Genomic DNA, 57,671 nt, shown 5'->3' with positions numbered 1-57,671 from the left:
ACAGAGTGCTATAACACAGGAAATTTCGGAAATAGTAGGTGGAGCAGAAGCACAAAACTAGAATTAGTTAGATTGGAGGGAGATAATATGTCACAAAAAATAGGAACCGTTGTACAAATTATAGGACCGGTTATAGATATAAAGTTTGAAGCGGGTTCACTTCCAAATATATACAATGCTATAGAGATAAAAATGGATGGAAGAACTATAATAGCTGAAGTAGAACAACATATAGGTGATGATATAGTAAGAACAATTGCTATGGAAAACACTGAAGGATTAAAAAGAGGACTTAAAGCTGTAGATACTGGAAAGGCAATACAAGTACCAGTAGGAGATTCAGTTTTAGGAAGATTATTTAACGTATTAGGAAAACCTATAGACGAAGAAGGTAACTTTGAAGCACAAAACCTATATACAATTCATAGATCAGCTCCTTCATTTGAAGAACAATCAGTGGAGCCAGAAGTATTTGAAACAGGAATAAAAGTAATAGATCTTTTAGCACCATATCAACGTGGTGGAAAAATAGGTCTATTTGGTGGAGCTGGAGTTGGTAAAACAGTTTTAATCCAAGAGCTTATAAATAACATAGCTAAGCAACATGGAGGACTTTCTGTATTTACAGGAGTTGGAGAAAGAACAAGAGAAGGTAATGACCTTTATCATGAAATGAAAGATTCAGGAGTTATAGATAAAACAGCTCTTGTATTTGGTCAGATGAATGAGTCTCCAGGAGCTAGAATGAGAGTTGCTTTAACAGGACTTACAATGTCAGAGTATTTCAGAGACCAAGGTCAAGATGTGTTATTATTCATAGATAACATATTTAGATTTACTCAAGCAGGATCTGAAGTATCAGCATTACTTGGAAGAATACCAAGTGCCGTTGGATATCAACCAACACTTGCAACAGAGATGGGAGCATTACAGGAGAGAATAACTTCTACTAAAAATGGTTCTATAACATCTGTTCAAGCTGTTTACGTTCCAGCAGACGATTTAACAGACCCAGCACCAGCAACTACATTTGCTCACTTAGATGCAACTACAGTTTTATCAAGAGCTATAGTTGAGTTGGGTATATACCCAGCAGTTGATCCTTTAGAATCATCATCAAGAATGCTAGACCCAAGAATTATAGGAGAAGAGCATTATGATGTAGCAACTAAAGTTAAACATATATTAGAAAGATATAAAGAGTTACAAGATATTATAGCAATATTAGGTGTAGACGAACTTTCTGATGAAGATAAGATAGTAGTTAGTAGAGCGAGAAAAGTACAAAGATTCTTATCTCAACCTTTTACAGTTGGTGAACAGTTTACTGGAATAAAAGGAAAATATGTAACATTAAAAGAAACTATAAAAGGATTCAAAGAGATATTAGAAGGTAAGCATGATGCTCTTCCAGAAGCAGCATTCTTATTTGTTGGAACAATAGAAGAAGCTATAGAAAAAGCTAAAACTTTATCAGAATAAATTCTATATAATTATGGTCAATATTTATAGAAAGGATTCCGTCCAATAAGCAATGAAGTATTGATTAGTACCTGTTAAAGCGGGGAGTTTAAGCCTTTGGAAAGTCAGACCATTCATTTTATTTATATAATAAGATGGACTTGATGAATTAGGAAGTAAAATGATTAAATTTTAACGTTTTACAATGACGGTTATATTATGGAAAATAGTTTTAAGCTTATAATAGTAACCCCAGATAAAGAACTTTATAATGGTAATGTTGTAAAGTTGAACTCAGAAAGTAGTGATGGTAAATTTGGTATATTACCAAATCATATGGCTATGGTATCCGAGGTTATTCCAACTATAGCTAACTTTCAAGATGTAAATGGTAAAGAATATAAGTGCTTTACATCAAGTGGAGTTATTAAAGTTAGAAAAAATGAAGTAACTATTTTATGTAATGCTGCTGAATGGCCTGAAGACATAGATAAAGAGAGGGCTCAATCAGCTAAAAAGAGAGCAGAAGATAGACTTAAAAATAAAAATGAAATAGATGTAAAAAGAGCTGAATTAGCTCTTAAAAGATCTTTATTAAGATTAAACTTATAAAGAAATCGCCTTTAAATAAATTTAAAGGCGATTTTTTTTTCAATAAATAGAAAAGGTGGAATAATAACTTAACAAATATTAAGGATAAAGTAAATACTTTATAAGCATAATAACAATATAATTTAATAGAAAATTATATTATGTTAGGAGGAATAAAAATGAATAATAAAACTGAAAATCCAAATAAAAACATTAGAATATCCGATGCATCAAAAGTAAATTTAGTTAATCAATATAACCAAACTGTTAAGACATTCAAAGATAATACAGTTAATATAGATGGAAAAGAATATTTACAGTTAGAAAAGGCAATAGATACTTTAAAAGAAGTAGCCCCATTTTCATCTATGTTTACATAAAAATAATGCTATCTTTAATCAAGATAGCATTATTTTTAGATGTATATATTGTAAAAAAAACACTAATATGCACAAAAACAGGAAAAAAATATATATTAATAATATATATTCAAAATTTCTATAAATTTATAAAGAAATTAAATTATAACTTTAGTTATAATCTATATATTTATTTAGTTTATTGTATAATGTTTTAAAATTATGTTTTGGCTTATGTATTGTAAATTTTGAACACCCTTAATAGTGAATGTATGCTTAAAAATCACTAATTTCATAATTGTAATTAAAAATTTAGGCAAGTTAAAATTAAAGCATGTTTCACTATATTAATTAGGATAACATAAAAGATTATAGATATAAGTGTATATAAGTTATAAACATGTAATCTATAATAACCAATTATGTTATCTTATTTCTAATTTAAAAAATTAATAACGTATATCTGTGACAAACCAGTGTATAAAGCAGTAATTATTGTCAATACTTTTAAAAGTGGAGGGGTAATTATGGAGAAATTTTTAAAAAAGCTTATAGCACTTTTTATGATTTTTATATTGGTTTGTTTAAATTCAATAAGCTCAAAGGCTATAGAAAAAAGAGATATAATTGGTGAAGTTTTAAATATATCTAAAGCAGAAATTATTGAAGTTGGAGTTGAAACTATATTTAAAGAAAAAAAAGATATAAATAGTTATTGTGAAGAATTAAAGAAAAGTATAAGTTTTTATGGTTATGATAAAGAAAAAGTAATTGTTAAAAATTATAATAATTATATAGAAGTTAAAATTGATAATCTTAATGTAATTATAGAAAAAATTGATTATAAAGATAATATGATAAAAATGACAGTTAGCCAAAAGACAAAATATAATAATTTAGATTTTCTAAAGAATTTAACAAAGGCCACATTTAAAAATGAAAAGCATATAAATCAGTATTTATATGTAAAATCTAATTTTAATGGTGAAGATTGCAATTTGCTAAATAAGCATATAGTAGATTTTTTAGATGAAAATGGGGCTACAGATTTAGAAACGGTGCCTTTAGAGAATGGATTTAGTACTATTTGCAATACTAAGATGTATAATTCAAAAGAAATCTTTAGAAAAAAAATTGATTTTCAGTTTGCTATTATGAAATACAGCAAAGAAAATTATTTAATAATAGGAACCCCAGAAATAACTGTAGCTTTTTAAAATAGCACTATTTATGGAGGAATAACATGGAAAAGTTTATTATAAAAGGTGGCAAAAGATTAAATGGCGAAGTAGAGATTAGTTCAGCTAAAAATTCAGTATTACCAATACTTGCATCAACTATATTAAGTGATAGCGTTTGTATTTTTAATAATATTCCTAAATTAGAAGATGTTAATGTTCTTTATGAAGTCCTACAATCTTTAAATGCTAAGATAATTTTAAGAAAAGATAATAAAGTAGAAATAGATACTAGAAATTTAGAATTAGAAGAAGTTAGTAATGAGTTAGTAAGAAAAATGAGGGCATCATTTTTGATTATGGGTGCTATGCTTGCAAGGTTCGGATACTTTAAGATATCTTTGCCAGGAGGATGTAATATAGGGTCAAGACCTATAGATTTACACTTGAAAGGATTAACTGCATTAGGAGCAGATATTATAACAGAACATGGATTTGTTGAAGCTAAAGCAGATAAACTTAAAGGTGCAAAAATATATTTAGATTTTCCATCAGTAGGAGCTACTGAAAATATAATGATGGCTGCGTCACTAGCTGAAGGTGAAACTATAATTGAAAATGCAGCAGAAGAACCAGAAATAATAGATCTTGCAAATTTTTTAAAGAGTATGGGCGCAAAAATTTATGGAGAAGGCACAGATACCATAAGAATAGTCGGAGTAGATAAGCTTATTGGAACAGAATATACTCCTATTTTTGATAGGATAGAAGCAGGAACATTTATGATTGCAGCAGCAATAACTAAAAGTAAAATAAAATTAACTAATGTAAATGAAGAATATTTAAAACCAGTAATAGCAAAAATGAAGGAAATGGGAGTAAAGATAGAAGCAAGTAAAAATACTATTGTTATAGATGGAAGTGCAGATTTAAAACCAATAGATATAAAAACTATGCCATATCCTGGATTTCCTACAGATATGCAAGCTCAAATGATGAGTCTATTAAGCGTTGTTAAGGGTACTAGTATGATAACTGAGACTATCTTTGAAAATAGGTTTATGCATGTAAGAGAACTTGTAAGGATGGGTGCAAATATAAAAATAGATGGAAGATGTGCAGTTGTGGAAGGTGTAAAATCTTTAACAGGTGCAGAAGTCAAAGCAACAGACTTAAGGGCAGGAGCTTGTCTAATATTAGCAGGATTGTGTGCAAAGGGAAAAACCACAATAGCAGATATATACCATATAGATAGAGGGTATGTTGAAATTGAAAAGAAATTTCAAAAATTAGGTGCTGATATTAAAAGAATAAATATAGAAGAAGAAATTTAATTTTAAAAGATAGTTACTCAAATTTTATGAGTGACTATTTTTTGTTTTAAAAATTAATTTGAAACTCTAAAAAATAACTATAAATAAGTTTAATTTTGAATTTATAAAAATATTTTAAAAAATATGTTATATTTGATAACTCTTCTTAATAAACTTTGAATAAAAAGAACAAATAGCCTATTATTTAAAGTTTTAACTTACGAAACGAGAGGAGGATAAAATGAGAAATTTTAAAAATAAAATTAAGTTGAATACTCATAGTGTAGGTATAAGTGAAAAAATGGCATCGCAGATAATATCAGTTTTAACATTTGTAGCACTAGGAGTTATGTTTTTACTTGGGTCTACTTATTTTATATTAGGGGGTAATATTAAAGAAAAAAATAATAATATTAGTTCTTTTGAAATTGGTAAACGAGATATAAAGAAGAATAAAGTGGCTGAAAAAAACTTAGTAGAGGATATAAAGATAGATAAAGTTAAGGTTTATTTAACAAAGCAAGATAAGGTGGTTGAACTACCTATAGAAGAATATGTTAAAGGCGTTATAAGTAGTGAAATGCCAATAAATTTTGAGATAGAAGCACTGAAAGCTCAAGCAGTAGCTGCTAGAACATATACAGTAGCCCATACAAAAGCTATAGGTGGTGGATGTAGTAAAGGGAATGGATCAGATCTTTGTGATACAACTCATTGTCAAGTATATTTAAGCAAAGAAGAGAAAATCCAGATGTGGGGCGTTAAAGGTGAAAGTAATTGGAAAAAAGTAGAGGAAGCTGTAAATGCTACAAAGGGACAGGTGCTAGCTTATCAGGGAAAGCTTGCTAGTGGAGCATACTACTTTTCTACCAGTAGTGGCAAAACTGAAAATTCAGAAGATGTTTTTGTAAATGCACTACCATATTTAAGAAGTGTTGAAAGTAAAGGTGAAGAGAATGCGCCAAGATATAAAAGTGTAGTCTCAATTTCCTATGCAGATTTTATTGAAAAAGCTAATAGTCAGTATAATGCAAATATGACATTGAATAATATAAAAGATCAAATAACAATTTTAGAAAGAACTGATGGTGGAAGTATAAAGAGTATAAAATTAGGAACAGTAACTATTAGTGGACCTAAATTTAGAAGTCTTTATGGCTTAAATTCAGCTAATTTTGAAATAAACTATTTAGATAATGACATGGAAATAAGCTGTACAGGATTTGGTCATGGAGTAGGAATGAGTCAATGGGGAGCTAATAATATGGCTAGTGAAGGGAAATCCTATAAGGATATATTACAGCATTATTATACAGGAATAACTTTGGAACAAATAAATAAAAAATAATATAAATAATAAGGAATTAAGAAAGAATTATTTCATAAGCATCTACTAGTATATAGTTTATATAATTAAAAAAGTTCATGTTTAATAGATATATAAATTTTAAGTTAGAATCTGAAAGTCCATAAGAACTCATGGTTACCATGAGTTCTTTATTTTTAAAAACATATAAGAAAAAAGTCGAAAAAAAACGAGAAAAAATAATAAGAAAAGTGAATTAACTTAAAAAGATAGGACAACAATACTAGTGGAGGTGTTTTTATGGATAAGAAAACAAAATTTAAACAATTTTTTAAAAAGGAAGGATTTTATGTAATTTTATTTGTTTGCCTATGTGCAGTAGCAACAGTAACAATATTAACAACATCTAAGGATAAAAAAGATGTAGCGCAATTACCAGCAATGGAGCAAAAGACAAATAAAGAAACAAAAGAGGACAAACAAACTAATGGAGCAACTGTAGAACCTAAAACTTATAATGATGCATTACAAGTAAAAAAAGATGAGCTTAAAGCAGTTCCAGAAGTACAAGTTCAAAAAAATGCAGAAAGTCAATCAGTTTCAAATGCAACAGATAGTGAATCAGTTAAACCAGTAGATGGAAGTTTAGCTCGTTCATACACAGAAGACCCTGTTTACATGTCTTCAACTAAGGATTATAGACCACACTTTGGTATAGATGTAAAAGTTGAAGAAGGTACACCTGTAGTTGCAATGATGAATGGTGTTATTAAAAATGTAGATACTTCATCAGAAGGAACATATGTTGAAATAGATCATCAAAATGGAATTGTAAGTAAATATTCTAATCTGCAAGAAAAAGTAGCTGTAAAAAAAGGAGATTCAGTAAAGGCTTCTCAAGAAATTGGTAAAGTTGGAAACACAACTACATTTGCATATGAAGAATATGGTTCTCACTTACATTTTGAAGTTTTAAAAGATGGTGAAAACATAGATCCTAGTAAATATGTGAATTATAAAAAATAGTTAGTATTATTAAAGCCATTTTCTGAATTATTCAGAGAATGGCTTATACATAAGTAATTTATGTGGAAATATAAGCATATTTATAAATATATAAGGATTAAGGAGGCAACACGTTGAAAGACTACATTGAAGAAAGAGTATTGCAAGTTGCAAGATATATAATTGAATCACAAGAAACTATAAGAAAAACAGCAACTGTATTTGGTGTAAGTAAAAGTACTATACACAAGGATATGACCGAAAGATTACCTAAAATCAATGCTCAAATTGCAGAAGAAGCTAAAAATGTATTGGATTTAAATAAGGCAGAAAGACACATCAGAGGTGGAAAAGCTACACAGATGAAATATAAAACAATTGAAGGATAAAGCCTTTCGTATTATAATTAGACAATATAAGAGTTATTTAGTTTAAAGCTAAACTTTTAGTTAAAATACGAAAGAGCAGGAGTGAATTAAAGTATGTTTTTTTTCGGTATGGGAACAGACATGGGTATAGATTTAGGAACAGCTACAGTCCTTGTTTATATGAAAGGAAAAGGCGTTATATTAAAAGAGCCTTCAGTTGTAGCAATTGAAAAAAATGCAAATAAGGTATTAGCAGTTGGAGAAGAAGCTAGAAAAATGATAGGAAGAACTCCAGGAAATATAGTTGCTATACGTCCTTTAAGAAATGGTGTTATTTCAGATTATGATGTTACAGAAAAAATGCTTGAACATTTTATAAAAAAAGCATGTGGAAATAAGAAAGCAGCACCAAGAGTTGTAGTATGTGTTCCATGTGAATCTACAGAAGTTGAGAGAAGAGCTGTTGAAGATGCAGCAAGAAATGCAGGAGCTAAAAAAGTCTATCTAATAGAGGAACCATTAGCAGCAGCTATAGGAGCAGGACTTGATATTTCTAAAGCTAGTGGAAATATGGTAATAGATATTGGTGGAGGAACTACAGATATAGCTGTTATATCTTTAGGTGGAATGGTAGTTAGAGAATCTATTAAAGTAGCAGGAGATAATTTTGATGATGCTATAATTAAATACATAAGAAAAAAACACAAATTAATGATAGGTGAGAGAACTGCTGAAGATTTAAAGATAAACATAGGATCAGCTTATAAAAAAGATGAAGAAATTGACATGGATATAAGAGGAAGAGATTTAATTACAGGTCTTCCTAAAAATATAACTGTTAATTCTACAGAAATGAGAGAAGCTTTAAGAGAAGCAGTAGCTTCAATTGCGGAGTGTACTCATGCTGTACTAGAAAAAACACCACCAGAATTAGCAGCAGATATTGCTGAAAAAGGCATAGTTATGACTGGTGGAGGAGCACTTTTAGATGGTCTAGATAAATTAGTACAAGACTATACAAAGGTACCAGTATATGTAGCTGAAAATTCTGTTTCATGTGTTGCAATAGGAACAGGAAAAGCATTAGAATTTATAGATAAAATGGGTGATTCCTTTGGAGGACAAGACCTATCTTTTTATTAATAATTTGATTGATAAAATGACACAGTTTTTTACTGTGTCATTTTATTATTTAAAATTATGGGAAATTTAAATAAAAGATGAGTTATCAAAAGCTAAGTAATATGAATGCAAAAGAGCCTTTGTTATAACCTTAGATAATTGCATAATTAGGTTTAATCTTATATTTCTATTTGTAAATAATTCCGTATCATCACTAGAATCTATAATTCCGATTAAAGACATATCTCCTACTGGTGGAAGTAATTTTCCGACACCTTTGCCAGGGTTTATGGAAAAGTCCCTTGCTTGTATTTCACCTATACTTGAATGTGGTCCAAGACAAGCATCAATTCCTATTATTTTTGAATTAGGATGTTTAAGTTTAATTTCATTCAACTTATTTTCTAAGTTTAATGCATGTATAGGATCAGAAATTGTTCCATAAACAGGTAAAGGGAAAAAATTTTCTTTTAAACAGGTTCCAACTAGTGGACCTAAACAATCGCCTATGCATCTATCTGTACCTATACATATAATAATAGTATCTTCATCTAAATAATCTTTAATAAAAGTAGCTAAGTTGTAATAAGCTAGGGGATTTTTATAATGGGTTTTAATTTTAGTCACTGATTGCACCTCCTAGAGAATTGTGATTCATTTTAAAGAAATTTAAGTATCAACTTAAAATTGATTTATACAAAATAAAATTTAATTATTATCTTCTATAATATTTGTATAAATGTAAAAATATGAAAAATGCGCTTAATAATATATATGCAAAAAAACAGAATGTGATTATAAACATTTAGAAAAAAATAAAAATATTTTTTATGTAAGTATACATTTGAATATGAGTCTTTGGATTTGTTAATAATTAAGTATATATAAAATTTTTTATGTTCATAATATTAAATGGGAGTGATAATTATAAAAAAAATATATTCATGTATAATAATTTTGTGTACTATAATTTATAGTTGTACTATGTTGAATGTCTATAGAAATCATGAGGATTTAGTTGTAAAAAATGAAATTAATATAGAGTCTGAAAAAATTAAAAAAAATGATGAAATTGCAAAGGAAAACCAAAACAAGAGTTATTCAGATCCTTTGATTTTTAATAAGAAAAAAAATGAAGAGAATACTAAAGAAGCTTTAAAAGAGAAGATTATTGAAAATAATGAGGAAAATATTAATACTTATGATGAGGTAAGAAAGTATAAAAATAAAAAATATTTTTATGATGACATGAAAGAATTTGAGAATAATGGTGATGTTACAGTTGAAGAATTTGATTCTTACAATAAAAATAAAAAAAAATTAGATAAAGAGCTAGTGAGGGCAGAAGCAAAGGAAGTTCTAAAACAAGTATCCTTATCAGAAAAGAAAAAACTAATAACATTTGCATATAAAGTACCTAAAAAAGAATTTAATAATATAGTTAAATATTTAAATTATGAAAATAAAGATTTAGGTGTAAAAAAAGTTATATCTGTATTAGAAAAATATTTAACAGAAGAAGAAATTAAAGAAGCTAAAGAAATTGCCAAACCTTTTATAAACAAAGAAATAACTAAAGAATTTTAAAAATGATTTTAATTTAACAAAGTAAATTGGTAAGAAAAAGAGAGAAAAACTTAGAAAGTAAGAATAAATTTAAAATAATTGCTTGTAAAGGCTAAATTTGGATTTGAAAAAAATACTCCAAGATTATAAAATAAACCTTGTCGAAGTTACCGACTAAAAATAACACGCTAGCATGGCTCAACGGTAGAGCAGCTGATTTGTAATCAGCAGGTTGTAGGTTCGATTCCTATTGCTAGCTCCATAAGTGGAGGAGTTCCCGAGTGGCCAAAGGGGGCAGACTGTAAATCTGTTACGTTTCGTTTCGATGGTTCGAATCCGTCCTCCTCCACCATATAACACGGTCGCATAGCTCAGCTGGGAGAGCATCTGCCTTACAAGCAGAGGGTCACAGGTTCGAACCCTGTTGTGACCACCATTAAACTTAAAATATAAATAATACGCTGGCATGGCTCAACGGTAGAGCAGCTGACTTGTAATCAGCAGGTTGTAGGTTCGATTCCTATTGCCAGCTCCATAAGTGGAGGAGTTCCCGAGTGGCCAAAGGGGGCAGACTGTAAATCTGTTACGTTTCGTTTCGATGGTTCGAATCCGTCCTCCTCCACCATATAACACGGTCGCATAGCTCAGCTGGGAGAGCATCTGCCTTACAAGCAGAGGGTCACAGGTTCGAACCCTGTTGTGACCACCATTAAACTTAAAATATAATAATATGCTGGCATGGCTCAACGGTAGAGCAGCTGACTTGTAATCAGCAGGTTGTAGGTTCGATTCCTATTGCCAGCTCCATAAATGGAGGAGTTCCCGAGTGGCCAAAGGGGGCAGACTGTAAATCTGTTACGTTTCGTTTCGATGGTTCGAATCCGTCCTCCTCCACCATACACTTTAGATTTTCTAAAGTGTTTTTATTTTTAAATAAATTAAATTATTGAATATATTTACCATATAAATCAAATAATATATTGTTGACAGTGATGTATTTTAATGATAATATTGTATCATAAAATTATATAATTACTCTTATCCAGAGAGGTGGAGGGAAAGGGCCCTATGAAACCCGGCAACCGGTGCGTAGCACAATGGTGCCAATTCCTGCAGAAATATTCTGCAAGATAAGAGAGTGCGAGTACGAAATTTCGACCTCTTCTTATCAAAGAAGAGGTTTTTTATTGCATAAAAATAGTAGTTACAAGGATTTTGTAATAATAAATATACCTTGTATTATTTTTAAGGCCACTCTCTTCGATTAGAACGGAAATTTGAAAGGAGATTTGAAAATGAGAAGATTATTTACATCAGAATCAGTAACAGAAGGGCATCCAGATAAAATTTGTGATCAAATATCTGATGCAGTATTAGATAGTATATTAGCAAAAGACTCTCATGCAAGAGTAGCTTGTGAAACAGCAGTAACTACAGGAATGGTGTTAGTTATGGGTGAAATAAGCACAAATTGCTATATAGATATTCCTAAAGTAGTAAGAGAAACAATAAAAGAAATAGGTTATACAAGAGCAAAATATGGATTTGATTATAAAACTTGTTCAGTATTAACATCAATAGATGAGCAATCACCTGACATTGCACAGGGTGTAGATGAAGCTATTGAAAAAAGAGGACAAGAAATGGATGAAGTAGAAGCAGTTGGAGCTGGAGATCAAGGTATGATGTTTGGATTTGCAAGTAAAGAAACTCCAGAATATATGCCACTTCCAATAGCTATGTCTCATAGACTTTCAAGAAGATTAACAGAAGTTAGAAAAAATGGAACATTAGAATATTTAAGACCAGATGGAAAAACTCAAGTTACAGTTGAATATGAAAATGAAACTCCAGTAAGAATAGATACAATAGTAATATCTACACAACACTGTGAAACTGTAACACAAGAACAAATAAGAGAAGATTTAATGAAGCATGTTGTAAAAGCTGTTGTTCCAGCAGAATTATTAGACGAAAATACTAAATACTATATAAATCCAACTGGTAAATTTGTTATAGGTGGACCACAAGGAGATTCTGGTTTAACAGGAAGAAAAATAATAGTAGATACTTATGGTGGATATGGAAGACACGGTGGCGGAGCATTTTCAGGAAAAGATGCAACTAAAGTTGACCGTTCAGGAGCTTATGCGGCTAGATGGGTTGCTAAAAACTTAGTAGCAGCTGGTGTTGCTGATAAAATAGAAATAGAACTTGCATATGCTATAGGAGTTGCTAATCCAGTATCTATAGAAGCTGATACATTTGGAACAGAAAAAATTTCTAATGAAAAAATAATAGAAATAATTAAGAATGTATTTGATTTAAGACCAGGTGCTATAATAAAACAATTAGACTTAAGAAGACCAATATACAAACAAACAGCAGCATATGGTCATTTTGGAAGAAATGATTTAAATCTTCCATGGGAACAATTAGATAAAGTAGAAGAAATAAAAAAATACTTATAATATAAAAGACACACCTTTAGGTGTGTCTTTTATATTTAATATGGATAAATATCATGTTTGTTTGAAAGCCTAAACATTTGTCAAGTATATTAATAAATGAGAATAGTATGGCTCTATGATATAATATTCAAAAGAACAATTTTAGGAGAGATTTTTATGTCAGATATAACAGGGATACTAGAGGATATTATTTTTAAAAATGAAGAAAATGGATATACAATAGCTCATCTAAAAGATGGAAAAAAAAGACATACAATAGTTGGTGTAATACCTTACATTAAAGAAGGCGGTCAATATAAAGTTACAGGTGATTGGGTTACACATGAAAAATTTGGTGAGCAAATGAAAGTTATATCTATAGAAGAAATTTTACCAACTAGTAAACTAGGAATAGAAAAATATTTATCAAGTGGGATTATTTCAGGGGTAGGACCTGTTACTGCAAAAAAAATAGTAGATCATTTTGGAGAAAAGACGTTAGAAATATTAGATACAGATATAGATAGATTAAAAGAAATTAATGGTATAGGAAAAAAGAAAATAAAATTAATAATGAAATCATATTCCGCACAAATAGAGATTAGAAATATAATGATATTTTTTCAAACCTATGGAATGACTGCTAATCAGTGCATGAAAATTTATAAAAGATTTGGAGGCAGTTCTGTAGCTATTGTAAGAGATAATCCATACATATTAACAGAAGAAATAAATGGAATTGGGTTTAAAACGGCAGATAGGATAGCTATGAGCTTAGGTGTGGAAAAAAATTCTATATTTAGAGTGAAAAGTGGAATAAAATATATAATAAATGAATTTTGTTTATTAGGTAACACATACATGCCGTTAGAAAAACTTATAAAAAGAGCTATAGATGTTTTACAAGTAGATGAAGAAAATATTGATTTAGCTATAAGAGAAAATATAATTGAAGGTAAAATTAAAGTAGAAAATATAGATGATGTTCAGTGTGTATTTACAATTCAATATGCTTATGCTGAGATGGGAGTTACAAAGAAACTGGTTCAATTATGTACCACTAAATATGATGAATTAGAGATTAATTATGATGAGGAAATAGAAAACTTTGAAAAAGAGCAGAATATACAGTTAGCTAAATGTCAAATAGAAGCAATAGAAGGAGCTATGACTAATGGAATAGAGGTTATAACAGGAGGACCAGGAACAGGAAAAACCACTATAATAAACTGTATAGTAAGTATATTTGAAAAAGCTGGAATGAAGGTTAATATGGCAGCACCAACAGGAAGAGCGGCTAAAAGGATGAGTGAAACTACTTTAAGAGAGGCTAAAACTATACATAGACTTTTAGAGATGGGCGCATCGGAGGAAGAAGAAGAAAGCGAATTATTAACCGACAGAAAGTTAGAGTGTGATGTTTTAATAGTTGATGAAGCATCTATGATAGATATAAATTTAATGAATAGCATGATGAACGCTATATTTACAGGCACAAGGCTAATACTAGTTGGTGATGTTGATCAGTTACCATCTGTAGGACCAGGAAACGTTTTAAGAGATATAATTGAAAGTGGTGTTGTTAAAACAGTAAGGTTAAATGAAATATTTAGACAAGGTAAAGAAAGTATGATAACTGTTAATGCCCATTTAATAAATGATGGTAAGATGCCTATACTAAATTCAAAAGGTAGTGATTTTTACTTTATACAATGTATAGATAGCAAAAATATATTAGAACAAATAATATCTTTAATAAGTATAAGGTTGCCGAAATTTAATACTAACTGGGATAAAATGAAGGATATACAAATATTATCTCCTATGAAAAAAAGTATAGCAGGAGTTGATAATCTAAATAAAGAGTTGCAATTAATCTTAAATCCACCAAGTGCTAATAAACCAGAAAAGGAACTCAAAGAAATGGTTTTTAGAATTGGAGATAAGGTTATGCAGACAAAAAATAATTACAGTTTAAAATGGACTAAGAAAGAAAAGGTTTTTGATGCGGAATGTACAGGGCTTGGAGTATTTAATGGTGATGTTGGATATGTTTATGATATAAATGAAAATAACAATCTAACAGTTGTTTTTGAAGATGACAAAGTTGTTGAATATGAAGATATGTATTTAGATGAGTTGACGTTAGCTTATGCTATAACTATCCACAAAAGTCAGGGAAGTGAGTTTCCAGTAGTTATAATGCCAATGTTTATGGGCCCTCCAATGCTTATGAATAGAAATCTTTTATATACTGGAGTTACTAGAGCAAAACAACTAGTGGTTTTAGTTGGAGATAAAAAAACAGTATCTTTTATGAAAGATAATGATAGAACTTTTGAAAGATATTCAGGCTTGAAGTGGAGGATAAGTGAAATATTTGGAGTTTAGTAAGGAGATTTATTTGAAATATGATTAAAGGAAAAGAATACGTTATTAAAGAAGTTTTAAAATATGTAAAAAATAATACGGATATAATAAATGTAATTTCTTATTTTTATAATACAGCTACTATATTTTTAGATGCAATAAATTATTGCATAAGTAATAATAAATCTGTTTTATATATTGTAAATGAAGAAAAAGAAAATATAGAGCTTATAAGTTACCTAGAGAATAATGACTATGTATATTTAGATGAAAAAACTGATGAAGATAGTTCTAAGGTAAATTTTTGTGATTATAATAGGGCATTGTATTTAGATAAAAAATATGATTTGGTAATATTTGATGAGCTTGGATATATGCCATTTCAATCTAAAAAAAATATAAAAAATATATTGTCAAAAGCAGTTAAAAGTAGAGGAACAATAATATCATACTCTATTGAACCTATATTTGATAAAGCTTTATCCATATATTTTCCTTTAAATAAATATAATACTCCTCTTATAGAGCCTAGGGTAATTACTACAAAAATAGATATGGAAGAGGACTTGCCACTAGTAGCTTATGAATACATAAGTTGGACAATTGCCACAGAAAAAAAGACAATAATATATGTTCCTAGCAATGATAAAGTTATAAGTGTGTACTTATATATGGATAAATTAAGAGAAAAGCTAACAAAGGATGTATTTTATTTTATAAAAGAGAAAAAGGATAAAAGCTCTATAAAAGCATTTCTAAAAAGTAAAACAGGTATATTAATAACTGATGACTATGATGAATTTCATAACGAAAAACTTACTGATATAAATATAATGGTGTTTTTTGCAGATGATAAAAAATTTAATTATAAGAACTTAGTTTATTTGGTTAGTAAAATTGAAAGAGCTAAATCGGTAATGAGGAAAGAAATAATTTTTATTTGTAAAGATGAAAATGAAGATATAGAAAAGGCTAAATCAATAATGAGAAATTTAAATAAGAAAGGTTGGGAAGAGGGATTTATAAGACTTCAAAATATATAATAAATTGTATATTAGATATTATATATCCTGATAATAATGCATGCGTTGTCTGTAAAGATTATGCATTATCACATAATTTATGTACTAGGTGTAAAAAGGATATAGAGATTATAGATAAACCATTTTATATATATCATAATGGTGAAAAATATAAATGCTATTCTATAGCAGAACATAAATTAGTAATGAGAGACATTGTTATGAAGTTAAAATATGAAAGTGATTTTACTTGCGGAGAAATATTAGCAAACTATATGAAAAAGTTAATTATACAAAAAAATATAAAAATAGATGTTATAACTTTTGTACCAATTAGTAAAAAAACTTATAATAAAAGAGGGTATAACCAAGCAAAAGTTATTGCAAAAAAATTATCAGAAAAACTTGATATACCTTGTAAACAACTTATAAAAAAAGTTAAAGAAACAAAAGATCAAATAGGTTTAACATCTTGGGAGAGATGGAGAAATGTAGAAGGATGCTTTAAATCAGTTAAAAGTAATAATAGTAACTTTGAAAATGTTTTACTAATAGATGATGTAGTTACAACAGGAGCAACATTAATAAATTGTAGTAAGACTTTAAAAGAAAATGGAGTAAAAAAAGTATTTATCTTGACTGGAACGAAAAGTGTAGTATAATATAAAAAGTAAGTTGGGTTTGTGGTTGAAAATCGATGCCAGTCGCAGGCAAAACGATCCACGTAAGTTAAACAAAGTTTTAATGATCATGGTGCGGCTTAGAAGTAAGTCCTGCCGCTATAAAGCGAGAGAGTTAGTAGTGAGAAGTTAACTCTGGGTAGCGAAATCTCCAGCAGGCGAGTGTGGGGGCAAAGACCAGGTCAGCCAATTTATGCAAATAAAGCTAATTGTAACGTAAGTTGCAATTAGCTTTTCTTTGTTTGTTAATAAAAAAATGTATATATAACCAAATAAACAATTAATTTGATAAATTTCATAAATATAAAATAACTCAATTACTCTAATTATATCATAACAACAAGAAAATAGCATATACTAAACAATATAGTAAAGACAAAAAATAATGTGGGAAAAAGTGAATGATTATAATGGTGTCTAAATTTTCAAAAAAATTCATTTGATAAATTAAAAAAATAATATTAAAATATAAATACAAAATAAATTTAATAAATAAGCATAATGCTTTTGGCTCGAGAAAGGGGTTGTAGTATATGAATGTTAAATCAATGGGAAAAAACATAGAACTTACAAGTGCTTTAAGAGATGTAGTAGATAAGAAATTATCTAAATTAGATAAATATTTCTCTGAAGAAGTAAATGCAAATGCAACCTTAAGTGTTGAAAAGAATAGATGTAAGATAGAAGTTACTATACCGTTCAATGGAGTAAGGCTAAGAGCAGAGGAAAAGCATGAAGATATGTATGCTGCTATAGATTTAGTTTTAGATAAATTGGAAAGTCAAATAAGAAAGCAAAAAACTAAATTACAAAAGAGAAAACAAAATGTTGATTTAAATTTTAATAATATTGATGACTACAAATATGAGGATGAGGAACCTAAAATAGTAAAAACTAAGAAATTTGCAATAAAGCCAATGTCAACAGAAGAAGCTATTTTACAAATGGAACTTTTAGGTCATGACTTCTTTGTATTTACTAACAGTCACACATCAATGGCAAATGTTTTATATAAAAGAAAAGATGGTAATTACGGTTTAATAGAGCAAGAATTTTAATTAATTTAAATATAAAAATGATGCGATTTTTCGCATCATTTTTTTTATGAGAATCATTAACTATAAATACATTTGAAAGAGTGAAAATATCAGTGCTTAAGTTGAATGAATAAAAAATAAGTGGTATAATTTTAAAGTGAAATTTTATACTTATTTTTTAAACAAAGGTGAAATTGAGAAACAATATAATGCGTAAATTTAGAAAGAAAAATTCCAATGATATATAAAAAAATAGTAGTAAATATTTAATTACCTACAGGTACAAAATTTAATGGATGAAAGAGTGAGGAAAAAGGTATGAAACTTTTTAATAAAATTTTTGGATCTTACAGTGAGAGGGAAATAAAACGTATAATGCCAATCGTAAAAAAAATAAATGATTTGGAACCAACGATTTCAGCATTGTCAGATGAAGAGCTAAAACATAAAACAGAAGAATTTAAGATGAGATTAAAAGATGGGGAAACATTAGACGACTTATTACCAGAGGCTGGTGCAGTTGTAAGAGAAGCATCTAAAAGAGTTCTTGGACTTAGACATTATGATGTTCAATTAATAGGTGGAATTGTACTTCATCAAGGTAGAATTTCAGAGATGAGAACAGGAGAAGGTAAGACATTAGTAGCTACATTACCGTCTTACTTAAATGCTTTAACAGGAAAAGGAGTTCATGTAATTACAGTTAATGATTACCTAGCAAAAAGAGATAGAGATGAAATGGGTAAGGTTCATGAATTCTTAGGATTAACAGTAGGTGTTATAATACATGGTCAAAGTCAGACTGAAAAACAAGAACAATATGGTGCAGATATAACTTATGGTACAAACAATGAATTTGGATTTGATTACCTAAGAGATAACATGGTTATATACAAAGAAGAAAAAGTTCAAAGAGGATTAAACTATGTTATAGTGGATGAGGTTGACTCAATATTAATAGATGAGGCTAGAACACCACTTATTATATCTGGTGAAGGAGAGAAATCAACTGAATTTTATAAAGTTGCAGACTTCTTTGTAAAATCACTAAAAGAAGAAGAAGATTATGAAAGAGATGAAAAAGCTAACTCTGTTATTTTAACTGATGAAGGTGTGGAAAAAGCAGAGAAGTACTTCCATTTAGAAAACTATGCAGATCAAGATAATATGGCAATTCAACATCACGTTGTTCAAGCGTTAAAAGCTAACTATATGATGAAAAATGAGAAAGATTATATAGTTAAAGATGGAGAAGTTGTAATAGTTGACAGTTTTACAGGAAGACTTATGGAAGGTAGAAGATATAGTGATGGACTTCACCAAGCTATAGAAGCTAAAGAAGGAGTAAAAGTAGAAAAAGAATCAAAAACTTTAGCTACAATAACATTCCAAAACTACTTTAGAATGTATAAAAAGTTAGCTGGTATGACAGGTACTGCATTAACAGAAGAAGGCGAATTTAGAGAAATTTATGGTTTAGACGTTATAGTAATACCAACAAACAAACCAATTAAAAGAATAGATAGACCAGACTCAGTTTATAAAACTGTCCTTGGAAAATATAAAGCAATAGTAGAAGATATAGCAGAAACTAACAAAAAAGGTCAGCCTGTACTTGTTGGTACTGTAAGTATCGAAAATTCAGAAGTATTATCACATATGCTTAAGAAAAAAGGTGTAAAACATCAAGTATTAAATGCTAAATATCATGAAAAGGAAGCAGAAATAGTTGCTCAAGCAGGTCAAAGTGGAATGGTTACAATAGCAACAAATATGGCTGGTCGTGGTACTGATATAAAATTAGGTGAAGGCGTAATAGAACTTGGTGGATTAAAAATAATTGGTACAGAAAGACATGAATCTAGACGTATAGATAACCAATTAAGAGGTCGTGCTGGTCGTCAAGGTGACCCAGGTGAATCAAGATTCTATATCTCATTAGAAGATGATTTAATGAGAATATTTGGATCAGAAAGATTAGCATCAGTAGTTGAGAAATTAGGATTAACAGATGAGGATGCAATAGAAAGTAAAATGGTTAGTAATGCAATAGAAAGTGCTCAAAAGAAAGTTGAAGGAAATAACTTTGATATAAGAAAAAATGTTGTTAAATATGACGATGTTATGAACAAACAAAGAGAAATTATATACTCTCAAAGAGAGCGTGTTTTAACAGGTGAAGATTTAAAAGACCAAATACAATCTATGATTGAGGATGTAATAACTCAAGCTGTAAATTCTCATATAAGTGGAGTAGAAGATACTTTTGATGAGGAACTTAAAACTCTTATAAGCTATATGGAAGAACTATTTGTTGAAAAAGGACAATTTACTTTTGAACAATTAGAAAAAGAATCTAATGATGAAATAATTAAGGCTTATTTAGAGTACGCAACTAAAATATATACAGAGAAAGAAGAAACTTTTGGCAATGAGCAAATGAGAGAGATAGAAAGAGTTATTCTTTTAAAGGTTGTTGACTCTAAATGGATGGATCATATAGATAATATGGAACATCTAAAACAAGGTATAGGTTTAAGAGCGTATAAACAACAGGATCCAGCACAAGCATATCAAATGGAAGGTAGTGATATGTTTGATGAAATGATCGAAGTTATAAAAGTAGAAACTGTTAAATATCTATTCCATGTAAGAATTGAAAAAGCTCCAGAAAGAGAAAAGGTGGCTAAAGAGACAGCAACAAATGCTGATGAATCATTAGCAAAACAACCTGTAAGAAAAAAAGTAGAACCTCAAAGAAATGATCCATGTCCATGTGGATCAGGAGCAAAATATAAAAATTGTTGTGGTAGAGGAAAATAAAATAACATAATTTTAAAATTAAGGCATGGTAAGAGAAGTTAATTAATCAGAAATAGATTTTAAGTTGTTCTTTTAACATGCCTTAGGCATATAAAAAAATAATCTGTTATTTATTAATAAAATATTAATTTGAATTTTATTATTTGATATAAGTTTAAAATTTAATTTTGAACCTTATATTTGATGTCGCCTTATACTAATAAATTAATGAAAGAAGTGAAAAAGTTGTTATTACATTTAGAAGAAATATCAAATGAAATAAATGTTTTAAAAAAAGATTTACAAGAATTGAGTGTTTCACTTTGACCTTGCTAATTTAAAATTAAAACTTAGTGAATTGGAAATGAAAATGCAGGAGCCAACATTTTGGGATGATGTAAATAAGGCTCAAGAAATTACTCAACAATCTAAAAATATAGATGATAAAATAGAAAAATTCAAATCACTTAATTTAAGAGTAGAGGATTTAGAAATTTTAACAGAGTTGAGTTTAGAGGAAGAAAATGATGAATCTTATAAAGAGATAAAAAAAGAATTAAAAGAGCTTAGAGTTATAATTGATGATTTAAAAGTAGAAACTCTTTTAAATGGAGAATACGATAGAAATAATGCTATAGTAACTCTTCATACTGGTGCTGGAGGAAATGATGCACAAGATTGGACTGAAATGCTTTATAGGATGTATACAAGATATTGTGAGAGTAAAGGCTTTAAAATAGAAGTGATAGATTATATACCAGCAGATGAAGCCGGGATAAAAGGTGTAACATTAAAAGTAACTGGTGAATATGCCTATGGTTATTTAAAAGCAGAAAAAGGAGTTCATAGATTAGTAAGAATATCTCCTTTTAATGCAAATGGCAAAAGACAAACATCTTTTGCTGGCTGTGAAGTATTACCAGAACTTACAGAAAGTCAAGATATAGATATAAAATCTGATGACTTGAAAATTGATACGTTTAGGGCTAGTGGCGCTGGTGGTCAGCATGTAAATAAAACAGAATCGGCTATAAGAATAACTCATATACCAACTGGCATAGTTGTTCAATGCCAAAGTGAGAGAAGTCAGCATACCAATAAAGACTATGCTCTTAAAATGTTAAAATCAAAATTAGTTGATTTAAAAGAACAGGCACATAAAGAAAAAATAGAGGATTTAGCTGGTGAAATAAAAGATAATGGTTGGGGCAGTCAGATAAGATCCTACGTATTTCATCCATATAGTCTAGTTAAAGACCATAGAACAGGAACTGAAACTGCCAATGTGGATTCTGTTATGGATGGTAATATAGAAGAATTTATTACAGAGTATTTAAAAACTCTATAGTTAAAAAAGTATGCAAATTAGCATACTTTTTTATTTTTTAAAACAAAAATAGTAATTAAAGCAATAGAAGTACACAAAGATGATATGAAAATTATAGTATTATATTTAATAAAAGGATTACTAAAATAATTACCACAAAGTTCTTTTGAAATAACAGAAAAGGCTCTGTCAATAGCTTTTTTATTAATAAACTCTACTTTATCATTTGGTGTATGAATCCTAGATAAATCATTATCTATAAATGTTACTGCACTAACATCATTTTTCCTAAAAATCATATGATCACTAGAATCTTCAAATATATAATTGAAATACACATTTTTATCTTCAAGAATTTGAGATAAACCATGGATTAAGGTAGTATCTTTAGTATCTTCTTTACCACCCATTACACATAAGGGAATACCATCAAAACTTCCAATCATATCAAAATTATATACAGTACTATTTTTTAATTGATTTTTGTTGTTATTAAAGAAATAAGTAGAACCTACACATCCAAACTCTTCTCCATTAAAAGCTGCGAAAATAATATCTCTAGAAGGTGTTCCTAAAGATTTTATGTAATGGGCAAGCTCTAATACAAAAGAAGAACCAGAAGCATTGTCTAAAGCTCCATAATATACATTTCCAATAGAATCTGTTCCAACATGGTCAAAATGACAAGAAATTACTATAGGATCTATAGAAGAATTTTTCCCTTTAATATAACCAAGAACATTATTTACAGTGGCATCTGAATTAGAAAATGGAATTTTAGCATTAACAATACGACCATTTTCAATAGCTGTAATTAATTTGTTTAAACCATCTTTAGTCATATAAATGGACAGACCATAATTGAAATCACTTAAAAAAGAGCTTCTAAAAGAAAATGACTCATCATTTATAGCATAAAAGAGAACATAATCTTCTTTATATTTAACAATTAAATAGGAATCAGTCCTTTGAGCTACATCTGATGATGAAAAGGTAATATCATTTATTCTAAAATTAGTTCCATCATCTTTATAATCTACACCATAATTAAAACTTTCTATTATATTTTTACTACTATAATCTATAATGTTTAGTTCAGGATTAAAATTTAATTTTTTAGGATATTGAATAGAAAAACCTTCAGTATAAGAATCTTTATAAGGTAGTAGACCTAAATTTTTAAAATTATCTAATATATAGGTTTCTGCTAATTTATTTTCTGTAGTTCCACAAAGTCGTCCTTTTAATGTATCACTTGCAAGATAATTTATATGCTCTACAACTCGCTTAGAAGAAAAATTATTTATCTTAAAATAGAATGTAATTGATAATGCTGTTATAAATATTGATATAACAGTCAAACTTATAAGTAACATATTTTTTTTGTTTTTAAAAATCACTGACATAACAATCTCCTTAAAAATATAAAATTATTTAATTTGCAAAGGATTTTATGGTAGAATTATTATGGAAACTTAAGGAAACAATTTCATAATAAAATAATATGCGTTAAAAATGTAAATATGATATGGAATAACAAGTTGAAAAGTTAAATTAAACATAAAATTTAATTCCTAATCTACTACAGGTATTCAATCTATAACTTAAATTTATACATCAAATTTTTGTTATTAGTTGAGAAAAATAAGTACAAATATAGTTAGTTAAGAATTATGAATTATGAATTAAGAATTTAGGATGAAAGTGGCAACTACTTTCTGAAAATGATTAAAAAAATCTATAAATATAATTTGCTTTGCAAATTTATAAAAAGATACGTTGAGAATTACTAGGAACGAAGTGAGTAGTAATAACCATAACTGCTAACTATTCACTCTTAACTCTTAACTAAAATAATCTGTTAGTTATTGATAAAATATTAATTTGAGTTTTCTCATTTGATAAATGAATAACTTTAAAACTTAACTTGTAACACTATATTTATAGGAGGATAAAATGGATAATATAAAAAATAGATTAATGAAAGAATTTGCACTTTCAAAAGAACAAGTAAATAATGTAGTTGAAATGTTAGATGAAGGAAATACAGTGCCTTTTATAGCTAGATATAGAAAAGAAAGAACTGGTGGAATTGATGATATAGTTTTAAGAGATTTTTCTGAGAGATTAACCTATCTTAGAAACCTTGAAGATAGAAAAACAGATGTTATAAGACTTATAGATGAACAAGGAAAACTTACAGAAGAAATTAAGACATCTCTTGAAAAAGCTACAACTTTAACAGAAATAGAAGACATATATAGACCTTATAAACCTAAAAAAAGAACAAGAGCAACAATAGCGGTAGAGAAAGGATTAACACCACTAGCAGAAGTAATATTTGATGGAAGTTTCAATAGTGATATAAATGAATATGCATCACAGTTCTTAAATGAAGAAAAAGGAGTAAAATCCATTGACGAAGCATTCCAAGGTGCAATGGATATTATAAGTGAAAAAATATCTGATGAAGCAGAATACAGAAAGTATATAAGAACATTAGTTTTTAAAGAAGGATATATAGAAACTAAAGGGGAGTCAAAAGAACCTACACCATACGAGATGTATTATGATTATAAGGAAGAGGTTAAGAAAATACCATCTCATAGAATTTTAGCTATAAATAGAGGTGAAAAAGAAAAAATTCTTTCAGTTAAAATTACTTGCGATGTAGATAAAATAATTGCTTATTTGAAAAATAAAACATTGAAGGGAAATAGCAGAACAGATTCATATATAGAAAAATCTGTAGAAGATAGTTTAAAAAGATTAATTTATCCATCAATAGAAAGAGAAATAAGAGGAGATTTAACAGATAAAGGAGAAGTAGGTGCTATTGATATATTTAAAGCAAACCTAAAGGCATTATTAATGATATCACCTATAAAAGGTAAAACTGTAATGGGATTTGACCCAGGGTTTAGAACTGGTTGCAAAATTGCAATATTAGACGAAACAGGAAAGTTTTTAGAAAATACAGCAGTTTTTGCTACAGCAGGTAGCAAAGAGAAGGTTAAAGAATCTATAAATACATTAAAGAACTTATGCATAAAACATGATGTAGATGTTATTTCTTTAGGTAATGGAACAGCTAGTAGAGAATCAGAAGAAGTTTTAGCAGAAGTAATAAAAGCTGTTAAATCAGAAATAGGAAAATATATATATTATGTTGTAGTTTCAGAAGCAGGAGCTTCGGTTTACTCAGCATCCAAGCTTGCAACAGAAGAATATCCAGACTTAGATGTAACTGTTAGAGGTGCTATATCTATAGGAAGAAGATTACAAGACCCTTTAGCTGAACTTGTTAAAATAGATCCTAAATCAATAGGGGTAGGCCAATATCAACATGATGTTACTCCTAAAAAGTTGGATGAGTCATTAAAAGGAGTAGTAGAAGATTGTGTAAATAATGTAGGGGTAGATTTAAATGTAGCTACACCATCATTATTATCATATATATCAGGAATTAATGGAACTATAGCTAAAAATATAGTTTCATATAGAGAGGAAAATGGTAAATTTACAACTAGAAAAGAACTTTTAAAAGTAAAAAGGTTAGGAGCCAAAGCTTTTGAACAATGTGCAGGGTTTTTAAGGGTTATGGAAAGCAATGAACCATTAGACAATACTTCAGTCCACCCTGAAAGTTATAATGCATGTAAAAAACTTTTAGATATATTAAATTACTCTAAGGAAGATATAAAAAAAGGTAATTTATTAGATATAGACTCTAAAGTAAAAGACTTAGGTGAAGTTAAATTAGCAGAGGAAATAGGAGTTGGAGTTCCAACATTACAAGATATAATAAAAGAAATAAAAAAACCAGGAAGAGATCCAAGAGAAGAACTACCAAAACCTATATTTAAAAGTGGTATAGTAGAAATGAGCGACTTAAAACCAGGAATGCTTTTAATGGGAACAGTTAGGAATGTATCAGATTTTGGTGCTTTTGTAGATATAGGTGTTCATCAAGATGGATTAGTTCATATAAGTCAATTAAGTGATAAGTTTGTAAAGCATCCATTAGATGTTGTAAAAGTAGGAGACATTGTAGAAGTTAGTATTTTGGAAGTAGATGAGAAAAGAAAAAGAATTTCACTTTCTATGAAAAAAAGCTAATTTCAAATTTAAAGATAGGCATATAAATATGTCTATTTTTATTTTATTTGTAATAAATTTTAATTGATTAAGGTATAAATTAATTTATATATTTCAATAATTATATGCAAATTATAAATATAATTAAAAATAAAATATATACAATAAAATAAAACAGTGATTAATATTGAGGGAAGTAGGGTAAAATAAAGAAGAATGTCTAAAAATGATATAAAATGCAGAAATAAAACAGAATTTAATTATTGATTTTTGCATTAAATAGCTGTATTTTTATAATGTTTTAAAAAAATATTAGATTTTATAAACTGAGTTTAAAAAATAATTTATTAGTAAAAAACAAATAAATTTTAGATTTATACAGTTATTATATTTTTATTGGGAGAGAGATAATATGGAAAAGTACTTATTTGCTGGAATTTGCCATAATATAATCATATGTAAGCCAGATTTAGAAATACATAATATAGACTTAAACAAAATACAAGTGGATTTAGATAAAAAAGTTGATTTAGCTTTTTATGAAAAAAAAGAATCCAGTAAAGTCATATTATATACATTAAAAGAAGATATTTTACTTGAAGGATTTAAAGACTTTATTGAATCTCAGTTAAAAATGTACAATTTAAATGATGAGGAGAATAAAGAAATATTATTAAAATTGCAATCGGCAGAAGATGCTAATGACATAGTAAATATGGCTAAAACCAATGAATGCAGAGAAATAAGTTATGAAAGTGCTTTAGAACATTTATATTTAGAAGGTGGCAGGGATATTAGAATATGCTATGAGTGTATAGCATTTTTAAAAGAAGCATTCAGCACTGAAGTAAATAAAAATTTTCCTGAGTATATAGAAAATCTTATAAAAAAATCTGCACGATACAATCAAATATCTGGAACTATTAGAGTTTTTGTTGAGTAATGAACATTATATTGTTTTTTTTGAAAAATTAATATATAATTAACTTAAACAAATAAACAATTTAATACTCTTCAGGGCGGGGCGCAATTCCCCACCGGCGGTAAAGCCCGCGAGCCTTATGGCATGATTCGGTTAAATTCCGAAGCCGACAGTACAGTCTGGATGAAAGAAGATTAATATATGCGTTACTATAAGTATAGTTATGTCGCCCTAACATTTATGTTGGGGTTTTTTTATGCTATATTAATTCCTAGAAGTGTATAGTAGGAGGTATTTTAATATGAATAACCAAAAAAGATTGAACAAAATGATTAAAATTTCATTACTATCTGCTATTGCATTTATACTTATGTATGTGGAAATTCCGGTTATACCTGCATTCCCATGGTTAAGAATGGATTTAAGCGATGTTCCAGCGCTTATGGGTGCATTTGCTTTTGGGCCTTTAATTGGAGTAATAATAGAATTATTTAAAAATATTTTAATAATATTGTTTAAAGGAACAGCAACAGGGTTGGTGGGTGAATTAGCAAACTTTTTAGTAGGAATTTCATTAGTATTACCAGCATCAATTATTTATCACCGAAATAAAAGCAAAAAGACTGCTATTATAGGAATGATATTAGGATTTTTATCTATAGAAGTAGTTGCTATACTAGTAAATATGTATATATTATTACCAGCTTTCGGTATGCATATGGCAGGAAAAGAATTAATTAATTATATAGTATTTGGATTAATACCTTTTAATGGAGTAAAATCAATAATAGTTTCATTTACAACATTTTTATTATATAAAAGGTTATCTGTTACATTGTTTAAGGTAGAACCAATGCTTGGAGGACCTAAAAAAGTTTAATTATAGATATAAAAGCAGATTGAAAATCTAATCAATCTGCTTTTTATAATATTATAAAATTATTATATATCATATTTCCACATTATATAGCCATCTTCTTTAGGACTATCATAATAATTTTTCCTAATTCCTTCAACTTTAAAGCCATATCCTTCATATAATTTTTGTGCAGCAATATTTGAAGCACGGACTTCTAAAGTCATAGAATTGGCTCCAGCATTTTTACATTTTTCTAAAAGTGCATCCATAATAATATGGCTATAACCTAAACCCCTATAGTTAGGATGAATAGCTATATTAGTTATATGGGCTTCATCAAAAATAACCCATGCACCTGCAAAACCTATATGTTTATCCTGTAGTTTTAAAACTACATAATTAGCATAGGTGTTAGAAAGTTCTTTTTTTATAGATTCTAAACTCCAAGGGCTATGAAAACTTAGTTTGGAAATTTCTTCTATACCAAAAATATTATTTTCATTAATATTTTCAACTGACAAATTATCCATTGTTTTTCATGCGCTCCTCATATTCACGTTCAGCTTGAGAAAGTCTTAAATAAAGTGGTGCTGAAGTATATATATCATCTGTTATTCCTTTATTAAGAAGGTTTAATCCTACCTCACCTAAAGAAGAAGCTTTTGCAACATTTAAATGACATGGTGCAATATAGCAATTTGAAATAGAACTTAATAATTGATTTTCATATTTAAAAGTTCCATCACCTATAAAATAAACTTTTTTATTTTCCTCTTTAATCTTTTGTATAAGATCTTCTATAGATAAAATCATTGGCTCTGTCAAAGCCTTTAGACTATTATTTTCAAAATTATAAAGAGCAGTATATACATTGCCACGTAAGGCATCCATTATAGGACATATAATTCCATCAGCAAAATATAAATTATTTGCAAGTCCATCTAAAGTTGAAACAGACACAAAAGGTTTATTTAAAGCTTGTGCTAACCCTTTTATTGTAGACATTCCAACTCTAAGACCAGTAAATGATCCAGGTCCTTTAGAAACAACAAATCCATCAACATCATTTAATGTTAAATTTGTATTTTTAAAAAGTTGATCAATCATCGGCATAAGAATTGATGAGTGCTGTTTCTTATTATTAATATTAATTTCACCAATTATTGCATCATTTTTTAGTAATGCTGCTGTAGCACATTCTGTTGCACAATCTAAGCTAAGAATTATCATAGTGTTAACTCCTTTATATAATCATATCTTTTACCTTGATATTTAATAGTTACTTTTCTAAATGAAGATCCTAATTGAGGTACTTTTTCAAGTAATATAGTTAAGTTGTCTTCAGGAATTAATTCTTCAATGTAGTTAGCCCATTCTATAACGCTAACCCCATCACCAAATATATATTCATCAAAGCCAATAGCAGCTATTTCATCAGGATCGTTTACTCTATAAACATCAAAATGATAAAATTTTAATCTTCCATCGTCATATTCGTTAACAATGTTAAAGGTGGGACTAGTTATGCTTTCATTTATTTCAAGACCTAGGGCAATTCCTTTAGTTAAATGAGTCTTTCCAGTTCCTAAATCACCAATAAGGCAAATAATGTCCCCACTATTGCAAAGCTTGCCAATTTGAATACCGAGTTTTTGAGTTTCTTCTACAGTATTAACGATAAATTCCATTACGTTCACCTCATATAATATTTTAGCCCAAAAATAATAAAAAGAAAAGAAAATACACAAACTCTTAATTTTTTGTTGTTTTTATAATATATAAAATTTGTATATATTATATTTATAAAGCAATAAAGTAAAAATGTTACAAATTGAGTTTATTAAAATATATATTTTAGTAAAGATTTTAGACTGATTAACATAAGCTAAATAGAGCGATAAATTTAAAATAGTAATATACACTTGATATTTATATAATTTAGAAAATAATGTATAATTAAATAATATATAATATTTTGGATAAAATATAAAAAATAATGCTAAAAATATGAAAATTGCATTAAAAAGTGTTATTAATATAAATTTAAACTATAAGTTAGTATTTTATACACTAATTAAAGAAAGAATATTAAGAAAATATAATTGATTACGAAAATTACCATAACTATCCATTATACATGGTTTTATCTAACTTAAAAATAAGAAATACCTTTAGTATTATTAGGATTATATTCAGTAACAATTACCATAACTCTTAATTAAAATAATTAGAAATTTTGCATTCTTATAGTGAAACAGGCTCGTATTTAAATTTATTTGTGAAATAAAAAAAGCTTTAGTTTAAACATACTATTGCACTTAAGCTATTTATGAGTATGTATTCACTTTAGGGGTATTCAAAACCTATAAAACAAGATTTTGAAGCCTTATAAAAACTAAAAATAAAATAGTGATAGGGAGGAAAAAAATGTTTGTAAGTAACTTGATGTTAACCAGAGATAAGTTAATAACAGCTTTGCCTAAAATGACTATAGGTGAAGCTTTAGAGCTTATGGAAAAACACGGATTTCTATCAATTCCAGTAGCAGAAGGGGATAAATTTCTAGGTGTCATATCAAAAGAAAAAATCTATACTTATTATTATGAAAAAAGTGTAGAAAGAGAATGTCTTTTATCAGATTTTTTAGTTGAAAATGTAATGAGAACTGATGTTCCAGTTATAAAACCATTGGAACAAGTTGAAGAAGCAGCATATTTTTTAGAAACAAAAAATGTTTCTTTTTTAGCAGTAGTAGACAATAGGGAAGTATTTAAAGGCATAGTAACTCACTATGGAATATTTCATCAATTCACAGAATTGTTTGGTTTAAATAAGGGTAATCGTTTAGCTGTAATAGCTCATGACATTCCAGGTCAAATATCAAAACTATCTAAAATAATAACAGAAAACAAAGGTGACATAATGAGTTTTGTAGTAGTTGACCCTAAAAGTAAAACAGAAGTTAAGGAAATTGTAGTAAGATTAAGAACAGATAATTTCGATGAAATATTGTCAAAAGTTAAGTCAGCTGGGTTTAAAATTTTATAGCTTAAATAAAATCATGCCTAAATTTCAGGTGTGATTTTATTTTGAAAGTATATTGACAAAGCAATGAATATTATGCTAAAATATTTATTGTTATAGGGGTATAGCTCAATTGGTAGAGTAGCGGTCTCCAAAACCGTTGGTTCCGGGTTCAAGTCCTCGTGCCCCTGCCATTAAATCAGTAGCAAAGCTACTGATTTTTTTTATGCAAAAAATAAATAGATTTTAAATATAAGGAAATACTAAAAATAATAATATATAATTTGAAATTAAACATTGTATCACTAGTAAAAGGTGGTGTATTTCCGTGAATATTATTACTAAATGGGATTATTTAAAGAAAAGACATAGCCCACAACGAAAAAATATAAAATATTTAAAAAAATTATATAAGAAAAATAGTAAGTCAGATGAATTTATAATAAATTTAGTGTTATATAAATATGAAGACATATTTAATATTTATGATAATAGGCCATATCATAATAAAAAACTTAACAACGAAGTAAAAGATTTTTTGCAGCAAAGTTTTAGGGATATACCAAATCTATTTGATATAGAGTTAAGAATAACAATTTTAGATGAGAATAAAAGTGAAACAATGGAAAAAAATATAATTAGAGCAATAAAAAATACATATAATTTTGACTCAAAATATTTATTGCGAAATTTTAATAGAATGAGAATAAAAGTTATGATATACATTTTAATCGCAATAGCACTTTTAGGTGCAGGTTATATATTTGAAGAAACATCTTTGAAAAGAGTTTTAGTTGAAAGTGTAAGTATCGGTGGATGGGTATTTTTATGGGAGGCAATTCATATAGTTTTTATGGATAGATATGATTTACTATATGAATTAAATAATACAATGCGTTCAGCAGATAGTAACATAATATTTAACTATAGTAATAAAAATTAAAATACTAAAATATTATTTAGTGGGTGGTATAAATAACTATTAAAACTTTATACCACCCACTTTGGTGTGTAAATACTGAAATTATAATTCTATAATATATCATTTAAAAATTTTAGTACATCCAAATGAATATCATCTTTATTTAGTTCGTTTAAAAGCTCATGTCTTGCACCAGGATATAAAATCATATCTACAGAATTTATCCCATGTTTTATTAAACTCTTTTGTAATTTTTCAACACCTTTCCCCATAAGTCCAACAGGATCATCACTTCCACCTATAAGTAATATAGGTAAAGATTTAGGAATCATAGATAAATTCTCATTTTTATGATTACATTTTAATCCCTTTAATAAATAATAAAAATAAGAGTTTGAATGTATCGCTCCACATAAAGGGTCATCTATATATTTATCAACCTCTTCTTTATTTCTAGTAAGCCAATCAAAATTTGTTCTTATAGGTTTAAATTTATTATTAAAATTACCAAAACTTAATTTATCCATAAATTTAGCAGGGGTTTTCTCACCATGTTTTTTCATTTGATATTTAGCTAATTTTTCAGCAAAAGAAAATAATAGTTTTTGATTCCCATTACTTCCACACAAGATTAAACCATTTAATTCTTTTCCGAAAATCTCAGAATACCTAAGAGATAAAAAAGAACCCATACTATGGCCAAAAAGAAATATAGGAAGATTAGGATTTTCTTTTTTTATTAAATTAGTTACATCTTTTAAATTATCTACCATTAAGTGAAAAGCATCGCCTTTTCCCATATAACCTAAATCATTAGGACTAGTTTTACCATGACCACGATGGTCATTTGCGTAAACAATAAATCCATTATCATTTAAAAATTTAGCAAAATTATTATATCTAAGTCCATGTTCTGCCATACCATGAGAAATTTGAACTATTCCTTTAGGAGAAGAAACATCACAGTCCCATTTATAAATATGAATATCTTTATCTTTTTTATCCTTTATAAAAAATGTACTTAAAGTCATAATATCAATCCCTTCTATAGTTTTAATACTAATAAATTTTATGATTGATTATATTGGAATAACTCAATTATCTCAATAGATAGATATATATACAACTAGTTAATTAAATTTATATATTGATAAAATTTTTAAGTGTATAAATTAAAATTATAACGTGCACACTATATAATGTATGAAAATATATTAATTTTAATAATCGTAGGTAAAAAAAGTATATTAAAACTAATTATATAGTATAAAACTACACATAATATAATAAAGTTTACAAAAAGTTAGTTTAAAAAATCAGAAAATTTGATATAATATAAATATAGAAAAAATTATACAAAATTTATGATGTAAGCGTTTTTTGTAGTACATAAATAAAGTTTATAACATATAATACATAAAGTTTACCGCTGATTAGAATACAAAATTAATCATTTAGTATAGGCGAGGGGGAAGTGTTATGCCTGACAATTTGATAGACTATAAGGACTTTAGAGAAAGGTGTTTTTCAATATTTCCAACTATGGAAACTGAAAGATTTCTATTACTAAAATGTGATAAGGCCTATGAAAAAGATTATGAGAGTTTATTATCAGATGATGAAGTTATGAAATACTCAGGAACTGAAATTTTTGATTTAAAAAAACAAGTAAAATTATATTTAGAGCATTTAATAAATGATTATAACAATAAAAAAGGTATACATTGGGTAATCATTGATAAAGTTCATTATAAATTTATAGGAGAAATAGGAATATATAATTTAGATTTGTATTCTAATAGATGTGAAATAGGATATACCATATTAAAAAAATACTGGAGAAACAAGGTAGCTACTGAATGTATAAAGAGGGTTTTAAAATTTGCATTTAAAGAATTATATATGCATAAAGTTGTAGCAATCATAGATATTAACAATGATCCATCTATTAAATTAGTAGAATCATTAGGCTTTAAAGAAGAAGGAATGCTTAAGGAACATTATTATAACTACAAAGAAAAAAGTTATATAAACGTTGAACTTTGGGCTATGATAAGAAAAGAAGAACTTTATAGCAAAGTAATGTAATAAAAAGAGATTTAAAAATAATTTATGTTATTTTTGAATCTCTTTTTTATTAGTATAAACGGCAAAGAAAATTTAATTTCTACAGGTATAGGTTTATGCATTGTAAAAGAAATTTCCAATAAGTTAAATCATAGGGTTTCTATACAATGACATTATAAAAAGTACGCAGAAGTTACTATAGAGTTTATAAAATAAAGTTTTATGGCTATACAAAAATAACAGATTAAAATAGATATTTTAATCTGTTATTTTTAAATTAATTACTAGAATTATCATCTTTTCTATTTGAAGAAGATTTAATACCAGAATTCTTTTTAACTTTTATATGACTAATATCAACTTTATAATTATTAATGGCATCAACTAACTTAGGGTTTTTATTTGTATATTTATTTAAATAGCGTTCATAATAAATTTTTAAAGCTCCAGCTATAGGAATAGCTATAAGCATACCTATCATTCCATAGAGCTTTCCACCAACACTAAGTGCAAGTAAACAAGCTACAGGGTTTATGCCAATACTATTAGATGACATTTTAGGTCCAAGCCAATTTCCATCAATTTGTTGTAACACAAACAGCCAAATTAAAACTATTAAAGCTGTCATCGGATTGAAGAATATGTTTAGTACTACACCAAACACTATGCCGACAAAAGGTCCAAAGTAAGGTATCATGTTAGTTATACCAAATACTACCGAAATTAAAACTATATATTGAGATTTTATAAATATAAGGCCTATAAAACAAGCTATTCCAACTATAGTAGATTCTACTGCTCTGACCCATAAATAAGTACCTAACATATAATTTACAGCGTGGAAAAATTCTAAAAGTTTTTTTCCTAATCTTTCTCTAAAAATTATAAACAACCATTTTCTTGAAGACTTAACAAAGGTTTCTTTATAAAATAAATAATAAACAGCTATAATTAATGCAAATATCCAATTAACTATGGATAAAGTAACAGTTACTAATGATGCTAAAGCTGTATTAAAGAAAGTTGTAGACCAATTACCAAGGTTTTCTAATATATTAATTTTATTTGCAATTTCCATTGTGAGTTCACTATTTATAACATTATTAAACCATTTTTCTGAAACTCTAACCATCTCAGGTATAGAGTTAATAAGAGTTGTAATATTAGAAACTATTCCTGGAATTAAGTAAATTGCACAAAGTACTAAAACAAGTGTTACAAGAATCAAAGTAGAGAGTAAACTTAGCCCTCGTGATAAATTAAGTTTATTCTCAAAGACTTTCATTATAGGATTAAGCACATAAGCAATTATTGCAGCCAATATAAATGGCCAAAGTATACCTAACAATAAATCATATAAGTTAAACAATATATAATAATTATCTATAATTTTAACGCCTATGTACGCACATAAAATAAGCAATAATATATAAAGATTAGCATTAAATTTTTCTTTTAAATCTTTAAATCTGTTCAAAATCAACCCACCTTTAAATTTTTTGAATATTAAAAACTTTAATTATAATTAAAGTTGAAAGTATAAGAAATATTAATCTGAATTAAATATATATCTATTTAAAACTATTTTGTATGCAAAACTTAATATTTATACCAATTTATATTTAAATTTATATTTCTTATCTAAAACTATAATAATACAAAAGAGAGTTTTATTCTATATAAAAATAAATTTACTTAATATTGACATAATCTATACAAAATGTTAATATAACAAATGTGCTAATTAATATAGGGGTATAGCTCAATTGGTAGAGTAGCGGTCTCCAAAACCGTTGGTTCCGGGTTCAAGTCCTCGTGCCCCTGCCATAAAAATCAGTAGTTTTTACTACTGATTTTTTTTATGTAAAAAAAATATAACAAAAAGAAAATAAATGTAGAATTTTATTTTCGCTTTTGCTATAATCAAAAGTAATGATTTTTATTAATATTTAATGGCATTTAAATGTTATATGGTTTATTTAAATTCTACGTACAGATTTAGACATAGAATTTAAATTGTAGACTAAAAAGAGTCAGATAAAACAATATTTATTTTAAAAATCAAAAATGTCTTAAAACTAAATATATTACATATGCTATATATAACTAAGACTATGGATTTTAAATAAATTTAAGTTTAAATTTTACAAGTAAATTTTAATTTTACAAGTAAGTTTTATTTTTTATAATAGGTATATTTACTAATATGGAAAAATTGTTGCAAAACAATAAACCAATTATTAAAAATAGATACGAGAAGGGGTTAATTATGTTAGGTTAACACTTTAGAATTTATTCTAAATTTATAAATTAGTTCATAATCAATTTATATTAGCTAATGCTGAATAAGTTATGAGTACTAATATCCCCTGCAATAAAAATGCAAGGGATTTTTATTTTGTTAAGAATTAGGTATATTAAGGGAAAAATGTTATTTCCGGTATATTCCTTAAAAAATATATAAATGAAAAATATTAGAAAGCAGGGGTGATTTTCTTGATTGATGTAATGGTTCAATTAAAAGGAATAAGCAAAGGATTTTTAGAAAGCGATTTTTTGGCAGTAGATAATATCTCCTTAGATATAAGAAAGGGTGAATTTCTAACTGTTCTAGGACCTAGTGGCTGTGGCAAAACTACTACACTAAGAATGATAGCAGGATTTGAAAATCCTACAAATGGTGAGATTTTTATAGACGGAGAGGAAATTTCAAAAGTACCACCATATAAGAGATGTGTAAATACAGTTTTTCAAAGTTATGCACTATTTCCACATATGAACATTTATGAAAATATAGCATTTGGACTAAGGGTTAAAAATGTAAAAGATAGTGAAGTAAAAGAAAAAGTGCATGAAATGCTGAAAATGGTTCAACTTGAAGGCTTTGAAAAAAGGATGCCTAGCGAACTTTCAGGAGGTCAAAAACAAAGGGTTGCAATAGCAAGAGCGGTAATAAATAATCCGAAAGTATTACTTTTAGATGAACCTTTAGGAGCTTTAGATTTAAAGTTGAGAAAACAAATGCAGCTTGAATTAAAACAGCTTCAAAGAAAACTTGGAATAACATTTATATATGTTACTCATGACCAAGAAGAGGCACTAACAATGTCAGATAGGATAGTAGTAATGAACAATGGGGTTATAGAACATGTGGGAACACCTTCAGAAATTTATGAAAAACCTAGAACAAAATTTGTGGCAAACTTCATTGGTGAAACGAATTTATTTGAGGGAACTGTGTTAGAAAGAGGAGAAGAATTATATCTTGTAGATAACAAATTTGGAGAAGATATTCTCATAGGACACACTGAGAATTCTATTACTGAGGAAATTTGTTTAGCTATTAGACCAGAAAGGATAAAACTTTCTAACAATATAGATAATGGAATGGTCGGAATAAAAGTAAAAGTAAAAGAAAGAATTTATAATGGTTCTGTAATAAAAACTGTTGTTACAACTGAAAATGGAACAGAGTTTATTGTAGCAGAGCCTATAAGTCAAGTTTATTCATTAGAAGAGCAGAATAAACCACATATATTTGCTATATGGAATCCTAAACATGCAGTGGTGGTTCAATAATGTTAAAGAAAACAAAGGAAGTTAATAAGCTTCACAAAAATAGAAATAAACTAAAATCACTATTAGCTACAGTAGGACCCGTAACTTTGTGGTTAGTGACTTTTTTTGTTGTGCCACTTACAATTGTATTTTTGTTCAGTTTTCTATCAAGAGGTGAATACGGAGAAGTTCAATTACCTTTAACAATAGAAAATTATAAAAGACTGTTATCGCCAATATATTTACAAATACTTTGGAAAACAGTTTTAATAGGGATTTTAACAACTGTTGGATGTTTAATTATAGGGTATCCATTTGCATATTTCATTGGAAGAGCGAAAAAAAAGTATAGGTCTATATTATTACTTTTAGTAATATTACCATTTTGGACAAATTCATTAGTTCGTACTTATGCATGGATAATACTTTTAAGGACAGAAGGAGTAATAAATACATTATTACTGAAGATTGGAATGATATCATCACCAATCCAAATGTTATATACTGACGGAGCTGTACTTTTAGGTATGGTGTATATTATGTTACCTTTTATGATACTTCCTATATATACATCAATTGAAAAATTAGATATGAGTTATATAGAAGCAGCTAGTGATTTAGGAGCATCACCAGTTAAAACTTTTAAAGATGTAACATTACCGCTTACAAAACCAGGAATAATAGCTGGATGTATGCTAGTGTTTATACCAACTTTAGGATATTTCTTTATTTCTGACTTGATGGGTGGAAGTAAAACAATGTTAATATCTAATTTAATAAAAAATCAGTTTTTAACATCTAGAGATTGGCCTTTTGGGGCAGCTATAGCAGTAATATTAATATTACTTATGTTAATAGCAATAGGACTATATTTTAAAGCAACAAAAGGTAAAAATGCCTCTAAGGAGGTTTTATAAAATGAAAAACAAAATAGGTATAATATCAAAAATATACACTACATTAATATATATGTTCTTATACTTACCAATTGTAGTACTTATAGTATTTTCTTTTAATAGCTCAAAATTAAATGCTACATGGACAGGTTTTACACTAGACTGGTATAAGAAGTTAATTACAAATGATCAGATATTAATGGCACTAAAGAACAGTTTAATAATAGGATTCATAAGTACTTTTTTTGCTGTTATAATAGGGACTTTAGCTGCTATTGGAATGTATAGATATAAGTTTAAGGGCAAAAAGGCTATAGAGGGACTTTTATATGTGCCTGTAGTTATTCCTGAAATAGTAATGGGAATATCAATGCTTGTATTTTTCTCTATGTTAAATTTAGAGGCAGGGTTAACAACACTAATATTATCTCATATAACATTTTGTATCGGATACGTAGTAGTTGTTGTAAGAGCAAGATTAGAAGGATTTGATAATTCTATAGAAGAAGCAGCATTAGACTTAGGTGCTACGCCTTGGCAAACATTAACTAAAGTAACTTTGCCTATAATATCACCAGGAATAATAGCAGGAGGATTACTTGCATTTACACTTTCTTTAGATGATGTAATAATAAGTTTCTTTGCAGCAGGTCCTGAAAGTAATACATTACCATTAAAAATATTTTCTATGGTTAAATTTGGTGTAACACCAGAAATAAATGCACTATCTACTGTAATGATGGTATTTACATTAACTATAGTTATAGTTGCTGAAGGTATTAGAAGAAATGTATTAAAGAATAAAAAAATAAAAAAAGTTATAACATTTATTGCTATAGTACTAGTAATTTTTGGAGCTGGTTTTACAATATTTTCAGGTAAAACAGCTACGCCAAAAGAAACTTTAAACATATTTACCTGGTCAGAATTTTTGCCTGAGTCTGTAGTAGAAGAGTTTGAAAGAGAATATAATGTAAACGTAAATTACATGACATTTTCATCAAATGAAGAAATGCTTGCAAAGCTTATGGGTGGAAATGTTCCATACGATTTAATAATAACAAGTGATTATGCAATTGAGGTTATGATAAAACAAAATTTAGTACAAGAATTAGACAAAAGTAATATACCTAATATGTCTAATATAGATAACAATGTATTAAATTTAGATTTTGATCCAGGAAATAAATATAGTTTTCCATATATGTGGGGTGGAAATTATATAGTTGTGGATAGAAGCAAAATAGATAAAGATATTACATCTTTTGAAGATATGTGGGATTCACAGTTTAAAAATTCTATGGTAGTTTTAGATGATCCAAGGGTTATGATAGGAGTGGCACTTCAAAAAAATGGCTACTCTATAAACACTAAAAATCCAAAAGAATTAGAAAAGGCGAAACAAGACTTAGTAAAATTAATGCCAAATATAAAGGCTTTTGATAGTGAATCACCAAAAACACTATTAATAAATGGAGAAGCATCAATAGGATATGTTTGGGGAACAGAAGCATATCTTGCTAAGTTAGAAAATCCTAATTTAGAAACAATACTTACAAAAGAAGGTGTTGTTCCACAATATGATAATTTTGTAGTTCCTAAAACAGCAAAAAATAAAGCATTGGCTGAAAAGTTTATAAATTATATATACGATCCACAAGTAAGTTTACAAGTTTCAGAAGAGTTTCCATATGCAAATCCTAATAAAGAAGCTCAAAAACTTATGTCAAAAGAAAAGCTTGAAGATATAGCTGTCTATCCACCAAGAGAGGCAGTAGAAAAAAATGAGTTAATAAAAGATGTAGGTGAAGCAACTAAACTTTATGATGAAATATGGACGCAAATAAAAAATAGTAAAAAATAAAAATATATTTTGTTTAACACTTTATTTTATAAAAATTAGTAGCTTTCAAATTATGAATTTGAGGCTACTATTTTTTAAGTTTTCTTTAATAATCATTAATATAAAGATATTTATTAAATTTTCTACATTAGAATTTAAAAAGTTTAAGTTGTTAAATATTAAATCCTTTAACCTATTAAGTGGAAGAGATTAAATATATATATTATAATTAATGTATATATTTAATCTTAAGTTTGAAGTTCTATAGGGAAACAAGCTCCAAGTTTGGGAATGGATAATTATTAATTCTTCAGTAATATAGTTTTATTTATATAAAAATATTTTATTTGATAAAATATAAATTACAACTGTATAGTAACTTAGTTATTTATAATTATAGAGGTGATTTTGTGAGGGAATACGATTTAATAGTAGTAGGTGGTGGCATTAGTGGAATAACTGCTGCATTAACTGCAAAAGAAAATGGTGTAGAGAATATTTTAATTCTAGATAGAGAATTTGAACTTGGGGGAATTTTAAATTGTTGTGTTCATAGTGGATTTAAAAATAAATATTCTGATGAGGTATTAACAGCTCCAGAATATATATATTTATTACAAACAAAGATAGAAGAATATAATATAGATTATAAAACATTAACAAATGTTATAGAGATAGATAAAAGTGATAAGATTATAGCTATAAGTCCAGAAGGAATATTAAATTTTAAAAGCAAAGCAATTATATTAGCAATGGGTTGTAGAGAACGTCCATTAGGATATAAAAACATACTAAGTCATAGATGTGCAGGAATAATTGGTGCAGTTTCAACATTGAAATTAATTAATAATAAAGGAATACTTCCAGGAAAAAATGTTATTATATTAGGTTCAGAAGATACAGCTATATTTGCAGCAAGAAGCTTGATTTTAGAAGGTGCAAATGTAAAAGGCATAATAGAAACAACTAATAAAATAAAAGCAGTTAGTAAAGAAGCTAAAACCTTTATAAAAGATTTTAATATAAACATAATGACAAATACAAGAGTAACGAAAGTTATTGGTAAAGGACGAGTAGAAAGCGTTCAAATAACTAAACTTAACGATAATAAAAAACCAATAAAAGACACAGAAAAATTAGTGGACTGTGATACATTAATATTATCTATATATATGAAGCCAGAATCTTTAATAGCAGAGAAAATTGGAATTAAAACTAAAGAATTTGGCGAAATAGTAGTAGATAAAAGTATGCAAACTTCTGCAAAAGGAATTTTTGCTTGTGGTACTGTAACAACAGGATATGAAACAATGGATAAAGTAATAAAAAATAGTGAAAAAACAGCACATGCTGCTTTAGAATATTTAAATAGTTTACAGGTTATATAAGTTTTAAATTAAACTCTTAATTATTCACTATTAACTCTTAACTAAATTAAGGATAGGTTAATTTTATGAATGATAAAATAAAAAAAGATTTAAAAAAATATATAAACTCTATAGGAATAGAACTAGTAGGTATAACAAACTGTAGAGTTTTTAATGAACTAAAAGAATACTATACTTATAGAAAAAACAATGGTTTTTATGTGGAATTTGAAGAAGAAAATATAGAAAAAAAGATAAATCCATTTAGTCTTATGGAAAATGGTAAGAGTATAATATCTATTGCTATTCCCTATTGCTATAAAGAAAGTGAAGGAAGTAAATATTTTTCTAAATATACACAGGGTAAAGATTATCATGAAGTAGTTAAAAGTTATCTACAATTGATATGTGATTATCTAAAGAATATGGGGATAGATTCTAAAGGGTTTGTGGATAATAATCCATTACCGGAAAGATATATAGCATATCTTTCTGGCTTGGGTTTTGTAGGAAAAAACAATACATTTATAACTGAAAAATATGGGTCCTATGTATTTTTAGGAGAAGTTATAATAAATTTAAAGTTAGAACCAGACACACCTATAAGTAAAGATTGTGGAAGATGTGAATTATGTTTAAAAGCATGTCCAACTAAAACATTAGAAAAAAATAAAATAGATAATAATTTTAATAAATGTTTATCATACATAACTCAAAAAAAACATTTATCGAAGGATGAATTAAGATATATTGAAGGAAAAATTTTTGGTTGTGATATTTGTCAAAATGTATGTCCTTACAACAAAGAAATACAATATTCTAATATAGATGAATTTAAACCCTTTGATTTTTTTAAGAATGATAGTTTATTAGATATTATAAATTTAAATAATAATGATTTTAAAAATAAATATAAAAATTGTAGCTGTGGATGGAGAGGGAAAAATACATTAATACGAAATGCAATGGTTACATATAAAAGTATAAAAAATAAAGACATAGATGACATATATAAAACTATAAACTCCCCATACATAAAGGATTATTATGATAAAATATTTAAAAATGAGAAAGGTGAAAAATAATGAGTATAAAAAGCCAAATGACTATTGTAGGCAAATTACCAAAACCATTAAGAAGTAAGGTAATAAGAAAAAAAGTAAATGAGTATATAGATAAATATGCTAACTTAAAAGTAGAGGGTAAAGAAAACTTAAAAGGAGTAGAAGGTCCTATAATATTTATATCTAATCATCTAAGTAATTCAGATGGTATATTTATAAATAATGAATTAGAAGAGTATAAACCTGTTTTTGTAGCAGGTGAAAAACTAAGTCATAATAAATTTACAAGCTTAATTTTAGAGTTAATAGAGTGCGTTATGATAAAACCTAATTCTGCAGATAAGGATGCGATAGCAGCTGTAATAAATAAATTAAAATCAGGAAGAAATATAATGATTTTCCCAGAAGGAACAAGAAGTAGAGATGGTAAAATGATAGAAGCTAAAAAAGGTATAATACTAATAGCTAAATTAACTAAAGCAACAATAGTTCCAATAGGGCTTACAGATACAGAAAAGTTTTTACCTATAAATCCAGAAGGCTCAATGGAAGAAGAAAAAATTTGCAGTGCTAATGTAACAATGAAAATAGGAAAACCATTCAAATTACCAGCTAAAACTAAAGAGGAAACACGAGAAGAATATCATACTCGAGCTATGTGGGAAATAATGACTTCTATATCAAAATTATTACCAGAAGAATATAGAGGGTATTACTCATTATAGTTAAAAATTAAAATGAAAAGACAATAATTTAAGATGAAACTGTAGTCTAGTTTCTTTTAATCCAATAATGTGATTTGCTTTGCAAATTTATATAAAATAGAAAAAGTTCGGTTAAAATTATTAGGAATATAGTGAGTAGTGATTATATTATAACTATATAAAAAAACATAGCTAAAATAAAATTTAGCTATGTTTTTTAAAAGCTGTATATTATAGGGTTCCAATTTCACTCTCTAAATTATCTACTTCAAAATTTGGATACCCCAAATAGTGGGACATGCTCCGAATTATTTGAAATTCAACACTATATTTTGTATGAAAATATTTCAAAGTTATTAAATAAATTTAAATTGGAGCTTGTCCCTCTATAACTATAAGTTAGTATCTAAATTTATACTTTTTTTAGGGCACGCATATACACATTCATTACAGTGTATACATTCTGTATTTGTTATATGTGAATTTTTATATTCTTTTGCTGATATGCCCATTGGACATTTTTTAGCACAAAGGTTACATCCTACACAAGAACTATCTACCTTAAGAGCTGCATTTTTTCCACGTACTTTAGCAACCAAAGAAGATAAAGTTCCCATTGGACAGAAATTACACCAAGTTCTGTGAGAATAAAACATGCTTAAAATTATTCCAACAATACTTGTTATAACAATAATTCTATAGAAAACCATGCCGATACCAGCTGGATTCCCCCAGTTTTGTTTAACGCCCATTGAAAACATTCCTATAAGGAAAAATACCATGAAAGTTCTAAGTATAGTACTTTTAAAAAATTTAGGTACTTCTTTTTTAGGTGAAACTTTTTTCATAATATTATCATAGAAGTTACCGCGTGGACAAAAGTTTCCGCACCAAAATCTACCTTTGCCTAATAAAGCTAAAATAACTGGAGCTATCATACAAATTACTGCAATGCTAGCTAATGCCATATTAAACAATGAAAGTACTAAAAATGCTAAAAATATAATGTAACCATATTTTTTATAAAAATTCATTCAATCTACCCCTTCTTATGTGTTATTTTAAATCCTAAAATTATTATTATGTTTTTAAAAGAAATATATTCTATGTGTGAGTTCTATATCATTATATCCACATATTACGATATAGTCAATAATAAAATTAAGATATTTTATTGGTAAATAATTCTCAATTGATTTATTTGAATTTAGAATAAAGTTATTAAGAGGTACTGAATTTTAACTATTTCATAAGAATATAAAATTAAATATAAAAAAATTACAAAATAAAAGGTTTAAAAGAAAAAATAATTTAAAAATTTAAACTATTCAAAAAATAAAGAAGGAGTTCCTAAAAAAATGTAGAAAATCATAAATGATTAATAATAAATATAAGCTTGTCTATTTGAATTATTAATTAATAAATATATAATATGAAAATAAAATTTATAGATTTAATTTATACAGAAAGTATAAATAAATTTAAATGATTTCACATCTATATATTTTTTATAGATGCACATTTAGAAATATTAGTTAATTAAGAGTTTTATAAAATTGCATTTAATTTATAAATTAATAATATAAATTAAAATTAAATTTAAAAAAAGTTAAGTATTGGAGGGTTAAAAATGGGAAGTAAAGCGTTATCAAGTTTTTTAAAAACAAATTTACAAGACTTAAAAAGTAAAGGTTTATATAATGAAATAAATGTAATAAATGGATCTAATGGACCTATTATCAATATAGGAGGAAAGGAATTAATAAATCTTTCTTCTAACAACTACTTAGGTCTTGCAACAGACCCTAGAATGATTAATGCCACAATAAAAGCAACTGAAAAATATGGTGCAGGTGCAGGTGCAGTTAGAACTATAAATGGAACATTAGATATACATGTTGAACTAGAAGAAAAATTAGCTAAATTTAAACATACAGAAGCAGCTATAGCATTTCAATCAGGATTTAATTGCAATATGGCTGCTATATCAGCAGTTATGAATAAAAAAGATGCTATACTTTCTGATGCCTTAAATCATGCATCGATAATAGATGGATGTAGATTATCAGGTGCAAAAATCATAAGAGTAAATCATTCAGATATGGTTGATTTAAGAGAAAAAGCAAAGGAAGCAAAAGAGTCAGGACTTTATGAAAAAATAATGGTTATAACAGATGGTGTATTTTCTATGGATGGGGACATAGCAAAACTTCCAGAAATAGTTGAAATAGCAGAAGAATTTGATTTAATAACTTATGTTGATGATGCTCATGGTTCAGGGGTTCTAGGTGAAGGTGCAGGAACAGTTAAGCACTTTGGATTATCAGATAAGATAGATTTCCAAATAGGAACATTATCTAAAGCAATAGGTGTTGTAGGTGGTTATGTAGCAGGATCTAAAGATTTAATCGATTGGTTAAAGGTTAGAGGAAGACCATTTTTATTCTCAACATCACTTACTCCAGGAGCATCAGGAGCTTGTATAGAAGCTATAAATATATTAACTGAAAGCACAGAACTTAATGATAAACTATGGGAAAATGGAAACTATTTAAAGAAAGGCCTAAAGGGACTTGGATTTAATATAGGAAATAGTGAAACACCAATAACACCTTGTATAATAGGTGAAGCTGATAAAGCTCAAGAATTTAGCAAAAAATTATACGAGGAAGGTGTATATGCAAAATCAATAGTATTTCCAACAGTACCTTTAGGAACAGCAAGGGTAAGAAATATGCCAACAGCAGCACATACAAAGGAAATGCTTGATAAAGCAATTGCTATATACGAAAAAGTAGGAAAAGAAATGGGGATAATTTAGGTTAAGAAAAAAATAAAAGAGATACTAACAAAAAATAGGGGGCACAAATTATGAAAAAAATTTTGGTCACAGGATGTTTAGGTCAAATAGGAACAGAACTTGTAACAGAGTTAAGAAAGAGATATGGAAAAGATAATGTAGTTGCAAGTGATATTAGAAAACCTGAAGGCAATGCAATTGTAGAAGGTGGAATATTTGAAATAATAGATGTACTTGATAAAGAAAAAATGCTTCAAGTTGCTAAAAAGTATGAGGTTGATACTATAGTTCATTTAGCAGCATTACTTTCAGCAGTTGCAGAAGCAAAACCTCAACTTGCATGGAATATAAATATGGGTGGACTTGTAAATGCGTTAGAAGTAGCTAGGGAATTAAATTGCAAGTTCTTTACACCAAGTTCTATAGGTGCCTTTGGACCAGATACACCAAAAAATAGTACTCCACAAGACACAATACAAAGACCAAAAACTATGTATGGAGTAACTAAAGTTTCAGGCGAATTATTATGTGATTATTACCATACTAAATTTGGTGTAGATACTAGAGGAGTAAGGTTTCCAGGATTAATATCTTATGTAGCTCCTCCAGGAGGCGGTACAACAGATTACGCTGTAGACATTTATTATGAAGCGCTAAAAAATGGTAAATATACTTCATATATAGATAAAGGAACTTATATGGATATGATGTATATGCCAGATGCAATAAATGCAATAATAACTCTTATGGAAGCAGATTCTTCAAAATTAAAGCATAGAAATGCATTCAATATAACAGCTATGAGTTTTGAACCAAGTGAAATAGCAGCGGAGATAAAAAAACACATACCTGAATTTGAAATAGAATTTAATCCAGATCCGATAAGACAAGCAATAGCAAATTCTTGGCCAAATTCAATAGATTGTACTTGTGCTAAAGAAGAATGGGGATTCAAGGCAGAATATGATTTAGCCAAAATGACAAAAGATATGCTAGAAAAACTGAAAGAAAAAGAAGCCTAATAAATTGGCATATTGATTTTAAGATTAGAATAATATATATTAATCAAGCAATGCGAGGGAATTTTAATGGGCTATAATGATTTTCAAGGAATGGATCCACAAACATTTATAGTTATTGCAGAAATGATAGGCAATTTCATAGGTGGAGATACTCCATTTAATGTTCAAAATGCAATAGGAAATTGGTTAATGTTAATCGGCCAGGCAATAGTAACATACAATGCTCAGCAACAATATTTTGAAGGTGGACCGGGAAGGTGTTTTGATTGCAATAACTTTAATATAAATAATCCTGATGTTAATCAAGATAATAATAATGTTAATCAAAATAATAATAATGTTAATCAGGGTGATAATGGAAAAAATTATGATGAAGAACTTATTATGATTACTAAAAAAATAAATGAATTAACATTAGAGATAACAAAATTAAAGAAAGAAATTGAATTAATAAAAAAAGATTAATCAATAAATTCCTATTTAAATTATTATAGCCTTGTAATATAGTAAACAAGCTTTTAAAAGAATTTACAAATTGATTATTATAATTAAATAAAAATATAATCTTAAAAAGATAAAGAGGGAACTTAAAGTTCCCTCTTTTCTTTGGTATCTGATGAGATTTTCTTTAGTTTCTTACTGAAATATCTTTTGTAAAAATAAGATTTTCAAATCGTTTCAATATTTATTATGGATAAAAAACATAAAAATATACATTATATTTTACAATTTAACAAATAAATTTAAATGAGAGCGTGTTTCTCTATGGTTTCTCCAAAATCAATTTCATCAAAATCAAATACATAATAAAAAGATGTTATTCGTTTTAAGTTATTGTCTGAAGCTTTAAAAGTTGGCTCTAAAGAATAAGCGGCCCTATAGTGATTGTTAGCAAGCTCTAGATTACCATTAATTTCTTCAATAATACCAAGTAAATTATGTGGTTTAGCTGAATTATCATCTTCAGATATGGCTAAGTGTATATATTCAGTTGCTTTAAGAAAATTTTTATTTTTAATTTCAATAATAGCTTTTTTAATTAAATTATCAAATCTCATATAGTTCTCACCTTTCAAAACATATTTATCATATTTAAATTAATCAATAATAAAAATTTATTTGTAATAAGTAAATTTTAGCAACTTTAACATGAAGATAGGATTAAGAAATTACCAATTAGTATAAAGAAAGTATAAATATTTAAGCTGAATTTTAGTTAATTTATAATCTTTATACAATCTTTATATAGCATAAGAAATCTTAATGCTAATTTTATATAGGCAGTGCTAATATAAAATCCATAGAGAAATTTACATACTGAAAAAAGCTAATATAGTTTTTATCATGTTAACAAAAATTAGTGGAGGAATTAGAAAATGATGGATTTGGTTTTTAGTGCTAGCCTGTTATTAGCATTTTGTTCAATAAGTTTTTTTACAACTTGGTGTAAAAAACAAATTAATAGAAAGTACAAATAAGGAGGAACTTTTATGTGGATTTTAATAATAACATTAGTTCTGTTATTTATATATTTGTTTTACGCACTTTTTAATCCAGAAAAATTTTAGAATCTATTAGGGGGGAGACTTATGGATTGGATTCAAATATTTTTGATTTTATTAGTATTTATTTTATTAATAATACCAATGGGAAAGTATCTATATAAAGTAATTACTGGTGAAAAGGCTTTTGGAGATAGGATTTTTAATAAAGTAGATAATTTGATCTATAAAATATGTGGAATAGATAAAGATGAGGATATGAATTGGAAACAGTATATCTTAACACTTATAGTGGTGAATGGAGTTATGGTTCTTATTGGATATATCATATTAAGGACTCAAAAATTTCATATCTTAAATCCTAACAATGTAGGAACAATGAAAGAAGATTTAGCTTTTAACACTATAATAAGTTTTATGACCAATACTAATCTTCAAGATTATGCAGGAGAGTCAGCTCTTTCACATTTTAGTCAAATGGCAGTTATTATTTTCATGATGTTTACATCAGCAGCTACAGGATTTGCAGCAGTTGTAGCATTTATGAAAGGTATAACAGGAAAAACAATGGGGAGCTTTTATGTAAGCTTTGTAAGAGTTATAACAAGAGTTTTATTACCATTATCAATAATAATAGGACTTGTTTTGGTTTCACAAGGAGTGCCGCAAACTTTAAAAGGTATAGAAACAGTAACAACAATAGAGGGCAAAATGCAGGATATAACATTAGGGCCAGTAGCAGCATTAGAATCTATAAAACATCTTGGAACAAATGGTGGTGGTTTTTTTGCGGCTAACTCAGCACATCCTTTTGAGAATCCTACAATTATAAGTAATACAATAGAAATGTTATCGATGATGCTTATACCAGGAGCATTAATATATACTTTTGGATTAATGCTAAAAAACAAAAAACAAGGATTCGCAATATTTTTAGCAATGTCAATAATATTCGTTTTAGGATTAGTAATCTGTTATAAATCAGAAATGGCAGGTAATCCAGCATTATCCCAAATAGGTTTAAATCAGTCTATGGGGAATATGGAAGGGAAAGAGGTAAGATTTGGTGTAGGACAATCTACTTTGTTCACTACAATAACAACATCTTTTACAACCGGTAGTGTAAATAATATGCATGATTCATTAATGCCATTAAGTGGTGCAGTAGCACTTATGAATATGATGCTTAATGTTGTTTTTGGTGGTGAAGGCGTTGGATTTATGAATGTAATTATGTACGCAATACTTGCAGTATTTCTATGTGGACTTATGGTTGGAAGAACACCAGAGTTCTTGTCAAAAAAAATAGAGGGAAAAGAAATTAAATTAATAGCATTAGCTATAATGATACATCCATTTTTAATATTAATTTCTTCAGCTATAGCATTTATAACATCAAGTGGAGTTTCAGCCATATCGAATCCATCATTTCATGGATTAACACAGGTAATTTATCAGTTTGCATCTTCTGCAGCTAATAATGGTTCTGGGTTTGAAGGATTAGTTGATAATACACCATTTTGGAATGTTATAGCAGGAGTAGTAATGTTCTATGGAAGGTATTTATCTATGGCAATACTACTTGCAGTATCAGGTTCTTTGTTAGCTAAAAAACCGGTAAATGTGAGTTTAGGAACTTTAAGAACAGATGGAGTTGCTTTTTCTATAACATTAGTGTTTATCATACTGATAATAGGAGCACTTACATTTTTGCCAGCATTAGCATTAGGACCAATAACTGAACATTTAAATCTTTGGTATTAATGTTGAAATGTAATTTTGGGACCTATATAGGAAAACAAGTTAATATCTAAGTTTATTCGTTAAGTTTTCTCACATGATAAATGAATAACTTTAGAACTTAGTTTACAACTCTATATAAGTTATGAAAGGACTTGTAATTATGGATAGTAAAGAGAAAAAATCTAAATTTATAACAAAGGATATTTTTAAAAGCTCTATAATTCAAGCTTTTAAGAAATTAAATCCTAAATATATGATGAAAAATCCAGTTATGTTTGTAGTAGAAATAGGATTTGTTATATCAGTATTATTAACAGCTTTTCCAAATTTATTTGGAGATAGTGGAAATAATCTTAGAATGTACAATGGTATAGTTTCAGTAATTTTATTAATAACAGTTCTTTTTGCAAATTTTGCAGAATCTGTAGCGGAAGGTCGTGGAAAAGCACAAGCACAAGCATTGAAGAAAACTCGTAAAGATACTACAGCAAAGTTATTAGATGATAAGGGCACAGTGAAAATTATAAGTGCTTGCGACTTAAAAAAAGGAGATATAGTATTAGTTGAAAATGGAGATATAATTCCAAGTGATGGAGAAATTATAAAAGGGGTTGCATCCGTTGATGAATCAGCTATAACAGGAGAGTCGGCTCCTGTTATAAAAGAAAGTGGTGGAGATTTTTCGTCAGTAACAGGTGGAACAAAGGTTGTTAGTGATTGGCTAAAAATAAAAATAACAACATCTTCAGGAGAATCTTTTTTAGATAAAATGATTGCATTAGTAGAAGGCGCATCAAGACAAAAAACTCCTAATGAAATAGCACTTAATACTGTACTAGTAAGTCTTACTTTAATTTTTTTAGTTGTAATTGTAACACTGTATCCTATGGCTAATTATTTAGGAGTTAAACTTCCTATTGCAACACTAATAGCATTAACTGTATGTTTAATACCAACTACAATAGGTGGGCTTTTATCTGCTATAGGCATAGCTGGAATGGATAGAGTTACAAAGTTTAATGTTATAGCAATGTCAGGGAAAGCAGTGGAAGCTTGTGGCGATGTAGATACTATGATATTGGATAAAACAGGTACTATAACCTTTGGAAATAGACTAGCAGCAGATTTTATACCAATAGAAGGTGTAAATAGAAATGAATTAATAAAATATGCGGTAATATGTTCTTTAAAAGATGATACTCCAGAAGGAAAATCAATAGTATCTTTAGGAAATAAATTAGGGATTAAAATTGATGAAAATTTATATAAAAACGTTCAATTTATAGAATTTACAGCTCAGACAAGAATGAGTGGAGTAGATTTAGAAAATGGAATAACTATTAGAAAAGGTGCATTTGAAGCTATAAAAGAAAGGGTAACTGAATTTGGAGAGATTGTACCAAAAGAAGTGGAGCATATAGTAAATAGGGTTGCAAAGCTAGGGGGAACTCCTTTAGTCGTTATAGTAGATGAAAAAATTTACGGAGTTATTTATCTTAAAGATACAGTAAAACCAGGTCTAGTAGAAAAATTTGAAAGACTTAGAGAGATAGGAATAAAAACTATAATGTGCACAGGAGATAATCCATTAACAGCAGCTACTATAGCAAAAGAAGCTGGAATAGACGGGTTTATTGCAGAGTGCAAACCAGAAGATAAGATAAATGCAATAAAAAAAGAACAAGAAGAAGGAAAAATAGTAGCAATGACTGGTGACGGAACAAATGATGCACCAGCATTAGCTCAAGCAGACGTAGGGCTTGCAATGAATAGTGGAACAATAGCGGCAAAAGAAGCAGCTAACATGGTTGATTTAGATTCAGATCCAACTAAAATACTTGAAGTTGTAGAAATAGGTAAGCAACTCTTAATAACTCGTGGAGCATTAACAACTTTTAGTATTGCTAATGATGTTGCAAAGTATTTTGCTATAATACCAGCAATTTTTACAATAGCTATACCTAAAATGCAAATGTTAAATATTATGAAGTTATCAACACCAAACAGTGCTATATTATCAGCATTAATATTTAATGCGATAATAATTCCAATTCTTATTCCAGTTGCAATGAAAGGTGTAAAGTATAAGCCAATGAAAGCAGAGGCTATGTTATTAAAAAATATGTTGATATTTGGATTAGGTGGAATAATTGTTCCGTTTTTAGGAATAAAAATTATAGACTTAATGATATCTCCAATAATAACAATTTTAAGTTTATAAGTATTATAGATAAACAAGCTCCAAATTAAATTTATTCAATAACCTCAAAATATTTTTATACAAAATGAAGTGTTGAATTGTAAGTGATTCGGAGCATGTCTCACTATTTTAGGTATCCAAGTTATGGAACGAATAACTTTAACAGCAAACTTGGAAAACTATAACAATTATTTATAGGTAATTTAAAATAAATAGAATTTTATAGTGGTTAATGTATAAATTGTTTAAGGAAGGTGGAATATTTAAAATGAAAGTATTAAAAAAAGCAGTTCTTTTAAGTGTAGTTTTATTAATACTATGTGGATTTATTTATCCGCTGTTACTAACAGGAATAAGCCAACTGGCTTTTAATAAAAAAGCTAATGGAAGTATAATAAAAATAGGGGAAGAAGCAGTAGGGTCAGAATTAATAGGACAGGACTTTACAGATTCTAAGTTTTTTAAAGGAAGAATATCCAGTGTAAATTATAATACCTATTCCTCAGATACAGATTATAAGGGACCATCTTCAGGATCAGAAAATTTAGGTGCATCAAATAAGCTTTTAACAAAAAGAGTTGAAGAGGATATAGAAAAATTTTTAAAAGAAAACCCAACAGTTAAAAAGGAAGATATCCCTACAGATTTGTTAACAAGTTCAGCATCAGGGTTAGATCCTAATATAACTGTTAAGTCAGCAGAAATCCAAATACCACGTATTTCAAAGGTATCAGGTATAAGTGAAGAAAATTTAAAAAGAATAGTTGAAAAGTCAACAGATAAAAAGTTATTAGGAATATTTGGAGAAGAAAAAGTAAATATTCTTAAAGCTAATATAGCAATACAATCAGAACTTAATAAAAAATAGTTTTTGTATATATTAATTAATTAAAAAGAAACTGGAAAACCAGTTTCTTTTTATGTAAAAAATAGTTAATATTATGATTATAATTTAAAATTTTAGCTTATTTCATTAAAATAAAGGAATATATATATATTAGGATTTAGATTGATAAATATACAAACTAAAATCTAAAAGAATTGGATGTGAGTTTTAAAATGGATTATGAAAGACCAAACCCAGAGTACCTTTTAAATCAAATAGAAAAAGAAGAAGAGACTTCTAATAGAGGAAAATTAAAAATATTTTTTGGATATGCAGCAGGTGTAGGAAAGACATATTCTATGTTAAGAGAAGCTCATGACTTAAAGGTATTAGGAAAAGATATAGTTATTGGATATATTGAACCTCATGCAAGACCAGAAACTATGAGTCTTATATATGGACTTGAAAATATAAAACCTAAAATAATTAATTATAAAGGAGTAAAAATAAGAGAGTTCAATTTAGATGAAGCGCTACTTAGAAAACCAGAGATAATTTTAGTAGATGAACTTGCCCATACTAATGCAATTGGAGAAAGACATAAAAAAAGATGGCAGGATATAGACGAGTTATTAGACGCAGGAATAGATGTATATACTACATTAAATGTTCAACATATTGAGAGTTTAAATGATGTAGTTGAAGATATAACAAATGTTTTTGTTAGAGAAACAATACCAGATAAAGTGTTTGACGATGCAGATAAAGTAGAGCTGATTGATATAGAGCCAGACGAACTTTTAAATAGATTTTCTGATGGGAAAATTTATAGCAAGGAACAAACTCAAAAGGCTTTTAATAATTTTTTTAAAAAGAGTAATCTTTTTGCATTAAGAGAAATTGCGTTAAGAAGGACCGCAGATAGAGTAAATTATGAGGTTGAAAGTGTAAGACTTTCAAAAGGTCAAATTACAGTACTTGCTACAGTAGAACAAATACTTGCGTGTATTAGTCCTTCACCATCTTCATCTAAAATAATAAGAAGTGCAGCAAGAATGGCTGAGGCTCATCATTGCAAATGGATAGCTATATATGTAGAAAATACAGAATGTGAAAACTTTAGTAAGGAAGAAAAAAAATCTTTAAAAGATAATTTTAACTTAGTAGAAGAATTAGGAGGGGAAATTGTAACTGTTTATGGTGAAGATGTTGTAGAACAAATAATTGAATATGCTAAGTTTAGAAATATAACTAAAATAATAGTTGGTAAAAATCATGTAAAATCAAAAAGTATATTCAAGTTTTTTAAAAAAGATATTTCCCAAAAAATAATAGATTACAATGATTGTATTGACTTATATATAATTCCAAGTTCAAACGAAAAAAAGAATATAAAGAAAGTAAAAGAAAATTCTAAAATAGACTCACAGGATTTAATAAAAGAAGTTTTAAAAGCTAGCTGTATTATGACTATTGCAACAATAATTACTTTGTTTTTTGACTATGCAGGTCTTTCAGAAGCCAATTCTATTATGGTATTTACATTAGGCGTTATATTAATATATATTGTAACTACTGGGCATTTAATAGGAATAATATCCTCAGTAATAGCAGTTATGCTCTTTAATTACTTACTTACTCAGCCACGATTATCGCTACATTTTTATGATAAAAATTATTTAATAACTTTTCCTATTATGTTGATAGTTGCATTTATAATAGGAATGTTAACTAATAAAATACAAAAACAAGCAATTAATTCAGTGGCAAGAGAAAAAAGAACTCAAATTTTATATAGAGTAAGTAAAAAATTATTGAGTGCTAGAGGAACAGCAGATGCTGTATCAATAGGTATAAAATATATATCACGACTTACTAATAGAACTGTTGTATGCTATTTAGTAAATGAAGATACACTTTCAACACCTTTTATATATAAGATTGATGGAAAAGATGGTAATAGTGAAATATTAACAAGAAATGAAGAAGCAGTTGCATATTGGACTCTTCTAAATGATAAAGAATCTGGTTCAGGAACTAATACTTTTTATGGTGCAAAAGGATACTATATACCAGTAAAAGGGCATAATAAAGTCTTAGGAGTTATAGGCGTTTCTTGTAGTGAAGGGACATTAGATCCAGAAGAAAAATTTATAGTTGGAACTGTAACTAGTGAAATAGCAATAGCAATAGAACGTGAAATATTTTTAAAAGAGCAGGAAAACTCAAAGATGGAAATTGAAAGAGAACGATTAAGAAGTAACTTATTAAGAGCTATATCACACGATTTAAGAAGTCCTTTAGCTGGAATAAAAGGTTCTATTGGTACTATAATTGAAAATGGAAAAGATATTTCAGAAGAAACTAAAGGTACACTTCTTCAAGGTGTTTATGAAGATACACAATGGCTAATAAGATTAGTTGAAAATTTACTTAGTATGACAAGGGTAGATGAAGGGAAAATGCAAATTAAAAAGGAAGTGGAATTAGTTGAAGAGGTAATATATGAAGCTATTCAAAGAAGTTCCAAGTACTTTAAAGATAATAAAATTGAGGTTAAGCTTCCTGAAAATATAATATTATTACCTATGGATAGAAACTTAATTCAACAGGTTTTAATAAACCTTATAGATAATGCTGTAAAATTTTCAAAGAAAGACGGTATAATAAATATTAATTTATATGAAGAAGAACAGTATGTGTTTTTTGAAGTAATAGATAATGGTGCAGGAATATCAGAAGAGATATTACCATATATTTTTGATAGGTTCTTTACTGATGGGAAAAAGGCTTCTGATTCAAGACGAGGTGTTGGATTAGGACTTGTTATTTGTAAATCTATAGTAGAGGCTCATGGGGGTACAATAAAAGCAATTAATAAAAAAGAAGGTGGAGCTATATTTAAATTTAGTTTACCTAAATAGAAAATAAGTTAATAAAGGGTGGTGTTGATATGGATAATAAACCTTATATACTTGTAATTGAAGATGATAAGCCAATAAGAAATTTTATTACTGCATCTTTGGAGGTTCAAGGATATAAGTATATTGAAACTGATAAAGGATTTGAAGGGATAGCTCTTTCTATGTCACATAATCCAGATCTAATAATACTAGACTTAGGACTGCCAGATATTGATGGACTAGAAGTTATAGAAAAGATAAGGGAATGGACAAAAACCCCTATAATAATTGTTTCGGCGAGGGATAATGAAAGACAAAAGGTAGAAGCATTAGATAGAGGTGCTGATGACTACTTAACAAAGCCCTTTGGAATAAGTGAGTTATTAGCAAGAATAAGAGTATCACTAAGGCACAAACAAACTATGGAAGATAAGAAAGAGGTTATGAAGAGTTTCAAAGTGAAAGACTTAAATGTAGATTTTGAAAAGAGAAAAGTTACAATAGAAGGAAAAGAAATCCATCTAACACCAATAGAATATAAATTGATTTCACTATTATGTAAACATGCAGGAAAAGTTTTAACTCACAATTTCATAATTCATGAGGTTTGGGGCGGAAGTATTGGGAATGAAACACAAACCCTTAGGGTATTCATGGCAAGTTTAAGAAGAAAAATAGAAAAAAATACAATGAATCCAGAATATATTCATACAGAAGTAGGGGTAGGATATAGGCTGGTAGATGATTAAAAATAATAAGTGGTTGAAACTGGAGTTTAGTTAGTTAAGAGTTAAAAGTTAAAAGTTAAGAGTTGAGGAGGAAACTGGACTACCAGTTTCTTTTTTAATCTACTAATATAATTTGTCTTGCAAATTTATATAAAAGTACGTTTAGCATTACTAGGAACAAAGTGAGTAGTAATAACTACAACTGTTAACTATTCATTGTTAACTGGAAAAATCCCTATTGTGATGGAACAAATGATTAGAGGTATTGCTTGTTTATTTGATGTAGTTCTTTGGAAATTGACAATGGACAAAGGACAATTGACAATGATGGAGGAAACTGGACTGCCAGTTTCTTTAAATTAGAGGGAGTAAAATTTGAATTTGAGAAATAAAATAAACTAAAGATATATTCAAAATGTACAGCCGTAACAAATGGGACAGGCGCGAATGGTGTATACCCATAAAATAGAGGGTAACTCTTTAGATTTGGTTACCATAAATAAAAAAAGGTTAGCCAGTCCCCTAAAATAGTTAAAAGTTAAGAGTTAATAGTTAAAAGTTCAGGAGGAAAGTGACAACCACTTTCTTTTAAATTGTTGGGGACTGGCTTTGAATTTTTAGATATAAGTATAAATTTAGGAGAGCATCAGATATTAGCGAAGAAAA

48 protein-coding genes, 10 tRNA genes and 2 riboswitches (1 of these 60 running past the window's edge) are annotated in these 57,671 nt (G+C 27.9%); of the genes, 49 read left to right on the top strand and 9 right to left on the bottom strand.

The window, feature by feature from the left end; all coding sequences use genetic code 11:
* The 10 genes from atpG to mreB all read left to right on the top strand — a co-directional run.
* Positions 1-61 carry the final stretch of an ATP synthase F1 subunit gamma gene (gene atpG / locus KQI36_RS12390; RefSeq protein WP_010293787.1) on the top strand. 791 nt of this gene lie to the left of the window's left edge, so 61 of the gene's 852 nt are visible here — the last part of the coding sequence; the start codon falls outside the window, past its left edge; the stop codon is at positions 59-61.
* Positions 62-87: 26 nt separating this feature from the next.
* A complete protein-coding gene (atpD, locus tag KQI36_RS12385; protein WP_216451139.1) occupies positions 88-1,482 on the top strand; it encodes a F0F1 ATP synthase subunit beta in 1,395 nt (464 codons plus the stop codon).
* Between the two features lie 198 nt (positions 1,483-1,680).
* Positions 1,681-2,073, top strand: a complete 393-nt coding sequence (locus KQI36_RS12380) for a F0F1 ATP synthase subunit epsilon (RefSeq protein ID WP_010293785.1) — start codon at positions 1,681-1,683, stop codon at positions 2,071-2,073.
* 158 nt (positions 2,074-2,231) lie between these two features.
* Positions 2,232-2,432, top strand: coding sequence for a hypothetical protein (locus KQI36_RS12375; RefSeq protein ID WP_216451138.1), 201 nt, complete (start codon positions 2,232-2,234; stop codon positions 2,430-2,432).
* A gap of 506 nt (positions 2,433-2,938) precedes the next feature.
* Positions 2,939-3,628 (top strand): hypothetical protein, encoded by a 690-nt coding sequence (locus KQI36_RS12370; protein ID WP_216451137.1) that lies wholly within the window; start codon positions 2,939-2,941, stop codon positions 3,626-3,628.
* Positions 3,629-3,654: 26 nt separating this feature from the next.
* Entirely contained in the window at positions 3,655-4,923 is a 1,269-nt protein-coding gene (gene murA / locus KQI36_RS12365) for a UDP-N-acetylglucosamine 1-carboxyvinyltransferase (RefSeq protein ID WP_010293782.1), read from the top strand.
* A 220-nt stretch (positions 4,924-5,143) separates the two neighbouring features.
* Positions 5,144-6,250 (top strand): stage II sporulation protein D, encoded by a 1,107-nt coding sequence (gene spoIID / locus KQI36_RS12360; protein WP_216451136.1) that lies wholly within the window; start codon positions 5,144-5,146, stop codon positions 6,248-6,250.
* Positions 6,251-6,508: 258 nt separating this feature from the next.
* Positions 6,509-7,234 carry a M23 family metallopeptidase gene (locus KQI36_RS12355; RefSeq protein WP_010293780.1) on the top strand — a complete coding sequence of 242 codons (726 nt, stop codon included), beginning with the start codon at positions 6,509-6,511 and terminating at the stop codon, positions 7,232-7,234.
* 113 nt (positions 7,235-7,347) lie between these two features.
* Positions 7,348-7,602, top strand: coding sequence for a sporulation transcriptional regulator SpoIIID (spoIIID, locus tag KQI36_RS12350; RefSeq protein ID WP_010293777.1), 255 nt, complete (start codon positions 7,348-7,350; stop codon positions 7,600-7,602).
* A 93-nt stretch (positions 7,603-7,695) separates the two neighbouring features.
* Complete coding sequence (gene mreB / locus KQI36_RS12345) at positions 7,696-8,724, top strand: rod shape-determining protein (protein WP_010293776.1); 1,029 nt, start codon at positions 7,696-7,698, stop codon at positions 8,722-8,724.
* A gap of 66 nt (positions 8,725-8,790) precedes the next feature.
* Here mreB and yyaC read toward each other — a convergent pair whose 3' ends face one another.
* Complete coding sequence (gene yyaC, locus KQI36_RS12340; protein WP_010293775.1) at positions 8,791-9,330, bottom strand: spore protease YyaC; 540 nt, start codon at positions 9,328-9,330, stop codon at positions 8,791-8,793.
* A 357-nt stretch (positions 9,331-9,687) separates the two neighbouring features.
* Between yyaC and KQI36_RS12335 the strand changes: the two genes are divergently transcribed.
* From KQI36_RS12335 to prfB, 16 genes are all read left to right on the top strand, one after another.
* Positions 9,688-10,290 (top strand): hypothetical protein, encoded by a 603-nt coding sequence (locus KQI36_RS12335; RefSeq protein ID WP_216451135.1) that lies wholly within the window; start codon positions 9,688-9,690, stop codon positions 10,288-10,290.
* Between the two features lie 166 nt (positions 10,291-10,456).
* Positions 10,457-10,531, top strand: a tRNA-Thr gene (locus KQI36_RS12330).
* A gap of 5 nt (positions 10,532-10,536) precedes the next feature.
* Positions 10,537-10,621, top strand: a tRNA-Tyr gene (locus KQI36_RS12325).
* An 8-nt stretch (positions 10,622-10,629) separates the two neighbouring features.
* Positions 10,630-10,705, top strand: a tRNA-Val gene (locus tag KQI36_RS12320).
* 24 nt (positions 10,706-10,729) lie between these two features.
* Positions 10,730-10,804 (top strand) — tRNA-Thr (locus KQI36_RS12315).
* Positions 10,805-10,809: 5 nt separating this feature from the next.
* Positions 10,810-10,894: transfer RNA gene (locus tag KQI36_RS12310), tRNA-Tyr, on the top strand.
* Positions 10,895-10,902: 8 nt separating this feature from the next.
* A tRNA-Val gene (locus KQI36_RS12305) sits at positions 10,903-10,978 on the top strand.
* A gap of 23 nt (positions 10,979-11,001) precedes the next feature.
* Positions 11,002-11,076 (top strand) — tRNA-Thr (locus KQI36_RS12300).
* A 5-nt stretch (positions 11,077-11,081) separates the two neighbouring features.
* Positions 11,082-11,166, top strand: a tRNA-Tyr gene (locus KQI36_RS12295).
* Between the two features lie 138 nt (positions 11,167-11,304).
* Positions 11,305-11,406, top strand: a riboswitch (SAM riboswitch).
* 158 nt (positions 11,407-11,564) lie between these two features.
* Positions 11,565-12,740, top strand: a complete 1,176-nt coding sequence (metK, locus tag KQI36_RS12290; protein ID WP_216451134.1) for a methionine adenosyltransferase — start codon at positions 11,565-11,567, stop codon at positions 12,738-12,740.
* 156 nt (positions 12,741-12,896) lie between these two features.
* The gene (gene recD2, locus KQI36_RS12285) at positions 12,897-15,110 is read left to right on the top strand and encodes an SF1B family DNA helicase RecD2 (RefSeq protein ID WP_216451133.1); all 2,214 of its coding nucleotides are present in this window, start codon (positions 12,897-12,899) and stop codon (positions 15,108-15,110) included.
* Between the two features lie 20 nt (positions 15,111-15,130).
* Positions 15,131-16,132: a hypothetical protein gene (locus KQI36_RS12280; protein ID WP_216451132.1), complete on the top strand. Its 1,002-nt coding sequence runs from the start codon at positions 15,131-15,133 to the stop codon at positions 16,130-16,132.
* Positions 16,096-16,773 (top strand): ComF family protein, encoded by a 678-nt coding sequence (locus tag KQI36_RS12275; protein WP_216451131.1) that lies wholly within the window; start codon positions 16,096-16,098, stop codon positions 16,771-16,773. Before KQI36_RS12280 ends, KQI36_RS12275 begins: the two co-directional genes overlap by 37 nt.
* Positions 16,774-17,324: 551 nt before the next feature.
* Positions 17,325-17,849 carry a ribosome hibernation-promoting factor, HPF/YfiA family gene (hpf, locus tag KQI36_RS12270; protein WP_010293764.1) on the top strand — a complete coding sequence of 175 codons (525 nt, stop codon included), beginning with the start codon at positions 17,325-17,327 and terminating at the stop codon, positions 17,847-17,849.
* 297 nt (positions 17,850-18,146) lie between these two features.
* Positions 18,147-20,651 carry a preprotein translocase subunit SecA gene (secA, locus tag KQI36_RS12265; protein WP_216451130.1) on the top strand — a complete coding sequence of 835 codons (2,505 nt, stop codon included), beginning with the start codon at positions 18,147-18,149 and terminating at the stop codon, positions 20,649-20,651.
* Between the two features lie 225 nt (positions 20,652-20,876).
* Positions 20,877-21,978, top strand: a protein-coding gene (prfB, locus tag KQI36_RS12260) for a peptide chain release factor 2 (protein WP_216451129.1) whose coding sequence is annotated in 2 segments (ribosomal slippage) — positions 20,877-20,954 and positions 20,956-21,978 — 1,101 coding nt in all. Because the reading frame shifts where the segments join, the coding sequence is not laid out codon by codon here.
* Between the two features lie 17 nt (positions 21,979-21,995).
* Here the strand turns inward: prfB and KQI36_RS12255 are convergent.
* Entirely contained in the window at positions 21,996-23,363 is a 1,368-nt protein-coding gene (locus tag KQI36_RS12255; protein ID WP_216451128.1) for a M28 family metallopeptidase, read from the bottom strand.
* A gap of 550 nt (positions 23,364-23,913) precedes the next feature.
* Here KQI36_RS12255 and KQI36_RS12250 point away from each other — a divergent pair.
* The 3 genes from KQI36_RS12250 (at position 23,914) to KQI36_RS12240 (ending at position 27,857) form a co-directional block, all read left to right on the top strand.
* Entirely contained in the window at positions 23,914-26,076 is a 2,163-nt protein-coding gene (locus tag KQI36_RS12250) for a Tex family protein (protein WP_216451127.1), read from the top strand.
* Positions 26,077-26,467: 391 nt separating this feature from the next.
* On the top strand, positions 26,468-26,998 hold the full coding sequence (locus KQI36_RS12245; protein WP_216451126.1) for a hypothetical protein: 531 nt from the start codon (positions 26,468-26,470) through the stop codon (positions 26,996-26,998).
* A gap of 63 nt (positions 26,999-27,061) precedes the next feature.
* Positions 27,062-27,176, top strand: a riboswitch (FMN riboswitch).
* Positions 27,177-27,278: 102 nt separating this feature from the next.
* Entirely contained in the window at positions 27,279-27,857 is a 579-nt protein-coding gene (locus tag KQI36_RS12240; protein ID WP_216451125.1) for an ECF transporter S component, read from the top strand.
* A gap of 62 nt (positions 27,858-27,919) precedes the next feature.
* On the opposite strand, the gene rimI is transcribed toward KQI36_RS12240, so the two are convergent.
* Genes rimI through tsaE form a run of 3 tightly spaced genes read right to left on the bottom strand, consistent with a single transcriptional unit; the run spans position 27,920 to position 29,524 of the window.
* The gene (gene rimI, locus KQI36_RS12235) at positions 27,920-28,366 is read right to left on the bottom strand and encodes a ribosomal protein S18-alanine N-acetyltransferase (RefSeq protein WP_216451124.1); all 447 of its coding nucleotides are present in this window, start codon (positions 28,364-28,366) and stop codon (positions 27,920-27,922) included.
* Positions 28,359-29,066, bottom strand: a complete 708-nt coding sequence (gene tsaB / locus KQI36_RS12230) for a tRNA (adenosine(37)-N6)-threonylcarbamoyltransferase complex dimerization subunit type 1 TsaB (protein WP_216451123.1) — start codon at positions 29,064-29,066, stop codon at positions 28,359-28,361. The genes rimI and tsaB overlap by 8 nt, the downstream gene beginning before the upstream one ends.
* Complete coding sequence (gene tsaE, locus KQI36_RS12225; protein ID WP_216451122.1) at positions 29,063-29,524, bottom strand: tRNA (adenosine(37)-N6)-threonylcarbamoyltransferase complex ATPase subunit type 1 TsaE; 462 nt, start codon at positions 29,522-29,524, stop codon at positions 29,063-29,065. The genes tsaB and tsaE overlap by 4 nt, the downstream gene beginning before the upstream one ends.
* A gap of 739 nt (positions 29,525-30,263) precedes the next feature.
* On the opposite strand from tsaE, the gene KQI36_RS12220 reads away from it, so the two are divergent.
* The 3 genes from KQI36_RS12220 to KQI36_RS12210 all read left to right on the top strand — a co-directional run bounded on the left by KQI36_RS12220 (position 30,264) and on the right by KQI36_RS12210 (position 31,803).
* Entirely contained in the window at positions 30,264-30,884 is a 621-nt protein-coding gene (locus tag KQI36_RS12220; RefSeq protein ID WP_216451121.1) for a CBS domain-containing protein, read from the top strand.
* A 94-nt stretch (positions 30,885-30,978) separates the two neighbouring features.
* Positions 30,979-31,054: transfer RNA gene (locus KQI36_RS12215), tRNA-Trp, on the top strand.
* 134 nt (positions 31,055-31,188) lie between these two features.
* The gene (locus KQI36_RS12210; protein ID WP_216451120.1) at positions 31,189-31,803 is read left to right on the top strand and encodes a hypothetical protein; all 615 of its coding nucleotides are present in this window, start codon (positions 31,189-31,191) and stop codon (positions 31,801-31,803) included.
* Between the two features lie 89 nt (positions 31,804-31,892).
* On the opposite strand, the gene KQI36_RS12205 is transcribed toward KQI36_RS12210, so the two are convergent.
* Positions 31,893-32,813 (bottom strand): alpha/beta hydrolase, encoded by a 921-nt coding sequence (locus KQI36_RS12205; protein ID WP_216451119.1) that lies wholly within the window; start codon positions 32,811-32,813, stop codon positions 31,893-31,895.
* Between the two features lie 448 nt (positions 32,814-33,261).
* Here KQI36_RS12205 and KQI36_RS12200 point away from each other — a divergent pair, with 448 nt between their 5' ends.
* The gene (locus KQI36_RS12200) at positions 33,262-33,870 is read left to right on the top strand and encodes a GNAT family N-acetyltransferase (protein WP_216451118.1); all 609 of its coding nucleotides are present in this window, start codon (positions 33,262-33,264) and stop codon (positions 33,868-33,870) included.
* A 256-nt stretch (positions 33,871-34,126) separates the two neighbouring features.
* Here the strand turns inward: KQI36_RS12200 and KQI36_RS12195 are convergent, their stop codons facing one another.
* A complete protein-coding gene (locus tag KQI36_RS12195) occupies positions 34,127-35,326 on the bottom strand; it encodes an AI-2E family transporter (RefSeq protein WP_216451117.1) in 1,200 nt (399 codons plus the stop codon).
* Positions 35,327-35,600: 274 nt separating this feature from the next.
* Between KQI36_RS12195 and KQI36_RS12190 the strand changes: the two genes are divergently transcribed.
* The 7 genes from KQI36_RS12190 (at position 35,601) to KQI36_RS12160 (ending at position 43,302) form a co-directional block, all read left to right on the top strand.
* Positions 35,601-35,676: transfer RNA gene (locus KQI36_RS12190), tRNA-Trp, on the top strand.
* Positions 35,677-36,345: 669 nt separating this feature from the next.
* Positions 36,346-37,428, top strand: coding sequence for an ABC transporter ATP-binding protein (locus KQI36_RS12185; RefSeq protein ID WP_244991586.1), 1,083 nt, complete (start codon positions 36,346-36,348; stop codon positions 37,426-37,428).
* Positions 37,428-38,324, top strand: a complete 897-nt coding sequence (locus tag KQI36_RS12180) for an ABC transporter permease (protein ID WP_244991585.1) — start codon at positions 37,428-37,430, stop codon at positions 38,322-38,324. Before KQI36_RS12185 ends, KQI36_RS12180 begins: the two co-directional genes overlap by 1 nt.
* Before the next feature lies 1 nt (position 38,325).
* On the top strand, positions 38,326-40,167 hold the full coding sequence (locus KQI36_RS12175) for an extracellular solute-binding protein (protein WP_216451116.1): 1,842 nt from the start codon (positions 38,326-38,328) through the stop codon (positions 40,165-40,167).
* 389 nt (positions 40,168-40,556) lie between these two features.
* Positions 40,557-41,534 (top strand): NAD(P)/FAD-dependent oxidoreductase, encoded by a 978-nt coding sequence (locus tag KQI36_RS12170; protein WP_216451115.1) that lies wholly within the window; start codon positions 40,557-40,559, stop codon positions 41,532-41,534.
* A gap of 65 nt (positions 41,535-41,599) precedes the next feature.
* Positions 41,600-42,598 carry a tRNA epoxyqueuosine(34) reductase QueG gene (gene queG / locus KQI36_RS12165; RefSeq protein ID WP_216451114.1) on the top strand — a complete coding sequence of 333 codons (999 nt, stop codon included), beginning with the start codon at positions 41,600-41,602 and terminating at the stop codon, positions 42,596-42,598.
* Positions 42,598-43,302: a lysophospholipid acyltransferase family protein gene (locus tag KQI36_RS12160; RefSeq protein ID WP_010293742.1), complete on the top strand. Its 705-nt coding sequence runs from the start codon at positions 42,598-42,600 to the stop codon at positions 43,300-43,302. Before queG ends, KQI36_RS12160 begins: the two co-directional genes overlap by 1 nt.
* Before the next feature lie 371 nt (positions 43,303-43,673).
* On the opposite strand, the gene KQI36_RS12155 is transcribed toward KQI36_RS12160, so the two are convergent.
* Positions 43,674-44,315: a 4Fe-4S binding protein gene (locus KQI36_RS12155; RefSeq protein WP_216451113.1), complete on the bottom strand. Its 642-nt coding sequence runs from the start codon at positions 44,313-44,315 to the stop codon at positions 43,674-43,676.
* A gap of 596 nt (positions 44,316-44,911) precedes the next feature.
* Here KQI36_RS12155 and KQI36_RS12150 point away from each other — a divergent pair.
* The 3 genes from KQI36_RS12150 (at position 44,912) to KQI36_RS12140 (ending at position 47,568) form a co-directional block, all read left to right on the top strand.
* Complete coding sequence (locus KQI36_RS12150; RefSeq protein ID WP_010293737.1) at positions 44,912-46,102, top strand: glycine C-acetyltransferase; 1,191 nt, start codon at positions 44,912-44,914, stop codon at positions 46,100-46,102.
* Between the two features lie 50 nt (positions 46,103-46,152).
* Positions 46,153-47,103 (top strand): L-threonine 3-dehydrogenase, encoded by a 951-nt coding sequence (locus tag KQI36_RS12145; protein ID WP_216451112.1) that lies wholly within the window; start codon positions 46,153-46,155, stop codon positions 47,101-47,103.
* Between the two features lie 66 nt (positions 47,104-47,169).
* Positions 47,170-47,568 (top strand): hypothetical protein, encoded by a 399-nt coding sequence (locus tag KQI36_RS12140; RefSeq protein ID WP_216451111.1) that lies wholly within the window; start codon positions 47,170-47,172, stop codon positions 47,566-47,568.
* Between the two features lie 278 nt (positions 47,569-47,846).
* On the opposite strand, the gene KQI36_RS12135 is transcribed toward KQI36_RS12140, so the two are convergent.
* The gene (locus tag KQI36_RS12135) at positions 47,847-48,161 is read right to left on the bottom strand and encodes a tetratricopeptide repeat protein (RefSeq protein ID WP_216451110.1); all 315 of its coding nucleotides are present in this window, start codon (positions 48,159-48,161) and stop codon (positions 47,847-47,849) included.
* A 432-nt stretch (positions 48,162-48,593) separates the two neighbouring features.
* Here KQI36_RS12135 and kdpF point away from each other — a divergent pair, with 432 nt between their 5' ends.
* The 6 genes from kdpF to KQI36_RS12105 all read left to right on the top strand — a co-directional run bounded on the left by kdpF (position 48,594) and on the right by KQI36_RS12105 (position 57,026).
* The gene (gene kdpF / locus KQI36_RS17955; RefSeq protein ID WP_081496272.1) at positions 48,594-48,671 is read left to right on the top strand and encodes a K(+)-transporting ATPase subunit F; all 78 of its coding nucleotides are present in this window, start codon (positions 48,594-48,596) and stop codon (positions 48,669-48,671) included.
* Positions 48,672-48,692: 21 nt separating this feature from the next.
* Positions 48,693-50,369, top strand: coding sequence for a potassium-transporting ATPase subunit KdpA (gene kdpA / locus KQI36_RS12125; protein WP_216451109.1), 1,677 nt, complete (start codon positions 48,693-48,695; stop codon positions 50,367-50,369).
* 139 nt (positions 50,370-50,508) lie between these two features.
* Positions 50,509-52,569 (top strand): potassium-transporting ATPase subunit KdpB, encoded by a 2,061-nt coding sequence (gene kdpB / locus KQI36_RS12120; RefSeq protein WP_216451108.1) that lies wholly within the window; start codon positions 50,509-50,511, stop codon positions 52,567-52,569.
* A 247-nt stretch (positions 52,570-52,816) separates the two neighbouring features.
* On the top strand, positions 52,817-53,416 hold the full coding sequence (kdpC, locus tag KQI36_RS12115) for a potassium-transporting ATPase subunit KdpC (protein ID WP_010293730.1): 600 nt from the start codon (positions 52,817-52,819) through the stop codon (positions 53,414-53,416).
* A gap of 191 nt (positions 53,417-53,607) precedes the next feature.
* Positions 53,608-56,298, top strand: coding sequence for a sensor histidine kinase (locus KQI36_RS12110; protein WP_216451107.1), 2,691 nt, complete (start codon positions 53,608-53,610; stop codon positions 56,296-56,298).
* Positions 56,299-56,327: 29 nt separating this feature from the next.
* Positions 56,328-57,026: a response regulator gene (locus KQI36_RS12105; protein ID WP_010293727.1), complete on the top strand. Its 699-nt coding sequence runs from the start codon at positions 56,328-56,330 to the stop codon at positions 57,024-57,026.
* The last annotated feature ends 645 nt before the right edge of the window (positions 57,027-57,671 follow it).

The organism is Clostridium senegalense (genome assembly GCF_018916625.1).
GTDB lineage: Bacteria > Bacillota > Clostridia > Clostridiales > Clostridiaceae > Clostridium_J > Clostridium_J senegalense.
The sequence above is the reverse complement of the archived record's forward strand: the minus strand, read 5'-3'. Positions and strand labels throughout refer to the sequence as shown.

Coding starts and splice junctions, on each gene's coding strand:
- KQI36_RS12160 (WP_010293742.1), top strand. CDS start 42,598: ATGAGTATAAAAAGCCAAATGACTATTGTAGGCAAATTACCAAAACCA.
- tsaB (WP_216451123.1), bottom strand. CDS start 29,066: ATGATAATTCTTAGCTTAGATTGTGCAACAGAATGTGCTACAGCAGCA.
- KQI36_RS12150 (WP_010293737.1), top strand. CDS start 44,912: ATGGGAAGTAAAGCGTTATCAAGTTTTTTAAAAACAAATTTACAAGAC.
- KQI36_RS12145 (WP_216451112.1), top strand. CDS start 46,153: ATGAAAAAAATTTTGGTCACAGGATGTTTAGGTCAAATAGGAACAGAA.
- kdpF (WP_081496272.1), top strand. CDS start 48,594: ATGTGGATTTTAATAATAACATTAGTTCTGTTATTTATATATTTGTTT.
- KQI36_RS12135 (WP_216451110.1), bottom strand. CDS start 48,161: ATGAGATTTGATAATTTAATTAAAAAAGCTATTATTGAAATTAAAAAT.
- metK (WP_216451134.1), top strand. CDS start 11,565: ATGAGAAGATTATTTACATCAGAATCAGTAACAGAAGGGCATCCAGAT.
- KQI36_RS12255 (WP_216451128.1), bottom strand. CDS start 23,363: ATGTCAGTGATTTTTAAAAACAAAAAAAATATGTTACTTATAAGTTTG.
- kdpA (WP_216451109.1), top strand. CDS start 48,693: ATGGATTGGATTCAAATATTTTTGATTTTATTAGTATTTATTTTATTA.
- atpD (WP_216451139.1), top strand. CDS start 88: ATGTCACAAAAAATAGGAACCGTTGTACAAATTATAGGACCGGTTATA.
- tsaE (WP_216451122.1), bottom strand. CDS start 29,524: ATGGAATTTATCGTTAATACTGTAGAAGAAACTCAAAAACTCGGTATT.
- KQI36_RS12205 (WP_216451119.1), bottom strand. CDS start 32,813: ATGACTTTAAGTACATTTTTTATAAAGGATAAAAAAGATAAAGATATT.
- KQI36_RS12335 (WP_216451135.1), top strand. CDS start 9,688: ATGTTGAATGTCTATAGAAATCATGAGGATTTAGTTGTAAAAAATGAA.
- KQI36_RS12140 (WP_216451111.1), top strand. CDS start 47,170: ATGGGCTATAATGATTTTCAAGGAATGGATCCACAAACATTTATAGTT.
- hpf (WP_010293764.1), top strand. CDS start 17,325: ATGAATGTTAAATCAATGGGAAAAAACATAGAACTTACAAGTGCTTTA.
- KQI36_RS12370 (WP_216451137.1), top strand. CDS start 2,939: ATGGAGAAATTTTTAAAAAAGCTTATAGCACTTTTTATGATTTTTATA.
- murA (WP_010293782.1), top strand. CDS start 3,655: ATGGAAAAGTTTATTATAAAAGGTGGCAAAAGATTAAATGGCGAAGTA.
- KQI36_RS12220 (WP_216451121.1), top strand. CDS start 30,264: ATGTTTGTAAGTAACTTGATGTTAACCAGAGATAAGTTAATAACAGCT.
- kdpB (WP_216451108.1), top strand. CDS start 50,509: ATGGATAGTAAAGAGAAAAAATCTAAATTTATAACAAAGGATATTTTT.
- KQI36_RS12245 (WP_216451126.1), top strand. CDS start 26,468: ATGGAAAAGTACTTATTTGCTGGAATTTGCCATAATATAATCATATGT.
- rimI (WP_216451124.1), bottom strand. CDS start 28,366: ATGGATAATTTGTCAGTTGAAAATATTAATGAAAATAATATTTTTGGT.
- KQI36_RS12180 (WP_244991585.1), top strand. CDS start 37,428: ATGTTAAAGAAAACAAAGGAAGTTAATAAGCTTCACAAAAATAGAAAT.
- queG (WP_216451114.1), top strand. CDS start 41,600: ATGAATGATAAAATAAAAAAAGATTTAAAAAAATATATAAACTCTATA.
- kdpC (WP_010293730.1), top strand. CDS start 52,817: ATGAAAGTATTAAAAAAAGCAGTTCTTTTAAGTGTAGTTTTATTAATA.
- KQI36_RS12375 (WP_216451138.1), top strand. CDS start 2,232: ATGAATAATAAAACTGAAAATCCAAATAAAAACATTAGAATATCCGAT.
- recD2 (WP_216451133.1), top strand. CDS start 12,897: ATGTCAGATATAACAGGGATACTAGAGGATATTATTTTTAAAAATGAA.
- secA (WP_216451130.1), top strand. CDS start 18,147: ATGAAACTTTTTAATAAAATTTTTGGATCTTACAGTGAGAGGGAAATA.
- KQI36_RS12175 (WP_216451116.1), top strand. CDS start 38,326: ATGAAAAACAAAATAGGTATAATATCAAAAATATACACTACATTAATA.
- KQI36_RS12380 (WP_010293785.1), top strand. CDS start 1,681: ATGGAAAATAGTTTTAAGCTTATAATAGTAACCCCAGATAAAGAACTT.
- KQI36_RS12105 (WP_010293727.1), top strand. CDS start 56,328: ATGGATAATAAACCTTATATACTTGTAATTGAAGATGATAAGCCAATA.
- KQI36_RS12200 (WP_216451118.1), top strand. CDS start 33,262: ATGCCTGACAATTTGATAGACTATAAGGACTTTAGAGAAAGGTGTTTT.
- mreB (WP_010293776.1), top strand. CDS start 7,696: ATGTTTTTTTTCGGTATGGGAACAGACATGGGTATAGATTTAGGAACA.
- KQI36_RS12240 (WP_216451125.1), top strand. CDS start 27,279: ATGAATAACCAAAAAAGATTGAACAAAATGATTAAAATTTCATTACTA.
- KQI36_RS12110 (WP_216451107.1), top strand. CDS start 53,608: ATGGATTATGAAAGACCAAACCCAGAGTACCTTTTAAATCAAATAGAA.
- KQI36_RS12155 (WP_216451113.1), bottom strand. CDS start 44,315: ATGAATTTTTATAAAAAATATGGTTACATTATATTTTTAGCATTTTTA.
- spoIID (WP_216451136.1), top strand. CDS start 5,144: ATGAGAAATTTTAAAAATAAAATTAAGTTGAATACTCATAGTGTAGGT.
- KQI36_RS12355 (WP_010293780.1), top strand. CDS start 6,509: ATGGATAAGAAAACAAAATTTAAACAATTTTTTAAAAAGGAAGGATTT.
- KQI36_RS12280 (WP_216451132.1), top strand. CDS start 15,131: ATGATTAAAGGAAAAGAATACGTTATTAAAGAAGTTTTAAAATATGTA.
- KQI36_RS12250 (WP_216451127.1), top strand. CDS start 23,914: ATGGATAATATAAAAAATAGATTAATGAAAGAATTTGCACTTTCAAAA.